This window comes from Carboxylicivirga taeanensis (assembly GCF_051851475.1).
GTDB classification, from domain to species: Bacteria; Bacteroidota; Bacteroidia; order Bacteroidales; family Marinilabiliaceae; genus Carboxylicivirga; species Carboxylicivirga taeanensis.
Genome location: NZ_JBPUSJ010000018.1, coordinates 1 through 41,715, shown reverse-complemented (window position 1 = coordinate 41,715; position 41,715 = coordinate 1). Strand labels below are relative to the sequence as shown.

Here is a 41,715-nt window from a genome sequence, read left to right as displayed (position 1 = left end):
GATATTTTATTTTCCAATACTCTCGCATAAATCTGAGTGATTTTTAAAGATTTATGACCAAGAACTTTTGAGACTGTTTCAATGGGGACGCCATTGGAAAGAGTCACAGTTGTTGCAAAAGTGTGGCGTGCCATATGCATGGTTAGGTTTTTGTTGATGTTGCAGATCGTTGCCAACTCTTTTAAGTAGCTATTGAGTTTTTGGTTGGAAGCAACCGGTAGTACCCTTCCTTTTAAAAGTACCTCTGGATAATCAGCGTATCGTTCAAGTATATCAAGAGCATTAGGATAGATGGGGATTCTGCATTGTGACTTGGTTTTTGTTCGATTAATGATTATCCATTGGTTACCATCGTCTCGTTTTTGAATATGGTTCGGACTTAACTTCGAAATATCCGAATAGGCTAGTCCTGTATAACAGGCAAAAATGAATATATCCCTAACGATGGATAGGCGGTCAATTTCTAGGCTTTTTGTTTCGAGTCTGTGAAGCTCATCTTTGGTTAGGAAATCACGATTGGCCTGTTCTAATTTTGTTTTAAATTGATTGTACTGACTCTTCTGGATGTATTCCATCGAAATAGCCAAATTCATCACTCTTTTTAAGTGTTTGTGGTAATTCCAGGCTGTATTCTGATGAACGCCATATTCGGCCTTTAAATGCATGTCAAATTGGTTAAGGAAATTGTACTCGACTGCTGTTATTGGAATATCTTTTTTTCGAAGTCTAGTTTGGATGAACTCAGCTAATTTTTTGCGCGAAACTCGATAGTGCTTTAAGGTACGGTAGGCATAGCCATGGCCAATGTTATTCTCAATTGTTTTGAGATAATAATCGAAAACCTCCAGAATTCCTTTTGAATCGTTTTTTCCAAGGAATTCATTTTTAATATCAGTGACATCAAAGTCCTTTCCTGAAGAAACAAATCTATTGTAGATGTCAATCAGAATGGTTTTAATTTTTCTTAAGCGTTCATTTGAAGAATGAACTTCATCATATTCACCAAGTAATACCTGATGTACTTCATCCCATTTTTGAGCACTTTTTTTGAAGTTTTCTGAAAATAAAAAAAAGCGCTTAAAACGTTAGTTTTAAGCGCTTTTGGTTCTAGATGAATCTAGATTGGTACCCGAGGCGGGACTTGAACCCGCACGGCCTAATGGCCACAGGATTTTAAGTCCTGCGTGTCTACCAATTCCACCACTCGGGCATCCTTGGAGCGAAAAACGGGACTCGAACCCGCGACCCCGACCTTGGCAAGGTCGTGCTCTACCAACTGAGCTATTTTCGCAATTTGTATTTCACCAAACCTATATGGTGTCCTACTTTCAGTGTCATTTGCCCTCTCTGCGTATCAGAGTTTGTTTCTCAAATGCGGATGCAAATATAGAGGCTTTTTTTTTATCTCCAAACAAAAAAATAGCATTTTTTGTAGAAAAAACACGGGTTGGAAGCTATTTGCCTCCAACCCACCTTTTTATGTCATTCAATTTATTTAGGGCTTCTACGGGGGTAAGGTTATTCACATCCAGCGTTTGGATTTCATCACGTATTTGTTTCAAAACAGGATCGTCCAATTGGAAAAAGCTTAACTGCATACCTTCTCGGTTGCCTGAGATATCGTCCATTGGTTTTGTTAACTCCCCTTTACGGTTCGAATTCTCTAATTCACCAAGAATGTCATTGGCCCGGTTGATAACGCTCTTTGGCATACCGGCCATTTTTGCCACATGGATACCAAAACTATGGTTGCTGCCTCCGGGCACCAGCTTGCGCAGGAATATGACCTTATTATCTACTTCTTTTACAGAAACGTTATAGTTCTTGCAGCGTCTATGCGTTTTTTCCATTTCATTTAACTCATGGTAGTGGGTGGCAAAAAGTGTTTTGGCACCTGCATGCGGATGTTCATGAATGTACTCAACAATTGACCACGCAATTGAAATGCCGTCGTAAGTGCTGGTTCCACGTCCCAATTCATCAAATAAAACCAAACTGCGGGGCGTGAGGTTATTCAGGATGCTGGCCGCCTCGTTCATCTCAACCATAAACGTTGATTCGCCCAGGCTAATGTTATCCGAAGCTCCAACACGTGTAAATATTTTATCAACCACGCCAATTGTTGCGGCTTCGGCTGGCACGTAACAGCCTATTTGAGCTAAGAGTGTAATAAGAGCTGTTTGTCTTAGAAGTGCTGATTTACCGGCCATGTTTGGCCCTGTTATAATGATGATTTGCTGCTTTTTATTATCCAGGTACACATCGTTGGGAACATATTCTTCGCCGGCCGGCAGTTGTTTTTCAATAACCGGATGACGCCCGGCTTTTATGCTCAACTCGAGCTCTTCATTGATTACCGGACGCACATATTTTGATACAGTAGCCAGATTATTAAAGGATATCAAAACATCAATTTTTGCAAGCAAAACGGCATTGAGCTGAATAGCCGGTATAAACTCGGCCAGAGCCAAGACTAAATCGCTGTAAAGTTTAGCTTCTATGGCCTGAATTTTTTCTTCTGCCCCTAATATTTTTGATTCATAATCTTTGAGTTCTTCTGTGATATATCTTTCAGCGTTCACGAGTGTTTGCTTACGTATCCACTCGGCAGGCACTTTGTCTTTATGAGTGTTGCGGACTTCAATGTAGTAACCAAATACATTGTTAAAAGCTATTTTGATGCTGGGAATATTTGTTTCTTCGCTCAGGCGTTGTTGAAGGTTGGTGAGGTAATCTTTACCTGAATAGGCAATATTTCGCAGCTCATCAAGTTCTGTATTAACGCCTGTTTGAATAACCCCGCCTTTGGCCACCTGTGTAGGTGGTTCGTTTTCTATTTCACGATGAATACGTTCGCGAATGGTTGCGCAGGCATTGAGTTGGTCGCCAATGTGCCGCAGGTGTTCATTCTGACTTTTTAGGCAGCTGTTTTTAATTGGTTCAATGGCAAATAAAGCTGTTTTTAATTGAATAAGTTCCCGTGGCGTAATGCGCACGGCCGCTACTTTTGCCACCAAACGTTCCAAGTCACCAATCGCATGCAGTTCTTCTGTGATGGTACTCTTTAGGGCTGGCTCCTTAAAGAAGTGTTCAACAACACCTAATCTATCTTCGATTGGTTTAACATCTTTAAGCGGAAGAGCAATCCACCGTTTCAACATTCTCGAGCCCATTGGGCTTATGGTGCAGTCAATCACATCGGTCAATGATTTTCCGCCATCATTTAGCGATGAGAATAGTTCAAGGTTACGAATGGTAAACTTATCTAACCACACGTACTTATCTTCGTCAATGCGACTCAGAGTTGTGATGTGTTGAACCTTATGGTGTTGCGTGAGATCCAGATAGTGCATGATGGCACCCGCTGCTGTAATGCCATACGTCAGATTATGCACTCCAAATCCTTTAAGAGAGTTAGTTTCGAAGTGCTTTAACAGACGGTCGTGAGCCGAGTCTGCTCCAAACGCCCAATCGTCATAGGCATAGGTGTAGTATTTATCTCCATAATGTTCTTCAAAATCCTTTCGCTTTCCTTTTTCAAACAGTACTTCTTTAGGCTGAAAGTTGGTGAGGAGTTTCTCAACGTATTCATGTGAGCCTTCGGCAGTGAGGAATTCTCCGGTTGATATGTCCAGGAATGCAACGCCCGCTACCTTTTTATCCATATGAACACTGGCCAGGAAATTGTTTTCTTTGTGATCCAGAATGTTATCGTTAATGGCTACCCCGGGAGTTACCAGTTCTGTAACACCCCGTTTAACAATTTTTTTGGTCATTTTCGGATCTTCCAATTGATCGCAAACAGCCACTCGCTCTCCTGCTCTAACCAGTTTTGGTAAATAGGTGTCTAATGCATGATGCGGAAAACCGGCTAACTCAACATAGGAGGCTGCTCCATTAGCCCGTCTGGTCAACGTGATGCCAAGTATTTGAGATGCTTTGATGGCATCTTCAGAAAAGGTTTCGTAGAAATCACCTACTCTGAATAGCAGGATGGCATCCGGATACTTATCCTTAATGCTGTAATACTGTTTCATCAGTGGGGTTTGAACCGGAGCTTTTTTTATTTTAGCCAAGGTGTTCTTCGATTTAAATTATTTAGTAAATGAGATGTCTACACTCTAAAATTAATAGCCAAAAATATAATTAATCAGTTGAAAAACGAACAGCTACTCTTCTTAGAATCTTTAGTAGCTTTTGTTTAGCATTCAATTAACTAAGATTGATATGCATTTGGCAGTAATTGAGAGAAGTGTTTTATGCTTGATGATATAAAAAATGAGCAATGTTATGTCTGTTTGTTTTTACATGTTAAAAAAATGCAATTCCTCAATATGTAGTAATAGATATTTAACTACTATAGTGTAAGTAAAAATAGCATTTAGACTTATATATTTTCAGGTTGCCTTCTCTAAAATGCTGATGTTGAAAGTAAGCGTGTAAGAGTTGATAATTATCAGTTAATTTAACTGTTAAAATATTTTAAAACAAGAGAACATTTGTTACTTTTGAGCCAATTAAAGTAAAATTGTCCTATTTATTAATTTAAACCTTTAGTCTATGAAGAAAGTACTAATTGCACTTTCGTTTATGGTTATGGTGGGCCTGAGTGCTTTAGCACAAACTACCAATGTAACCGGTACAGTGACTGATGCTGGGGACGGAAGTCCAATTCCCGGTGTATCAGTATTTGTAAAAGGAACAACCATAGGTACAGTAACGATGCCTGATGGAAAATATAACTTAGCTGTTCCTAATGATGCTTCCGCAATCGTGTTCTCATTTGTTGGTATGACGACTCAAGAAATTTCGTTTTCTGGACAAACGAAAATTGACGTTGTTATGCAAAGTGATGCTGTTGATGTCGATGAGGTTGTTGTTACGGCAATGGGAATTAGACGTTCTGAGAAATCTCTTGGTTATTCTGCAACCAAAGTTTCTAGTGAAGATCTAACGCAAGGACGTAATACAAATGTCGCAAATTCATTGACTGGTAAAGTTGCTGGAGTGCAAGTTCAAACGCCATCTTCAGATCCCGGAGCAGCATCGTCTGTTATCATCAGAGGATTTGGTTCGATTAATGGTAGTAACCAACCTTTATACGTTGTTGATGGTGTGCCTCTGCAGAATTCTTCAATAACAACTTCTGGTCATGCAATTACTTCAAGCGGTATTGGAAACGTAGCTTCAAACGATATTGAATCCATGACCGTATTGAAAGGTGCAGCTGCAACAGCTCTTTATGGTTCTCGTGCTTCTAATGGGGTAATAGTGATTACAACCAAAGGAGGTTCAAAGGCTAAGGATAAAAACTACTCAATACAGTATAACGGTGGGCTACAGCTAAGACAAGTTTCCTTATTTCCTGAATTTCAGAACAAGTTTGGTCAAGGCTGGAATGGAGTGCAGACTTTTATTGAAAATGGTTCTTGGGGACCTCGATTGGATGGTTCCACACAGGTTTATGGTCCTATTTGGAATGCGCAACAATTGATTCATCAATATTCAGCGGTTGAGGATAATGTGAAAGACTTTTTTGATATAGGAGTATCTAATAATCACAGCATCGCATTGAGTGGCGTTTCAGAAAGTGAAGAAATGAGTTATTATGTTTCGTTTTCGCATACTGATGATGATGGTATCATGCCATCAGATGCAGATTCATATGAAAGAAATACATTGGCATTTCGTTCGTCATATGATGCAACTGATTGGTTAAAAGTGTCTTCCTCTGTAAATTTTGCAAAATCGGAAACTGATGTTGTTGGTTCTTTTCAAGGTGCCTCTGTAATTGACGGGCTGTATGAAATGCCTCGTGATATATCGATTATTGATATGCAAGATTTATCAAGTCCATTTAATACTCCTGAAGCGTATTTCACACCCTACGGTATTACCAATCCTTATTGGTCATTAGCGAACAATTACAATCATTTAGATTCGAAACAAATTTATGGTAAGTTGCAACTTGATGTAAAGCCGATTGAAGCATTAACATTGACATATCGATTTGGCTTTGATTACACCGATTATGATAGGAAAGTAGGTAGTCCTCGTATTAATCTAGATGATGCTTTGATTGATGAAGATTATGGATATGCCCCTAGTAATATGAATCAAGATGGATCAGTTTATGCTGCATATAGGCGTGCATATGAAATTAACCACGACTTCTTAGCAAACTTTGATAAACGTATTAGGGAAGATTTCACGATAACAGCTAATGTCGGAGTAAATATTAACGAACGTTACTCAACTGCTATGTCTGGTCAAACTGATGTATTGACTTTTGAAACAGGATATTGGGATTTAAGTAACGGTGCAACGCGTAGTGATTTGAGTGAAGGTCAATCCAAAAGGCGTTTAATTGGTTTGTTTGGTGATGTTAGTTTAGGATATAAGGATATGCTTTATTTAGGACTATCAGCTAGGAACGACTGGTCATCTACTTTACCTATCGGAGATAATAGTTATTTCTATCCAGGAACAACTCTTAGTTGGCTATTTACAGAAACGTTACCAAAGAATAATATTTTGACATTTGGTAAAATTAGATTGGCTTATGGTAAAACAGGTAATGACGCAGCTCCATATTTCACTACTACCAGATATGTGCAAGCTACTGCGAATGGATATTATGGAAGGGATATTGCTGCTTTCCCAATGAACAGTGCAAATGCATTTATCTTTAGTGGCACAGCTGGGAGTTCTTCATTAAAACCTGAGATGACTTCTGAAGCTGAAGTTGGTCTGAACTTGCAGTTTTTCAACAATCGAATCGGTATCGACGCGGCATACTATGATAAAGTTACGAGTGATCAAATCTTTACATTACCAGTTGATCCATCAACCGGTTATAGTTTTACAGTAACTAACTTTGGAGAGGTTGAAAATAAGGGTGTTGAATTACTATTAACCACAACGCCAATTAAAACAAGCAAATTTAGGTGGGATTTAGACTTTAATTTTGCCATAAACAAGAATAAAGTATTATCAATGCCTGAAAGTCTTGAAGGTGGTAAGGTTACTATTGACAACTTTTCAGCAGGAAATGACGCAGTTTACATGTACGCTGAAGAAGGAAAGGAGATGGGAACTTATTATACATACCTTCCACAATTTGTTACTGATAAGAATAGTGAGTTCTATGGTCATCAGATTGTTGATTCAGACGGCCAGCCAGTGTTAAGTAAAGAAGTAGAAGATACTGGTTTAACAATGAATCATGATTGGAGTGGTGGTATTAATACTGCATTTACAGCTTATGGTGTTACTTTAAGTGCCGCTTTAGATATACGCTATGGAGGTTCAATGTTCTCTAGAACTAAAAATCTTATGCAGTTTACAGGAAATGGTATAGAAACTGAATATAATGATAGAAAACCCTTTATAATTCCAAATTCTGTTAATGCCATTGAAAATGGAGATGGAACAACGACATATGTTGAGAATAATGTCGCTGTAAAGCAAACTGATGGAAGTATGCAGAAGTATTATAATGACTACGGCTATGGTTCTGGAGGAATGGCTTACATTGTTGATAGGACTTATGCAAAACTAAGAAACATTACATTATCTTATACTTTGCCTAAGAGATGGACAAGTCAAGTAGCATTAAGTAACGTTAATGTTTCTGCTTTTGTCAACAATCCATTTATCTGGACTGCTTCAGATAACTATTTCATTGATCCGGAGTCTAGTACTACAGGAACCGACTTAGGTGGTATGTTTGGGGAGTTATATGTAAATCCGGCAAGCCGCATTTATGGTTTCAATGTTAGTATAACCTATTAAAAAAGAAAGCTTTATGAAAAAGATATTATTTCTATTTACTATTATAGTTGGGTTAGCATCTTGTGACGACTATTTAGATATTAATCAGGATCCTAATTCTCCTAGCTCAGATGTTGTTTCTTCAGGGATGATTTTTCCTGGTGTTGAAATGAACTTGGCTGCAAGTTACGGTAACTTTCTACGAATAGTTGGCGGATATTACTCTCAACATTATGCACATAATTTTGGAACAGGTAACTATTTGGATTATTCTGAATTTAAAATGTCACCAACACGTTCAAGTGGGACCTATACACAGTTATACTCACGGGTATTGAATAATATTGAAACTATTCGTCAACTGGCTGAGCAAGATGAAGAGTGGGGAACGTATCTAGCTGCCACAACTCTTCGTGTATTTACTTATCAAACTTTAGTTGACGCGTATGGTGAAGTGCCTTATTTTGAGAGTTTAAATCCTGAAATTCTATCTCCGGCTTATGATAATGGGAATGTTGTATATGATGAGATTCTCAAGGAGCTTGACTATGCATTAGAAAATGCCACACCAAGTAGCCTTGTTTGTACCAATTTCTTATTTGGTGGTTCTACTGCAAAAGACTGGATACCATTTGCAAAAGCTCTTAAATTAAAGTTGTTAATGCGAATGAGTAATGTTAAGGATGTAAGCGCTGAATTAGCAGCCTTGATTACTGAAGGTGATTTTCCTACTACTAATGTTTCATATGATGATTGTTGGATTGATGAAGCAGGTAAAGCAAGTCCATTTTATCAGGAGGAATATGCCACATATTTTGGTTCAACACAAATCAATGTGGTGGCTAATATTGCTTATATGAATACGATGCTTGATACTAATGATCCACGAGTTGAAGCATTTTTTACTCCTAATGAGTCAGGAAAGTATACCGGTGGTGTTTCGGGTACAAACTTTAGTACTTCAGCTACATATAAGTCACCTTATTTCTGTCGTCCAGTATTTACTTATGATATGCCAGTGTATTTAATCTCAGTTGCAGAAATTGAGTTCTTTTTAGCTGAATATCATGCAAGATATGGAACATCAGCAGATGCTGAGGCTCATTATAAGGCTGCAATTGAAGCTTCCTTTGCTGATGCAGGTGTTTCTGGAGCTGATGCTGTGTATGATACAAACTATCCTTGGGATAATGATAACTATAAAGAAGTTCTTGGTATTCAGAAATGGATTGCACTTGGAGGTACAAATAATTTTGAATCATGGTGCGAAATGAGAAGATTAGGATATCCTGAATTTGGTTTGGTAAGTGGTGATGATATATATGATGTAGCCAACGATGTTTTCAGTCCTGAACTATATCCAGTTGGTAAATTATATACACCAATTAATGTAAATACAGAGCTTGGAAGTAATGTGTTGTTACAAAGAATGAAGTATGCAGAAAGTTCTGCTAACCGTAATTCAAATACGCCTTTAAATAAGAAAGATGACGTACCTGTATTTTGGGCTGAGTAAATTGTAAAATTTTAAAAATTCCAATAATGATTAAATATAAAATATTATTATTTCTCGTTGTATTAGGTCTTGCAGGTAGTTTTATTAGTTGCGATGATGATACAACTGGAGGATTAACAGGCATTACGTATTATCCTGTAATTACTTTAGAAGGAGAACAATCGATGATTGTCGGACTTAACGAACCATTTGTAGATCCTGGTTATAGTGCAGATTTGAACGGAGAGGATATTACAGGTGATGTTGTAGTTGACTCGAATGTTGATGTTACAAAAGCAGGTTTATATACAATCCGCTATTCAGCGGTTAATGAAGATGGTTTTGAAAGAGCTGTTGTTAGAGATATTTATGTTGCGGACTTAACACCATCGCCTATCGAAACAGGTTATCATGCAGTTTTAGAAGGGACTCATAGAATTTATGATGGTTCGAAAAGAACAGATTATAGTGGATATGATATCTTATTCCTGCAAACAGAACCAGGTGTTTTTTATGTTTCTGATTTAATGGCTGGTTATTATGATCAAAGAGTAGGTTATGGTTCAAATTATGCCATGAATGGATACATTCGATTAAATGATGATAATACGATCGAGCTAATTAGTAGTAGTGTGCCAGGTTGGGGAGACGAGGCTGATTATATGGCTGATGGAGTTTTTAATCCAGCTACTGGTCAAATCTCGTGGACGATTAGTTATGTTGGTGGTTTGATTATTTTTAATGTAATTTTAGATTAAGTATAACTCTTATGAATATGAAAAATATAGTTTTATATAGCCTGATTCTTTTTTGTTGTGCCGGTATATTTTCTTCATGTGAAAAAGATGAAATTAAAGGTACAGCTACCGAAGCAATGGCAGGAGAGTGGTATGTTAAAGTAGATGCAATTGATGCAGACGGAGGTGTTGTTTATGACGATCCATATGGTAATGGATACTTTCATCTAGATACTTATAATACTGCTTCTAATGGAATTGGACAAATGTGGATTGATGACAATAGTAATTTCGAGTTGCATTTTAAGAATAAGATAAATGTTGATCTTGAAAAATTGAGTTTTAATGCAACCGAGGCAGAAAATGAATTAACAGATACTAATGTCACGATTACAAGCGGACAAATATTGCTTGGTGCTGCAACAACACCAACTGGGATGGCTGCTGATAGTATTGTTTTCGTGATTGATTTTGAGGGTGACACTGCTCCTGGTGATTATGGTTTTGCATCTTATAGAGTTGCTGGAATTCGATATACTGGCTTTCCTGCCGATGAATAGTATTATCTTGATATTATAGAGAAAGCTGCCTTTGGGCAGCTTTTTTTGTTAATGTTCATTTATGCGATCATCTTTTTCCTACCTTTACAATTCTCTAACTCAATACTAATGAGAATCATCTACTTTATTAGCCTTCTTTTTTTTCTTCTAGGCTGTAATAGCTTAAAGCACGTATCCACTTCCGGCATCGAATCCATTGCAAAGGAACGGTATGGCGAAGCAGCTACTATTGTTTATAATGTCGATAGTACGTATGCGTTGGTGTATGAGGGGCATGTCCCCGATATGAAAATCCCCGTTAATGCATTAAACTATGGAATATACGATGTAAAGCAAAGCCTGCTCATTTACAGTGAGAAGAAGTATAATGCCACCGTAAAATGGGTTGATGAGCGGTACGTAGAGGTTCATTCATCACCTGGTGTGCAGGCAAAGGATGAACTGATAAATCAACAGATGGGGCACTATTTTATTGATGTTTATACGCAACGTAAATACCTGCAACTACCTAACTAACACCTTTAATATGCGAAAAAGCTACATTTATTTACTTTTTGTATTGGTCCTCAGTGGAGGTCTTTTTTTTAATCTCATTTCCGATGAAGAGGGTCGGGGATACCAAAAGGTCAAATCTAACAGTTCCGAAAGTTTAATTCAACAGCAGATTCGGGCAAAGAGTGAGCGGCGCCAGAAGGGGTATGCCAAGCCTGATAAGCCCGATAAATACCTGGAGTATATCCACCTGTTGAAAACTGGCTGGAATCCCAATAATAATTATCCAATCAACAACGCTTTAAATGAGCTAAAGAGTGCACGTTTAAAGTCAGCGTCATTAAAATCGGCTAACATTTTAAACTGGAAAGAGCGTGGTCCGGGAAATGTGGGTGGCCGTACACGTGGATTAGTGATCGATCCGGATGATGCGAGTGGAGCAACATGGTTTACAGGTCCCGTAGGAGGAGGTGTTTGGAAGACGACCGATGCTGGCTTATCATGGACCAGCCTTACCTTGGACTGGCCCAACTTATCGGTTAGTACCCTGGTGATGGCCAATTCTAATCACGATGTAATCTATGCTGGAACTGGAGAAGGCTTTGGTAACCAGGATGCCATTAAAGGAAATGGAATTTTTAAAACGACCAACCGTGGAGTAACCTGGGTTCAGCTAAGCAGTACTGCTTCTAATGCCAATTTTGCCTATGTGAACCGACTTATTGTTGATCCGAGCAATGAAAATATTGTTGTGGCTGCAACAAACACAGGTATCTTTCGAACCACTGATGGAGGGGATACCTGGACGCTTCAATATGCAAGCAACTCAAAGGTGCAGGATTTGAGAACCAAAACTGATGACTTTAGCACTCAGTTTGCTACTGTGAATAATGGAGTACGCAATGCATCTGTCGAAGGGATTATTTCCTCTGTGGATGGTGGTTTAAACTGGAACCTTATTAAGCCTCTATCTGTTGGGCGAATAGAATTAGGCGTATCAGAAAGCAACCCCGATTACCTGTATGCAATGACGGCTCAATCAGATATCTACCTGTCTGTCGATGGTGGTGATAACTGGGAGAAAACAACAGCTGTTTCTAAAGAAGACTTTACTAGCGGGCAAGGCTGGTATAATAATACCTTGGTCGCCGATCCGTTCAATGAGAATAAGCTATTTGTAGGGGGAGTGGATTTATATGAAGTGATAATAGGTAAAGAGGTGGAGAGTGCCGGAAATGAAGTATATGATATCTCAACGACTGGAGCAGCTTTTTTTTCATGGAAAGATATTGGCGGCCAATATTGTGGAAGAGGCATTAAGGTATATACTGATAATTCGGATTTGCTGCGAGATGTTGATATAAATTTTGGAGGTGGAAACAGCCAAAAGGCACACCGCTTTTCCTCCAACTCCTCAGCTGCAACTCCTGAATCTGGGGAGATGCAATTCCAGGATTATGTAAGCGTGCCATTTACGGCTACAGATAAAGCCACAGGCGAAAACTTAATGATCTCTTTCAGGGACGATAACCATAGTGGACAGTTTGAAATTGGGGATGGTTATGAGCAGATTTTTATTCACTCTTTAGCCTATGACGAATCCGCGGCCTCACCGCTTATAACGGCTGTCAATGGTATCTCACATAATCAGATTGTGCTACTTAATCCTGTTATAGCGCCAGGCCATGTGTGGAATTCCCTGGATGTTCCGGAGGCCTCCATTGAGCTCAATAATTACTTGCTGAAGAGCCGCTCAATCACGTCTGAGCAAAGGAGCGATTGGCGCTACCCATCCCAAACATTTTATTCACATGCCGATCATCATCATCTAAAAATTATAGAAGGGATAGGTAATCCATATCGTATTATCAATTGTAACGATGGAGGAGTTTTTATTTCTGATGACGGAGGAACCTCGTGGGAGGAGAGAACAAGTGGCTACGTAACCACTCAGTTCTATGGGATTTCAAAGCATCCGCAAAAAGACATCTACCTTGGAGGAACACAGGATAATGGGACCTGGTTATCAAAAGAGAATCCCAGCAAACTTAGTGAATGGACTTATGCGCTTGGAGGAGATGGGTTCGAAACGGTTTGGAATGCAGCTGATGCCAATAAAATGGCCATGTCATTATATTATAATCAGATACGGCTCAGTTATGATGGCGGACAAAGTTGGGTAGAGGCGAATATCGATGATATAAAAAGTGGGAAGGCACCTTTTGTTACCCGTATCGCCAATGAGGCTTCCAACCCCGATCTATTGCTGGTTGGCGGAGAATCGGGTATCTGGCGTTCGCAGGATTTTGGGAAGGATTGGAGTTTAACAACCATGCCAGCCGGAACCTGGAACTACCCAACCAGCAATCCGCATATCGCCGTGAGTCCTGTAAATAGCAAATATGTGTGGGCAGGTACCGCATTATCTGGCAACGACGCCCTTGCATTCTCGTCAGACGGGGGGAAAACTTTTTCGGCCTTGCCTAATGTGCCAGGTACTTATGCATATATTTCAGATTTGGTGCCTCATCCCACAAACGACCAGGGCATATATGTATTATTTGCCCAAAGTGAGCATCCTAAAATTTTGTATTCACACAACGGGGGGCTCAATTGGAGCGACTTATCTGCTTTTGTTGACGGGGAAAGCACCAATGGATTCCCGGATGTGGCAGTCTATTCCTTAGTGGTGATGCCTTATGATACAAATGTTTTGTGGGCCGGAACTGAAATTGGCATTTTTGAATCCCTCGACGGAGGGACATCCTGGCATTATGCTAGTAATGGCTTACCGGCCGTTTGTATTTGGGATATGAAAATTGTGGGACAGCAGTTGGTTGTTGGAACGCATGGCCTAGGAGTTTGGACCCTGGATTTGCCTCAGGTCACTGTTGATAGGGCACCTTTAATTAAAAAGGTGGGTAAGGCCCCCAATGGAAGTTTTAATTTCGAAGTGGATTATTATAAGGATTATGCATCGGTTGAATTTTACATTAATGATGAGTTACAAAAAACATTCAATGATGTAACTGTTGGTAGCACGGTGTTTAATATTGAATATTTGTCAGAGGCTGATGAGTTATCTTGTTACCTGATAGCTCAGGGCACAAGTGATGACAAGCAGTACTCAAACTATATGTGGGTCGCCAATCCGCAGTATGAAGCGCCTGTATCGAAGTACGCAAATAGGTTCACAACACGACAAGATGATTTTTTTGGTTCAGGTTTTAAGGTGTCAAACGAGTTATTTGGTGACTGGGCAATTCACTCGCCTCATCCTTACAGCGAAAATCGAGAACTGACTTATACACTCGCTTACCCAATAATTGTTTTGGATGATAGGGAGGAAGCGCTGGTATCCTACCGCGACCTAGCGTTGGTGGAACCCGGTAATACAGGCGCTCGTTTCGGTGATGAAACATTTTGGGATTATGTCATTGTTGAAGGAACCCTGGATGGCATTAATTGGCTCCCCCTCAGTGATATTGATGGGGATGGTAATAGTGAGGGGTACGATGTTAATGCCTCCGATAAATGGCAAGCCTTTTCGGATAGAGATAAAAACAAAACCGGCATTGATTATGAGAATATCAGTGCTATACCAACGTCTTCTGAGCTGATGGAAGAACATGTCTTCAATTTGCAGAACACCTTTGCGGCAGGAGATACCGTAATGCTGCGTTTTCGTTTGTTTTCTGATGCGATGGAAACCGGCTATGGCTGGGTCATTGATGATTTGGTCATACAAGAGTCGGGGACGAGTGCTAAAGCAGATAATGCCGTTCAAGGAAACTTAACAATTGGACCCAACCCGGTCACGTCACATGCAACTATTTCGCTGGTATCTCAAGAGCGGGGAGAGTTGACTATTCAGGTATTTAGTATCGACGGAAAGGTAGAGATGATTAAATCCTTTCACAAAGATACGGATAGCTGGTCTGATCAATTGCAGGTAGCTGGATTGAGAAAAGGAATTAAGCTTGTTGTGGTTGATGTTGGTAATCAGCGATATAAGCAAAAAATACTTATTCAATAGCAAAATACTATCAAAAAGAGGTGCCAATTGCACCTCTTTTTGTTTAAGCTCTACGGCTGCAATGCTTATTTAGACTGAACATTATCTGATGTCCTATTGTGCTGTGACATAGTGGGTTGGTGTGTTATTTATTTAGAATGGAATTACTAATAAAAGATAAAAACATCCGAAAATATTGTATAGAATATTCTTTTGAATTATCTTTGTTCAACAAATTCTTAACGAGATAAAACACAATAATATGACCGCAGTACAATTTGACCAACGTTTGTTAAGCATGCAGGATAAGCTTTTGTACTTTGCTCTAAGTTTAACTGCCAATGATGAAGATGCCCGTGACCTTTTACAGGAGACAACATTGAAGGCACTCACCTATCGCGAACAATTTGTAAATAACACCAATTTTAAAGCTTGGGTATTTACAATTATGAAGAACACGTTTATTAACAATTATCGTCGGGTTCAGAAAACAAGAAGTACCTTCGATAGTACCGATGACGCCATTCGTGCGGCCTATAAAAGGAATTACGCATCCGAAACACCTGAAAATGTTTATGCCGTAATGGAGATGAATTCGAAAGTAGAGAAGTTGCACGATGATTTTCGTATTCCGTTCAAAATGCATACGCAGGGTTTTAAATACAAGGAAATTGCCGAAAAACTTGATTTGCCAATTGGCACTGTTAAAAGTCGTATTTTCTTTACCAGGAAAAAGCTGCAGGAGATGCTGAAAGATAAATAGTATTGATTTTTGATAAGATAAATAACCGGTGTAAATTTGTATTTTGCACCGGTTTTTTATTGAGCAGTAATGCTATAAAAAAAATAGCATTTACCATTCTGACTGCATTTTAGTTGAGCGGTGAGACCGATGAAAGTTATTATATTTTGGTAAAGCATAAATTATGAATGATCAAACAAAAGCGAAAAGATACGAGCGCGTTTATGAACAGATAAAGCAGTTAGTAGAAGCCACTACAAACCCGGCCTCCCGGATGGCCACTATCAATGCCATACTGCACCACAAGTTCAATTACTACTATTGGACTGGTTTTTATGAGTTGATTGATAATGAGTTGCTAGTGGGCCCTTATCAGGGACCCGTGGCCTGTTTAAAGCTTAGAAAGGATACGGGCGTATGTTGGGCAGGTATCAACACCAAAGAAACGGTTGTTGTGCCTAATGTTCACGATTTTCCCGGGCATATTGCCTGTTCCTCAGCCAGTAATTCAGAAATTGTAGTGCCTGTTTTTAACCAGGCAAACGAGGTTGTAGCTGTGCTCGATGTCGACAGTAAAGAGTATGCGTCCTTCGATGATGTGGATAAGGAAGGCCTTGAAAAGATTGTGTCATTAATTTATAACTGATGGATAAATTCGCATTAATAACAGGAGGAGCCAGGCGAGTTGGTAAGTACTTGTCACAGTATTTGGCCAGTGAAGGATACGATTTAGTGATTCATGTGAACAAAAGCCTGGAGGCTGGTAAGGAACTGGTTGAGGAGCTCATGCATAAATACCCGGGGCAGCGGTTCTCTGTTGTGCAATTCGATCTTAACGATTGGAGCGAGCTGGAGCCTCGTATTAATGATATCTTCGAGCAATATGGCTTGCCATCCCTTGTTATTCATAATGCGAGTCAATACACGCCTGGAACACTTTCCGAAACTACGCCCGAAATGATGGAAGCCATGATGGCAATTCACCTGTTTTCACCAATGGTGATTGGGCGACAATACAAAAATGCCGGTGGTAAAGGGAGTATCATTTCCATTTTGGATACTGCCATTACCACTAATCATTCATCTCATGCCATGTATTTGTTAGCTAAAAAAAGTTTAGCTGAATATACCAAAATGGCAGCTCAGGAGTGGGCGCCTCAAATACGGGTCAATGGAGTGGCTTTAGGACCAGTGCTCCCTCCCGAAGGAAAAGATGATAGCTATTTCAAACAAGTTGTTGCTGATACTCCTTTGCAACGAGAAGTTGATTTAGCCAGCATTTCAGGGTCAATTGATTATCTGGTAGCCAACCCTAATGTAAGTGGCCAAATTATCTATTGTGATTCCGCTCAACATTTGTTATAGTTTTTCGTTTTATCCTTAGACCAAACACTATATTATGGGAAAATTAAGGATAAAAAACTTGTTGCTGCGCACGTATGTGGGGTTTAACCCGCACGAAATTGGCAAGCGGCAAGATGTGATGATAAATATTAACCTCACCTACCAGTGCGGTAACGAAGAGTTTACTGACGATCCGAAAGATGCGTTGGACTACCGAACCATTACTAAGGCAATTATTGAAAAGGTGGAGAATAGCCGCTTTAATTTGCTCGAAGCTTTAGTGCGAATGATACTGGATACTATTATGAGCTATGACCGTGTTCAATCGGCAGAAGTAGAGGTGGATAAACTACATGCTTTGCGTTTTTCCGAAAGCGTCTCTATTACATTATCAGCTTTCAAATAAAATTTTAGGAGGCAACACCCACTCATAAAGGTCAATGGAAATCTCAAATAGTTATGATTAATGGAAAAATCGGTCTACGCAGTTATTGGTGTTGGTTCAAACATTAATGCACAAGAAAACATATCGCTGGCACTCAAAGAGCTTCGGCAGCATGTTGAAATACTTAAGGTATCCGAATGGTTACAAACCAAGCCCATTGGTATAACTGATCAAGCCGATTTTTTTAATGGCGCTGTGCTGGTAAAGGTGCAGGCACCTTTTGATATTCTGAACAGGCAATTAAAGCAAATTGAAGATAAACTGGGAAGGGATAGAAGTCGGCCAAAATATGGGCCGAGAGAGATTGACCTCGATATTATTGTGTTCGATAACGAGGTGAGGGATGATGATTTTTATACCCGCGACTTCCTTCAAGCATTGGTTAAGCAAGTGTGGACAAAAAAATAGAGTTGGCTCGCCAGAACCAACTCTACACCTTTATCACCATTATTAACCTAACCTTTGCTAGGTATGAAAAGAAATTACATTTTAAAATTCTTACCAACATTGAGCGAGAACCATATGAGGTCTTTATCCATGCCTGTTGGCTGAAGCGCTTCTAAAGTGCGCTGATAATTAATACCTGTACGCAAAGTTATTGTCTTAACCTTATAAGAACATGATAAATGTTGGGAAAAGAAGGCCCATCCAGGTGTAATTCGGCTATCAACAGCTCCTTGGTTATTGCTAATCAAGGATTTAGCTTCTAGATTAACTTTCTTGAAAGTTTTGTTAAATTTTATTAAAAATTCATGGATACCGGCTGCACGAATGGCCATGTCGCGACCCAGTTGGTGGTAGTAGTAAAAATCGTAGCCACTCGTTAGCTTAAACCCTGATGCTTCGGATAATACCACCGGGAAATGGATGCCTGCATTGTACTTCATGCCCTGGTAATAGTTTTGCTTGTCAGATTCGTTATTGACCGGCAAGTACCAATAGTTGATATAACCATGAAGGTTAATATTCCAGTTTTGTTCCTTTTTATAGATATCTAAGCTGTGGTCCAGAATGAGGTCCCACTCATCAAAGGCATGAAAGGTCCGATCGTAGGGCAGACTGAACCAGGCCATGAGAGTAGGGCCATTTTTATAGGTATAATAAAGCCCTGGTTGAAAACATGCCTGATTGGCACTTAAGGTTCGTCCATGCGCAATGTAATTGCTGGTATTTCCCCAGTCAACGCTCAGCTGATGTTGTGCTTCTGCTCGCATTGCAATGATAATCAGGATGATTATCAAAAACTGTTTCTTCATACTGTTTGTAAAAATAGTGTATCAATTGGCCACAAATGTAACTGGCTGAATCGTTGATAAACAATGACTTTACAGCGTGTGAAAACATGATAAAAATCGCTGTTTCTAGTGGGGAGAATTGCTTTTTCATTAAGGGATATAAGTACCGTAACTGGAGTAAATAGAAAGATTTGATTGATAGGGCGTTTTAGTTTATAAAATCTTTCCTATTTTTAAACAAACAACTTCTATACGTTATCATGCAACAAATACCGGCACCAAGGTTTCGATGGTTTCTTTATTCTTTGTTTCTCAGTTTGTTGCTGCAAGGGCCGGCGATGGCACAGGATAACCGGAACGAGATACTTCTGAAGAAATTACAAAATGCCTCTACCAAAGAACAGGTGCAGTTGTATAATGAACTCTCAAAATCCCATATTTACAGTGATCCGCAACGGGCTATAAAGTATGCTGAGCAAGCCTTGCAAATTGCCATTCGTATTGATGATAAGCGGGGCAAGGCAGAAGCCTATAACAACTTAGGGATGGGGTATTATTTCACCAATGATTATGAGCGGCTGCGTGAGAATTATCGGAAATCAATAAAGGAGTACCGTCTCATTGGTGATAACCAGAGTATGTCAACATTATCGTCTACATATTTTCGTCTCAGCCAGTCCGAAAAAGCACTTAAAAATTACAAGCGGTCGCTCAACCTGTACATCAATGAGAAAAATTGGGTGAAAATTGCAGAAACCTACAAAAATATGGCGGATGTTTATAAAAATATTGCTGATTATCCGCAGGCACTCATCTTTTATGAAAAAGCATTGAAGATTGTAGAAGAGGAAGAGGGCGATGAAGCAAAGAGTGAGCTGATTCGTTTGTTGGATCAAATTGGTCAGATCTGGTTTTATCAAAAGGAATATGATACTGCTCTGATTTACTTTACACGCATGCAACAAATGCTCGAAGAGCGGGGCGATCGCCAAAATGTATCCATTCTGCTCAGCAATATTGCTAACGCCTATTTTTTCAAAGGCGATTTGGAGCAGGCGCAAAACTACTACCAGGAGGCGCTGCAGATGCAGATTGAACAAAACGGCCATTGGGAGGCCGCCATGAGCCTGATGCGCATGGGGATGATTGAAGCCAGAAAAACTAATTACCGAACGGCAATACGCAGCTATAACCGCAGTGTTGAGCTGGCAAAAATAGCTGAGGCCAATGAGTTGTTACGCGATAACTATCTTGTTTTATCGGAGGCCTACGAAGCTTTGGGTAATTATCGGAAGGCTTATGAATACCGCATTTTATACTCCAATCTGTCGGAGGCCATGGTGATGGAAGAGAACATCACCAATTTTGTGGATGTAATGGCCTTACAGGCGCTTGAAGAGAAACAGCGTGAAAACGAAATATTACAAACCAAAAACAAAAATTACCTGTTGGAGCTCGATAAAGAAAACCTCATTAGGTGGCGTTTGTCTTTTGGTTTTGCCATCGTCATAATCTCTATTCTGGTTTTTATCATTTACTACCGCTACTACCTCAAAGGGCAGGAAAATAAAAATCTGGAGCAGCGCATTGCCGAAGCTCTGAAAAAACAGGAAGAGCAACAACAAATTATTATGCACCAAAGCAGCCTCACCTCCTTGGGGGAACTGGCCGCCGGTATTGCACACGAAATCAATCAACCTGTTCAAAATATTTCTTTATCGGCCGAAAGCATTAAGTACGAATTGATGGAGGAGAACCCCGACAAAGCATTTCTGAACAAGTCGGTGAACGAAATTTTTGAAGACATCATTCGTGTTCGACAGATTGTCGACCATATCCGTATTTTTAGCAGCGGGCAAAAAGATGAGGTGGAAGAGGAGTTTGATGTGAGTGAATGTGTGCGGGCTGCTACCTCAATGATTGGCAGTCAGTATGCTAATCACCATATTAACCTTAGCATGCAGCTCAACGATCATCTGCCAGCCGTTTTGGGTAATCCGCATCGCCTGGAGCAGGTTATTCACAATTTATTATCCAATGCAAAAGATGCGGTAGAGGAGCGGCGGCAGAAGGAGCCAGATATAAATATGCAAGTGAGCATCGAAACTTATGCCGATGATAAATATGTGTACTTAACAATTCGTGATAACGGGGTGGGAATTTCTCAAAATAGGAAAACCGATATTTTTCTGCCTTTTGTCACCAGTAAGCAGTTGGGAAAAGGGACTGGCTTGGGGCTATCCATATCCTACAGCTTGATAAAGGAGATGCGCGGGCGCATTGAAGTGGAAAGTGCGCCAGGTAAAGGAACAACGATGGTGGTGGTTTTACCTAAAGTTGATAATTTATAGAAACAAAATTGAATGGATAACCTGAAAGTACTGATATTAGATGACGAATCTCGCATTACCGAGAAGCTTAAGTATCACCTCGAAAAAAGACAATTTAATGTATTTACCGCCAATACACCCAACGAAGGATTAGCCGTACTCGAGAAGGAACGCCCAGGTGTGTTGATTCTGGATGTGATGCTGCCCGGTATGAATGGTCTGGACATCCTTGCGAAAGTTAAGCAGGAGTATCCAGCCCTCGAAATCATCATGATAAGTGGGTATGGTGATATGGACATGGTTATTCAGGCGATGCGACAAGGGGCTTCAGATTTTATTCGAAAGCCCTTTCAGATAATGGACATTCAATTAGCCATTGAGCGGACAGAAAAGTTTTTGCTGATGCAGTCAAAACTCGAAGCGGCCGAGGATAGGCGTGCGTTGGTTTCCAAAGAATTGGAAGGAATGATTGAAAAGGACTTTGTGGGTGAGAGTCAGCAGATTAAAAATGTGCTGAAGATGGCCTTGAAAGCCGCTGAAGATGGAGATGTTAATGTACTGGTAACGGGCGAAAACGGCACCGGAAAAGAAATTATTTCTAGGATAATTCATTATGGCAGTCCACGAAAAAAGCAGGTATTTGCCCCGGTAAATAGTTCGGCAATTCCTGAAACTCTGCTTGAGAGCGAGTTCTTTGGGCATGTTAAGGGGGCTTTTACCGATGCCCGTGATGAGAAGAAGGGGTATTTTGAGCTGGCTAATAAAGGAACCTTGTTTTTAGATGAGATTGCAGATATGCCCTATGCTTTGCAGGCCAAATTATTACGGGCCATCGAAGAAAATCGGATAAAGCGGGTGGGAAGCAATAAAGAAATACCTGTAGATGTGCGCATCATCTCTGCCACCAACAAAAATATTGACGAACTAATCAACGAAAAGCAATTCCGCATTGATCTGTTTCACCGCATCAACACCATTGAAATTAATATACCCCCTTTACGCCAGCGTCCCGAAGACGTGCTGCCGCTGCTGAAGCACTTTGTGAAGGACATAGCACAAAAAAAGGGAAAGCGTGTGCCTGGTATTGCACCTGCACTGGTCAACAAGCTGCAACACTACCACTTTCCAGGCAATGTGCGCGAGTTGCGTAACATGGTGGAGCGCGCCATGATTTTAGCTGATAGTGATACTCTGCAACCCGAAGACTTCCCGCTGCGAGGTGAGGATACAGCAGTTAAGCCCGCCATTGCCAATGGGACACTTAATATTGATGAACACGAAAAGCAGCTGATCGAGGCAGCCCTGACACAGACGGAGTTTAATCAAACGAAAGCAGCAAGCCTGTTGGGGATTAGCCGTGACGCTCTCAAGCGAAAAATCAAAAAGTTCAACATCGAAATTGTTAAGGGAATAGGGCTGGAAGATTAAAGCTTTTACTGAATCATTAAGCCTTGTGTCTTACAGCTCTGGTCGAAGAATCAGGTTACTGATAATTGAGATCACGGTAACCGAAATGGCTGCTTTGTTAATGGTTTTCCATTAACAAAGCAGCCATTTATTGTGTGCGGGTTAATAATTTCTGCATTCTGTTGGTGCTTGGCAGCTTCGTGTGGATGCTGGCTATCAGCTTAATTAGCAATGGCCCTTGGTTTTTTCTGTTTTTAATCGAGACAATTCTCTTATCTTTGCCAACTTCAAAAAAAATCAAAGGGGAGGAGCATGAAGGTTTTTAGACAATTGGCCATTATTTTAGCCATTAATTTTACTGGCGAACTTCTTAGTAAAAGTTTATCGTTGCCTTTGCCGGGCAGTATTGTGGGGATGTTTATTTTACTTATTCTGCTATTAACCGGAATTGTAAAAGAAGCCCACATTGCCGAAACGGCTGATTTCTTTCTGGAGAAGATGCCTTTCTTTTTTATACCGGCTGGAGTAAGTGTGATGGTGGCCTATCAATTTATCGAGGGGCACTTGGCTACCGTTTTAGCCACCATTCTTTTGTCCACTTTATTAGTAATGATTGTTTCTGCCTTGGTGGCTCAGCTAATAATTAAAAAGAAGAACGATGATTGATGTTATTTTCGATAACAAACTATTTGGTATTCTGCTCACTGTTAGTTTGTTCTATTGTGGAACCTGGGTGCGTAACTATTTCCGTAAAAGCTGGATTAACCCTTTGCTTATAAGTGTTTTGGCCATTGTGGTGATCCTGCAGGTTGCACACATTCCTTACGAACAATACATGCAGGGAGCCAGTGTTATTCACGATTTTTTGGGCCCCGTTACTGTAGTACTGGCACTGCCCTTATACCGGCAGCGCAAGCTGCTCGTTAAGTATCGCTTGTCTATCATAAGCGGCATTGCTTGTGGTGTAATGGCTTCTCTTATTTCAGTTCTCCTGCTGGGGCGGGTGTTCGGATTGAGCGAAATGTTGGAGCGTTCACTACTGCCTCACTCTATTACCACGCCAATTGGTATTGCGGTTAGTAATGATATTGGCGGGATGGAAGGGATTACAGTGGTTTCCATCATTCTCACCGGGTTAATTGGTGCTTCTGTAGCAGGCGGACTTTTTAAATTGCTGCGCATTATACATCCGGTAGCCAGAGGTTTAGCTTTGGGCACTTCAGCACATGCCATTGGTACTTCTAAAGCCATTGAAATGGGTGAAACAGAGGCCGCCGTTAGCAGTTTGTCCATCGGTGTGGCTGCCATTACCACGGTTATTGCTGTGGCTATTATGCAGCTGGTGGGCTGGTAGTGGTAAACGCCTTGCATCTAAACTACTTTATTTTATTGGCAACATTACTAGGTTAAGGATTAAACCCACCCGGCATGTGGAGACCAGGTGGGTTCAATCAACCAAAAGGAATGTATAAAAATAACCGAATGGTAGTGTGTTTGCTCGTTAGCAATAGCCATTCGTCTATGTTCAATTACTCAGTAAGTGCTTCTGCGGGTTCTATTTCACGGATAGCATTCTTCAGCTTGGTTTGGCTCACTTTGAGCGGCGAAACATTTACCGGCCCATTAATGCAACCGCCATCGCACGCCATAACCTCATAGAATGAGGTGGTATGTGCTTTCTTACCCGGAAGCGCCTTTAATAATCGGATACTTCGTTTGTCAATTCCGTCAATAAGTTCAGTTGTTATCGAATGCTGGTTTGATAACACTGATTTTATGGCATTTGTCACGCCTCCTGAGGCTGCGTAACCTCTACTTTCGGGGCGAACATTCTCAGAGAAATTAAGTGCTTCGTTAACAGTGCCCAAATCAATTTTCTTAGCTGCAAACAGGGCCCCCAGCTCCTCAGTTGTAATGACGTAATCGATGTTTGGGTTCTGGTAGGCCTCTGAGCGTTTCGCCAGGCAAGGTCCGATAAACACTACTTTATGATTGGGGTAGCGTTCTTTTGCCAGTAGGGCTGTGTAGGCCATTGGCGAAGGGGTGTGGCTGATATATGGTTTTAATTCAGGTGCATGTTTTTCGGTAAACTGAACATAGGAGGGGCAGCAGGAGGTGGTCATAAATGGTGCCCCTTCCTCCAGGCGTTCAAGCAACTCCTGTGTTTCATGGTCAGTGGTCATGTTGGCTCCTTCGGCCACTTCAATAACCGCATCGAAACCAATGGATTGGATGCTGTTAAGTATTTGAGAGGCACTAGCTTTAAACTGACTAAGAATGGCAGGAGCCACCATGGCTACCGTTTGTTCCTTTGAATGCTTGATGTTGTAAAATAAGTTAAATACCTGTGACTTTTCTGAAATTGCTCCAAAGGGACATGCTGTCATGCATTTGCCGCAGTGGATGCATTTTTCGAAGTCGATCTTTTCAATGCCCTCTTCGTTTTTGCGAATTGCTTTCACCGGGCACGACTCTTCGCAGGGAACCGGCAGGTAGGCAATAGCATGAAATGGGCAGGCTTTTTGGCAAATACCGCAGTTAACACATTTTTGGTGATCGATATTGGCCTTGCCGTTAATTACCATTATGGCATCTTTAGGGCAGTTCACCTGGCACGGACGGCCTTCGCAACCCTGACATAGGTTGCTCACCGTGTAGTTTACTTGCACGCAGGAACTGCAGGCTTCGTCAACAACGGTTAAGAAATTGCCATTTTGGGTGTAGCCTTTTAACGATTGCTCAGCATAAACCCGTAGGGGAGTTAATTCATCTTCTTCGTCGGCAATGTTGAACCCCAGCAGTGCCATTATTTTGTATTTAATTACTGCCCTGTCCTTGTGCACGCAGCAACGGATTGGTGAATTGGTTCGCGGTCGCATTTGCAGTGGAAGGCGATCAATCTCATCCAATAGTGCGTTATTATCTAATAACTTTATTAGACGCACCAGGAGTTCTCGCTTGGTGATAACTGCATTGTTATAGTAGGTCATTGTTTTCGAGTGTTAGTAGTTGTTTGATAATTTTTTGAGTGCTGGCATTATTTAATTCCTGTCCGTTAATCAGAACACAAGGATGTTTTTTTTCATCGGTGTTGCATTTGCCAAAACAAGCTGATCCTTCAATGCTTACTTTATCTTTGAGGCCTTCTGGCAGACACTCATTGAGCAGGTGCAGTTCTGCTCCGCCCATAATGTAGCACATGGTGCCACAGCATATTTGAACCTTATATTTTGCAGATGTCAACATGATAAATGGGTTTTTTATAAGTATTCGATTTCTATTGTTTTCAAAAATTTATCTTCAAGGATTGCTGCTATTTTTTTTATGATGTTTCGTCTTATTTCTAATTCTACTGGCAGGTTAGGGTCCTGATGGGCATTGTTGATTTGCGTTCCCGCCAAAATAAGTATTGAGTCACTGTCGAGCAGGAGTTGTACCATTCTCTCTGCCGGCCCGTCACCTTTTACCGTGTTGCCGCTGAGTTGCTCCAATAGGGATGATACTCTGCCCAAGGTAAGTATGCCTTCGGTGATGAGATCTATGCCCTTCATTTCGGCCACAGGTGGTAGTTCCGGGTTATAGTTGTTCAGATCAATTCGAATCTCGCGATTTAACTCTCGCGAGATAATTTTGGAGGTGGTGCCACCACAAATTATTTTCTTTCCCGTAAAACTGTCCATTCGTTCAGCCAACAGGGCATCACAGTTTTTATGATAGGGAGGGCCCGATGCTAAAATTAGTTTGCGAGGTTCACGGCAATAAATGACCTGGCAGGTGGCATCATCAACAAAACTGTCCGCATCATGCGCTTTGGCCCGTTGCATAATCTTGCGTGCCAGGGCTCGCGCCGAGAGGTTGGGGCTTCTTTCTATGCTTTCCTGTATAAAGTACTTAAGGCCATCATCGCCCCAGCCAAAAGGAGTTCTTGGGTTTCCCATGCCTGCTTGAGTAATGCCATCCGATACCATGATGATGCGATCCTCTTTTTGAAGCTTTATGTTTGAATAATGCACTTCAGCAGCGATGCCATCCGGACGCTGAACAGGTTTTTTAACCGGTTTCAGGTCGATGAATGCGCCTTCGCGATAAATCAAAACGGCCGGGTTGTCATACTCCACAATACTGGCATCCCCAAAGCAATTAATGTCCAGGATGCTAAATGTGGAGTAGCTAATTTGGCGCTTCGAGTCGACGGGCAAGGTATTCATGATAAAATCGGCCGTGTGCTCGAGCGGATCATTCTTCGCAGTAAATTGCAGGGCCATACTGGTAGTCATGGTTGCCAGTATGTTTGCTTTCACTCCTGAACCCAGGCCATCTGACAAAACAGTGATCAGTCGATCCTCCTCTTTGAGTTTGCGCGATTCACATGAATCACCACAAACATTTTCGCTCGCCTTGCGTTCCTGGCAAATTTCCGCCTCTATGTAAAAGCATTTGTTATGCATCCTCTTTATTTTGGGCTTCTAAAATGGAGTTCAACAAGGAGTCGGTGTAGGAGGCATTCTCTCCCAGCAGGAAAGCAATTTTTTGAACGGTTTCCATGTTCTTTTTAATCACTTCCCGTGTTCTTTTCTCAACAATGTCTTTTCTGAATTGCGGTTGCTGTGCGCTTTGTATGATGCCAGTAACGAGTTTGTGTTTTTGAATGTTAAAAATGGATAGCTGCAGGTTTTTATTGTTCTCGGTAACGGGTAGTTCGTAATACTCTTTACCTGTATGCAGAGCGGTTTTGAATAGTTTGGCAAAGTTGCCCAGCTTATCAAGGTCGGCACCGCGCATGCCCGGGTTGGCTTCGTAGCACAGCTCAGTTTCTGCTCCCATTAGCCGGGCAAAGCTGGCATTCATTTCAACAACTTTGTAGTCATCATCAATAATGACAACGCCCGATGGAATTTTTTGTACGAGAATTGTGGCTTTGTGGTGAGCAACCATTCGCATGTAGGAAACACACATGGCTGATTCAGCATTGCCACTCAAAAGAGCATTGGCAAAGTCGCGGCAGGTATCATAGCCGCAGCCACTGCAGTTTAGCTCATCTGCTACACTGGTTTTTCCAATGCTGTGCAAGGCGTCTTTTATTTGCTCAGCTTTATGTTGTTCTTTTTCAACGGTTTCGATATTAAAGAAGTCTCGCTCAATATTAATAACCTGCTCATCTTTGCTTGAACGAGTTACGTTTTTCTGGCGATGGGCAAAACTTTTTCTGACACTCAGCGAACGGGCTGCTATGTTCGAATTACAGCTCATGCCTGGTCCGTTGACGCAGCCGGCTTCGCAGGCCAGAAGCTCCAAAAATAATGGTTTATCCTGGCCCAGTTCATGGAGGTTGTCCAGTACATTGCGTATCATGTTTCGTCCGGTAAAGCTCATAAAGGTGCTCTCTCCATTGCAGTTTTCTCGCTTGATGGTTTCTACCATGCCACCATCTAATGGATAAATGACACCTTCATGAGCTTCTTGAGGAGTAAAGTTTAGGTTATTAGTTGTCAGTGTATGTGCTTTTTCTGTTTTAATCCATTCATTCAATTCCTGAAAGGTGATGGCCACGTTTACCAGCTCAGAATCATCAGCCTCCGACTTTTTGCCAATACATGGGCCAATGAATACCACTCCGATGTCGTTTCCATACCATTGTCGTAGCAGACGTGCGTGGGTCAGCATGGGCGACATATATGGGGTTATTGCCATGGTGTGCTGCGGATAGTATTTCCGTATCAACTCAACCACTACCGGGCAGGCAGAGGAGATGTAAGCCCCTGATTGTCTGATGTTGAGGTATTTAGCAATCTGTCGGGAAACTTCCTGCGCACCTATAGCTGTTTCAGACACACCGGTGAAGCCCAGGTTGGTTAATGCGTTTAAAATATACTGGGCATCCGTTCCGTACTCTGCTACATATGAAGGGGCCAGCGAAACATACACTTCCTTCTTTTCTTTCAGCAGCAGCTTCACTCTCGAAATACCATCGCGTACTTTTTTGGCGCCAGTTGGGCAGATTTCAACACAGTGGCCACAATAAATACACAATGTGTCCACCACTGATGCCCGGTTATCGCTCACCTTTATTGCCTTGGTAGGGCATTCGCGAATGCATTTGTAGCAGTCTTTGCAATCGTTGGTTTCGGTGTAGATGGGTTTTAAAGGCATGCTGCTTTATCAAAGTGGTTGGTTAAAATACTTTCGAGGTTGCTTTTGGTGACTTCTTCGAAAACAGAGTCGTCGATTTCAATCACTGGCCCTCGGTTGCATAGTTCGTTGCATAAGTGGCCTCTAAAATCGATTCGTGATTCAATGTCACGTTCTTTCAGAAAATCCTGGATGATCTTTAGGTTCTCGGCATTTCCTCTGGAATGACAAGAGCTGCCCAGGCATATCAGAATCTTATGAGAGATGTTTGCTTCCATGTGGTATTTATTTGATTATCTGGTTGCGAAGGGCATGCCAAAAGGGACAAGTGCTAGATTATCAATAAATAGTGAAAAAAAACTGTAATTAGTAGGGGAGTGCTCTAATAAGACTGTCCTAAATATGAACATACCTCCAAATAAACTGTATTAATACAAGACAGTGTCCTAAAATAGGACGTATGATTTAATTAATCAAAATATTGTATTTCCGCAGTTTGAGGTACAGTGTGTTTCGACTCAGTCCCAGTGAGCGCGCCGACTGAGTCATGTTGTTGTTGAAGTGGGCAAGAGTTCTTAGGATGAGCTCCTTCTCCATTTCTTTAACGCTTGTTAGCTGAAGGGGTGTTCCCGCATCTGCCGCCTGTTTAAAAGTGTCCAGGTCGGGCTGTCGGTCGGGCTGACTTTCTTTCTTTAGGCTTTCGAACGAAATGTCTCCATCCAGAATAACATACTGTTCAATGGCATTTTCAAGTTCTCGGATATTCCCTGGCCAGTCGTAGTCCAAAAATTGTTGCAGGGTGGAGTAGCGGATGGACGGTACCTGCTTTTGCAGGCGGACTGATTTTTTGTTTAGAAAAAAGCGTATTAGCGAAGGTAAATCTTCCATGCGCTCTCTTAAAGCCGGAATTTTTAGAGGAATGACACTGAGGCGATAAAATAAATCCAGCCGGAAGTTGCCTTTGTCAACCTCTTCCTTGAGGTTTTTATTGGTAGCAGCAATGATGCGCACGTCAACCGGAATGGTTTTTTCACCACCAACTCTGGTAATGGCACTTTCTTGTATAGCCCTTAATAGTTTGACCTGCACTTCGGGTTTCATATCGCCTACTTCATCCAGAAATAAGGTACCACCGTTAGCCAGCTCAAACTTGCCTGGATGCCCCCCTTTTTTTGCGCCGGTAAAAGCTCCATCATCATAGCCAAATAGTTCGCTTTCGATGAGGTTGTCGCTAATAGCCGCGCAGTTGATGGCAACAAAGCCTTTGTCTCGCCGGCCGCTGGCATTGTGAATGCTTTGAGCAAACACTTCTTTACCTGTACCACTTTCAGCTTCAATAAGTATGGTGGAGGGGCTGTCGGAAATGTTTTTGGCAAAGTCAACCAGCTTCCGCATTTTCTGGCTTTTGGCAATAATATCTTTAAAGGTAAACCGAGCCTGCATTCCGGTATACTTATTAACCAGGTGGTATACATTTTCCAGTTCGCGAATGGCTATTACCAGCCCGATAAGTTTTACTTGTTCCTGGTCGAGAATGGGCGTTACTGTCACATTATATTTTGCCTTGCGTTCTGCAGTAGTGATAGCGATTTCCTCATTAATGAATTTTTCCCCAGAACTGACCAGTTGGTAAATGTTGTTCCAGTTAGCTATTAGGTTTCGAATGGGAATTTTCAGGAGATCGCGCCTGCGGATATTCACCCACTGACAGGCCTGGTTATTGGCATATTTTATTTCACCTGTAGTACTGACTGATATGACTCCGATTTTTAGGGCATTCATCATGGCAAATGTAAACTGATGCGTGTCATCCATCTGTTTTTGCATGTCAGCCCCTTTTAACAGCGCATTAATATTGGTGTTGATGACAGATAAGGCCAGTTTGAGCCAGGGGAAATCGATGTCAATTGATGAAATTAAATACACTCTGTAAGGAAGCTGGCGGGTCCCTTGTCCCTGATATTTGACCAGGTTGTAAACCGAGTTGCCCATGTGTACAATGCCCTGAAGCAGTTTTTTCTCCCACTGGATTCGTTCCTCAATCACCTGCCAGTTCTGCCCTTTGCTTAAAGTGAATTTTTTCGGGAATGATAGGTTGCCATGTAGCTGAACGATAAGTCCTTGTTCGTCCACAACAATAAGTTTGAAAAAAGCAGTATCCATGCTCTTTACAAACAGACTTAAGGCCTCGTTCAGAAGGGATTTATTGGGTGTTGAAGCACGGTGTAGGTTCATTGTCAGCCAGTGGATTATTGCTAAAAGCTATTTGCTCCTACAAAATTAGTCTTTTTAATTACTTAGCTGCAAAACCTGGCAGGCTGTTTTCGCCCAGATGGGCGGCATTGTGGGACTGGCTGGGTCAAGGCATTTCTCTGTCTTAGATGAGTTGATGTTATGTAAGTAATTGTACTACTGTATTTAGTGTTTTGTTTGGAGTGATTTTTATGGAAGAGCCCAGTTTTTGGTATACCTATTGGAAATAGAGTTGATGCAGCTGCAAGGCCATCAGGTCCTACAGTAGTCAAGCAAATAAACCCAATAAATAAAAGGCTTATGGAAGTTAAGAAAAGTAAGAAAGCAGACCTTGAACGTAAGCGTTCACTTTTTTTTCAAATAGGACTGATCGTGACATTAGCGGCTATACTAGTAGCTTTTGAATGGAGTACAGTAGATCCTAACACAAATATTTTGGCTTGGCATGATGAAGAGGTAATTGAAGAGGAAGCGCCTCCAATTACGCGCCACGAGGAGATAAAGCCACCGCCGCCGCCACCACCGCCCAAAGCCACGGATATTATTCAGATTGTGGATAACGATGTTGAACTGGAGGAGGAGCTACAGATAGACGATGTGGATATGGACGAGGATTTTGAAGTGGATTTATCTCAGCTCAACATGGATGAAGAGGACAGTGAAGAGCAAATTTTTATCGTTGTTGAGGAGATGCCTAAGTTTCCAGGTGGGACAGCCGCTCTGTTAAAGTACATCTCTTCCAATGTTAAATACCCCGTAATATGTCAGGAGAACGGCGTTCAGGGCAGCGTCAGTGTTTCTTTTGTCATTAACGAAAAAGGCGAAGTAACAAATGTAAAAGCATATCGAGGCAGTGACCCTAATCTGGAACGGGAAGCTTTGCGCGTGGTTCAGTCGATGCCCAGGTGGACACCAGGAAAGCAGAGAGGAAGAGCCGTAAAAGTGTCTTATACTGTTCCGGTGCGTTTTAGGCTGCAATAGCAGCAATGTTTAATCATTGTAAAAAAGTATTGTGTATGAATAAATAGGAAAATGACACCCCTTTAACATTGAGAAAACGTTCTCAATGAATTTTTCAGAATAAAAAGCCAATGTTTCGCATGACCCTGCAAGGTTTCGAATTGAAAGATGAAAAAATGAAACATTGGCTTTTTTGTGCCTTTGTGGCTGAAAGCTGTGAGCGGAATCGCCCGGTCGGGCGGTGTGAAGCCGCCTTAAAAGAGTTCCCTTTTTTTAAGTCAAATAAAATGGCAGGCTCTAGTGTCTAATCAATCAGTTAGTTAGCTGGTTAGTAGAGGACAAATAAGTAAACCGGATAATAAATGGAACACTGCTTTAAACGACTAAAGCAACTAACATTAGTAACCTCATAAATATATCGTCATGAAAGCAAAAAAATATAGACACGCCGACCTGGAAAATAAGCGAAGTATCTTTTTTCAAATAGGACTAATTATTGCTTTAGGGGCTTCTCTGGCCGCTTTTGAGTGGGGAACAACTTCTGCCCCTGGCGGGCAGTTGGTAGAGGTGGACCACTATGCCGAAGTGCCTGAAATGATGCCGATAACCAAGCAGGAGGCGCCCAAAAAGGAGTTGCCAAAATTAAAACAGCCCGATGTATTAACGATAGTCAAAGAAATTGAAGAGGGAAGGGAGCTAGACACTCACTTTACAAGCGAAGACTTAGGAGAACCTGTTGAAATTCCTGAGATGACTCCCGAAACCGAATCGGAGCCTGCCACCTTTTATGTGGTTGAGCACATGCCCAAATTCCCTGGCGGACAGGAAGCTCTGCTGCGTTACATTGCTACAAGTATCAAATACCCTGCAATATGTGTTGAGACGGGCATCTTTGGGAAAGTATACATTTCGTTTGTGGTGAATGAAAAAGGCCATGTAGCAGATGCTAAGGTTGTTCGTAGTCCGGATGCTAATTTGTCTGCCGAGGCCTTGAGAGTGGTGACTAGCATGCCACAATGGACTCCCGGACGCCAGCGGGATAAAGCGGTTAGAGTTGCCTTTACAATACCGGTAAATTTCGTGCTGCAATAAATCTTCAAACCAATCTATATATAGGAACGGCACTGGTTGGATTTTAAACTATTGTTTCATCCGTGCCTAAAGATTGAGCGATTATAAAGGTTCAATTGGTGTCGTTTCCAATTATTCATGCACAGCTCCTCTACCAAGTTCTTTCCTTGAAGTTTATCTTTTTAACCTTAAAAACAGGTCGTATGAAAAATTATATCAATACAATTAGTAATCGTATCTGGTTACTGGCCCTAACAGTTGTAGTATCAGTTATTGTTGCGGCAGCTTGTGCCGACAGATCTATAAAAGTTAAACCGCGTGCCATTGGCTCCCCAGGAGAATTACTGGTGGTAATTGATGATGAATATTGGAATGCTCAAACCGGACAATTTCTAAAAGGTTTGCTGACCGATGAGTTTCCGGCTTTGCCGCAAGGCGAGGCTTTGTTTAAAAAGACCCGTATTTCCTACAGTCAGTTTGTCAAGCATTTTCGCACCTACCGCAATATCCTGTTAATAGCAATTCGTTCAACCGAAAGTTCCAACCGTGTTGAGTATCGGCGTCATACATGGGCCATGAATCAGAGCGTTGCCGAAGTAATTGCCCAAACTCCTCAAGAGATGGAGTATTTGTTGGAACAGAAATGGGGCAGCCTCAAGGGCTTTTTTTATAAGGGTGATATCGCATCTATGGCCGAGGCCTATACGTACAATTATCAGCCCGAAGCGGTTGAGCATATTCAAAATCAGCACGACTTAACAATGTACTTACCCAAAGGGTTTAAAGTGAAGAAGTCGGATAGCCTCTTTACCTGGCTCGACACGCAACGCCTGGGCAGTCAACTAGGGGTGCTTATATACCGCTGTCCGCTCGATTCCATAGGGCATATTGATTCACAAAAGCTGATTAGGGTTCGTAATAACTTGCTTCGGAAAAAAGTGCCCGGAGAAAATAAGGGCTCATTCATGACCACAGAGGCCCAGTTTCCTGTATCAGTAAGGAAAACTGAATTTGCCAACCACCAATGGACCGAGTTGCGTGGTTTATGGAAAGTACAAGGCGATTTTATGGGCGGACCTTTTATCGATTATTTTTGTCAGGATCAGGAGAATAATCAGTTATTAATGATTAGTGGATATGTTTATGCACCAGCTAAGCCGAATAAAGGCATCTATATGCGGGAGTTGGAGGCCGTGCTCAAAACCATAAAATTGAATTAGGCAACCGGCCATTGCAGGTTAATAAGTAGTGGGCAGACCGTTAATAAGCGTTAATTTGCTTCCACTTATTGAAAAAAGTTGATGAAGAAAGAATAAAAGTCTATCATTACAGCATGAGATATGCATTTTTATTGGTAATGATGGGCTTTTTTACGTTGCAGGCCCAGCAGACCGAAACGGAAAAATTTATTAAGCAGGGACAGGCTTTGTTCGGCCATCAACTTTATGAAGATGCCATTAACAAATTCAAACAGGCAATTGCTTTTGATAAAAAGTGTCTTGAGGCGCATTACGAGCTGGCATATACGTATTTAACCATTAAGGATTATGACGAGGCACTATATTACAGCCGTAATGTATTGGGCGAAAGAAATGAGTATTGGGTAGATGCTTTGCTGATTTATGGAGCGGTTCTCACGCAAAAAGGTAAGATGAAAGCCGCTGTCCGGGAGTATCGAAAAGCACTGAAGGACTATCCGCAGGAGTACCTGTTGTATTATAACATCGCAGATAATTATCGTTTGCTAAAGGAAGAAAACAAGGCAGAGCAAGCCATTATAAAATGTTTGCAGCTGAATAGGAATCACATTCCCAGCCATGTGCTTTTGTCTTCTGTGATGAAAACAAAAGGAGAAGTGCTGAAAAGTATGCTGCCTCTTTATTACGCCATACTGATTGAGGTGGATGAACAGCGCAAACTTGAGTTACTGAATGATTTACAGGTCCGGTGGCGGGTGGCAATGGTGCAAAAACCCCAAGCCAGCAAACCGGTAAGTAAGCATTCACGTGTTTCGGGACTGGCCGTAGCCGAATCGAAGCTGAATAGCATTGCGCGCGAAACATCGGTAAATCATCCGGAAGAGCCCTACACGTTCATTAATCAAACCGTGATGCTGCTATCCATGCTAAGCGAAGTGCAGACGGGGGAATTGGATTATTTTGATATTCGCTATGTTGACTTCTTCAATCGCCTCTATCGCGCCGGGCATGCACAGTCGTTTGCTAATTTCATTTGCAGTGCCAAGTATAATGCCGAAATACTGCTTTGGCTGGCAGATAATCAGTCTCAGTTTAGTGCTTTTATAAACTGGATGGAGCTGCAGCAATAATTATTCTTGTATTTTATCAAAAATTGCTAAGCTTTTTGAATCTAAAACCGGCCTCCGACGTAGGAGAATGAAAAATTGATGTTGAACCATTAAATGAGGTGATATGAGTAAAGTTTTAACAAAGCATTTTCAATATACAGGAACCGATGATTTCGATAAGTCATTGGATGAGCAGATTAATGATTTCATCCAAAAGGAAGCTATCACGACTGATGATCTGATCGATATCAAGTTCAGTGGTCATGCCGATCAGGGAGTTGCCACCTATTCTGCACTTCTGTTGTATAAGAAGTACTAAGTTATTCAGGGGAACACACGTTGTTATTTATAGCAATGCAGCCCCTGAATTATTTTAATTTTCTGCGCATTATAATGGAAGAGCCTCGAGTTGGCTTAATTACTAACAGCTAAAAGCTGATGTGCAAAAGGCTGTTTCGCCAGGTACCTTATTTTGTACCATGAGTATAAAGATTTCATTATTCCTTGCTGCCGTTCTGGCATGTTCGACTCTAACGGGCCAACAACAAGCCGATATAGAGAACGATTACCAACTACAATTAAAAAACTATCGTAAAAATGTGGCGCGCATCACCATTGTTGGCAGTTCATGCTTAGCACTGGCTTTTTGTGCAGATACACCTGTCAGATCCTGGATGCAAAGCCATCAGAGTGCATTTGGGGATGGATACGCTGATGTGGCTAACCTCTTTGGGGAGAAGTTGTTTATAGTACCAGCGGTAGGATTGTCATACGGCGCCGGGTATTTATTTGAAGACAGTAAACTGAAAGCAAGTTCCTGGAATGCCATCAAAGCGATTGCAACCACAGCTGTTGCAACCGAACTACTTAAAGTGTCTTTGGGTCGTGCCCGGCCATTTACCGGAGAAGGTGCCAAGTCCTTTCATCCCTTTAATGGTGCCGATGAGTATAAATCATTGCCCTCAGGACATGTTGCATTGGCTTTCGCGGCATTTACTCCTTATGCCGAAACCTATGGCAGGTGGCTTTATGCTGTGCCTGCTTCTGTTGCTTTTGCCCGGGCATATAAAAATAAACATTGGTTATCCGATACTGTTTTAGGAGCCGGTCTTGGATTTTTAAGTGGTTGGCTTTTTACTCATCACCCCAAAAGCAATATTGAAGTATCAGCAAATGGGGTGATTGTCTTTTTTTAGCGTCTAAAAGTGTCCCGCCTAAAGTTAAAAATCATTAACAGAGCCATATTGAATATATTTGGCATGCATGTTGATATGATTATATCTGTAGATTTTTTTCATAGATTTGGGTTTAGGTTATTGAGAAGCCAGCTTTACGCTTAGTGTTAAAGCTGGTTTTTTTATTTTGAATTGTCAGCTCAATAGCTGTTAGTACTTCTTGGTAGATTTTGTTTCCAAATTGAGTGTGATGAGCATGTACTCTCATTGTTTTAATTTTCTATTAACAAGCATTAATCTATCTGTCCCCAGGCAGCAAAGCGAGTGTCTGCTGTAAAAGGGGTCAGCGGAAACCAGCCTTCAATAATCTTCTGTTCTTGTGTTTTTACAGGATGTGCTAATGTTTTTTCCATTAAAAACCGGGGAGCTTCGCCAGGCTGAAATTGTGAAATCTTCCAAGTGCCTTTAGTTGTTGGGTGGAGCAGTTTTTTAATGGCCATATTCACCAGTCCCATATTGCACCTCAGGTTTGCTTCCACCAAGGGATAAAATTTTAGTTGTTGCTGATGGTCGGTGATAAACATCGCGTCAATTCCAACAGGCCCCTGGTATTTTTGAGGAATTCCGAGTGTTTGCATGCTCGTACTGATTAAATCAGCCAAGTCTTTCAGCCAGTTGTTGTTTAAAGGGAGTTTATCAGCAACAGATTCTGGCGTATGAAAATATTCCTTGCTAAAATGGCCTTGTTGGTCGGCATCAAAGAAGTTGAGACCTAAAAAATCGATGGTGCCATCGGGTTGAATCATAAACTGTAGAGAAGCATCTTGTACTTTGTGGTAGATTGGTTCTGCAACTACGGCGCCTTGTTTTCTGAGTTGCGCCTCCAGCCAATTCTGACTTTTAGATAGCTCATGCGTGTTGCGAATAAATTGCAATCCTCGGCCCGAAGAGCTCCAGAGGGTTTTTATGACCATGCCATTGGGATACTTATTTAGGCACTCTTCGGCCGAGCTGGTACTCCTGATTGTTAACGGCAGGCTCGGTATGGTTACAAATGCTGGTAAGCGGTGTTTGTTTAGCTCCTTTATTAGTTCAACGCTTGTTTCCCGGCTAAAAAAACGCCTGAGTTGCGAAGGTGATTTCAAAATATTTAAGGAGCTCAAGCCAAGAGATGAGGCATAATGTTGGTGAATGACCGGACTCCAACCCCAGGGAAAGAGGTCTGTAATGGCCGCTTGCTGTAGAGTCGATTTGTTAATAAAACAAGGGAGATGGATGCCTAAGCGCTTCCAAAATATTGCAAACGCTTCATCATCACCCTCGTAGAGCAGGTAATCATTGTTGCGCCCCAAAAATGCCATTAAAGGACTTATGTCTGCTTCAAACTGTGCCAATTGCCTGGATGGCATATAGCTATAGGTGCCGTTTTCAACAGCCATGTCGCAGGTTGGATTGTAAATAAACAGTTTTGCCATTTGGCAAAAATAGTTGGTTTAAGCGGAAAATTTGCTCAGGAGCTTCAATACCTGTTGAAGTCTTATTTTAATCGCATGGCTTCGGCATAGTGTTTGCTAAGCGCTGTTAGAGTAGTAAGAATCTTATTTCGTATTCAGGTGATGTAAATCACTTGTTAAAATGTTGTGTAGATTCCTTGTTTTTGTTTTTTTTGTAGGCGATGAAATCAAACAAGTTCCTTTATAGAGCATTTAGCATCTTAGTGCTAATGGCCATGTTGCCATCAGTGTTGGGTGTGCACGTATTTCATCATCATTGCAACGGGTGTGAGGAGAATGAAACCATTGCCCGGATGTTAACAACCATCCATTCACATGATCATGACTGCCCAGCTTGTACTTGTCAGGTGGCAAGTCAGTCTAGCCAGGAAGGGGTTTCCCATGACATACAACATCACGACAGTGATTGTAAACACGATTTTAAAAAAGCGGCTTTTGAAGGGCAAAGAGCTGATTTAAAGTATAAATGGCAGGCTGAGGTTATTGCTCTAAACCATTTTAGCTGGCTACCGACAGATTTGTTAAGAGGCCAATTTACACCACAAAAAAACTTCTGTTACGTAATTCTGAAGATTCCGGACGAAACTTCGCCCGAGATGAATTGCGTCTTTCTTTTATGATTTCCTTAACGCTTTAAGCGAACTTTTTTAGTTTAAATTAAATAGACTCCATGCTTAGTGTGGGGCTGTGAATTAGTATAAGTAATTAAGGATAGCCTTTGCGGTTAACGTGAATTGCAAAGGAGGGAAAGAATCAAATATGAATCGAATATATATAGTTGCATTGCTATTGATTAGCAGGCTCTCGGTTTTTGCACAAGCCAGCGAAGAAGTGACAGGGGTAGTAAAAGCTAACGAAAAGGGCAAAAATATTGAACTTGTTGGGGCGAACGTCTATTGGGCGGACACCCAGATAGGGACAGTCACTGATTTTAAAGGCGAATTTGTGATTGACCGATACGGGAGTAATACGCAGCTGGTTGTTAGCTATATAGGTTATGAAACTGACACCATAGATATTAGTAATAACCGTTTTGTAGAAGTGGTGTTGCAGAGTGATGAACTCGATGAGGTACTTGTTGCCGGCAAAAAAGCAGGATCGCACATGTCACGCATGGATCCGATGACAAAGGTAAATATAACAGGGGCTGAATTGTGTAAGGCGGCCTGTTGTAATTTAAGCGAAAGCTTTGAAACCAATGCCTCGGTCGATGTTTCCTATTCAGATGCCGCAACCGGAGCTAAGCAAATTCAATTGCTGGGTCTGTCGGGCAATTATGTGCAAATGATGACTGAAAACATACCCAACTTTCGCGGTTTGGCAACGCTTTACGGGCTCAACTATATTCCTGGTGCCTGGATGGAGTCCATTCAGATATCAAAAGGCACATCAACTGTTGTCAATGGTTATGAGTCTTTAACAGGTCAAATCAATGTGGAGTACAAAAAGCCTGTTGATTCAGAAAGGTTTTTTCTGAATATGTATGCCAACCATACCGGGCGTTGGGAAAGCAACGTTAATGGCTCCATTCATATCAACGATAAATGGACAACCGCAGTTTTAGCTCACTATTCCGAAGACCAAAAGTCAACGGATGAAAACGACGATGGATTTAGAGATGAGCCCTTACTTAAGCAGGTTAACTTTATTAATCGCTGGGATTACAACAATAAAAAGGGATTCACTTCTCAAATTGGTATAAAAGTGTTGGATGAAAACCGTCTCGGCGGTCAAATGGGCTTTACAGGCAGTCGCCCGGACGATCAAAATATTGGTAGTGCAGGCCAGTTATATGGGATTAATATTGATACCCGAAGGTATGAAGGGTTTTATAAGGCCGGGTATATGTTTGATGACGACATCACTAGTGTAGCTTTAGTAGCCAACTATTCTTTTCATGAGCAAAACTCATTTTATGGCAGGAAGCAGTATGATGCCAGTCAAAAGTCATTCTATGCTAACCTGATTTTTCAATCTATAATTGGGAATGAAAGCAATAAGTTCAGTACCGGACTAAGTGTTCAGGCAGATGAATTTGATGAGCAGCTCTGGATGAACTTTATGGCACCTGATACGAGGCAGTGGCTCAACAGAAATGAATTCGTTCCCGGCGCGTATTTTCAGTATACTTACACACTGCCCGAACATTTGACAATTATAGCCGGAGGTCGTGTTGATTACCACAATGAATTTGGAACGATGCTGACACCGCGTTTGCATATCAAGTATAACCTGACACCGAACACCATAATCAGGGCTTCCGCTGGTAAAGGCTATCGAACACCAAATGTATTGGCTGAAAACAGTTACTTGTTGGCGAGTTCTCGTCAAATAAATATCACCGATAATATTGATCAGGAAGAAGCTTGGAATTATGGAGCCAATATTACGCAGTATATTGATATAGCTGGGAGAGAATTGACTCTTAATGCCGAGTATTACCGCACAGATTTTGAAAATCAGCTGGTCGTGGATGCCGACCAGAGTGTGAATGCCGTCTATTTTTATAATCTGGATGGCAGGTCTTATGCCAACAATTTTCAGGTGGAAGGAAAGTATGAATTATTGAGAGGCTTGGATGTGGTGGCCGCCTGGCGCCTTAATGATGTAAAAACAACTTACAATGGAGAGCTGATGGATCGCCCCTTAATCAGTAGGGCAAAAGGATTGGTAAACCTGTCGTATTCAACCCCACTTAAGAAATGGCAGTTTGATTTTACAACCCAGTTTAATGGCGAAGGACGCATTCCCTCTACTCTGAGTAACCCTGAAGAGTATCGGCGAGCAGAATCTTTTGGTGCTTATCAGGTGGTTAATGCCCAGGTCACCAAGTATTTCCGCAAATGGAATGTTTATATAGGAGCTGAGAACCTGGGAGACTTCAAGCAGGATAATCCAATTATTGCCGGAAGCGATCCATTTGGTGAGCACTTCGATAGCTCTTTGATTTGGGGACCAGTCATGGGACGGCGATTTTATTTTGGACTCCGTTTTTCAATAGACAGAGAGTAAGTTAAATTAAGATAGAATAAGGTATAGGAAGTTTCAGAGCCTGTTTTCATCTTTTAATATTGAATGATAAACTATAAACGTATGAAAAAACTATTAGTAATTGCTTTAATGGCCTTTGTTATAAATGCATATGCCGACGATAAGAAAAAGAAGGTGGCAGAGGTAACCTATAAGGTAGAAATGGATTGTCAGAGTTGTGTTAATAAAATCACAAAGAATATCGCGTTTGAAAAAGGCGTGAAAGATTTGAAGGTTGACATGGAGGGACAAACGGTTACGGTCAAGTATCGTGACGATAAAACCAACAAGGAAGAGCTAGTTAAAGCTTTTGAAAAACTGGACTTCAAAGCTGAAGAGTTGAAAGAAGATGAGGTTGTTAAACCAAAAGAAAAGTGTTGTGAAGGACATCATCATCACTAGTTCTTATTCAATACCGTATTAAGGCTCCCTTGGGGGCCTTTCTTTTTTTTAAGAAAATAATCTGATTCCAATTATCGCATTATCAGTTGTTAAGTATTGATTTGGGTGTAGGGTGGGGCATTTGGGCGAAAAATAAATTTGCATATTCGCAAAATACTTCCTTATTTTGCACCCGCTTTTGAGGATAATGGTACTCGTGGGAAGGCAGGATTGATAAGGGTTTCAGGCATTTATCGATACGTAATGAAAGGTAATAAGAGTTGGTCTTGACAGGGGCTTCGATAAGTAATATATTAGC

36 protein-coding genes and 2 tRNA genes are annotated in these 41,715 nt (G+C 41.4%); 25 read left to right on the top strand and 13 right to left on the bottom strand.

The window, feature by feature from the left end:
- The 4 genes from ACSX1H_RS17830 to mutS form a co-directional block, all read right to left on the bottom strand.
- On the bottom strand, window positions 1-806 hold an 806-nt coding region (locus ACSX1H_RS17830; RefSeq protein WP_439185604.1), incomplete at its 3' end, for a site-specific integrase.
- A 317-nt stretch (window positions 807-1,123) separates the two neighbouring features.
- A tRNA-Leu gene (locus tag ACSX1H_RS17825) sits at window positions 1,124-1,210 on the bottom strand.
- 5 nt (window positions 1,211-1,215) lie between these two features.
- Window positions 1,216-1,291: transfer RNA gene (locus ACSX1H_RS17820), tRNA-Gly, on the bottom strand.
- A gap of 163 nt (window positions 1,292-1,454) precedes the next feature.
- Window positions 1,455-4,037 carry a DNA mismatch repair protein MutS gene (gene mutS, locus ACSX1H_RS17815; RefSeq protein WP_439185603.1) on the bottom strand — a complete coding sequence of 861 codons (2,583 nt, stop codon included), beginning with the start codon at window positions 4,035-4,037 and terminating at the stop codon, window positions 1,455-1,457.
- 523 nt (window positions 4,038-4,560) lie between these two features.
- On the opposite strand from mutS, the gene ACSX1H_RS17810 reads away from it, so the two are divergent.
- The 11 genes from ACSX1H_RS17810 to folK all read left to right on the top strand — a co-directional run bounded on the left by ACSX1H_RS17810 (window position 4,561) and on the right by folK (window position 18,011).
- On the top strand, window positions 4,561-7,794 hold the full coding sequence (locus ACSX1H_RS17810) for a SusC/RagA family TonB-linked outer membrane protein (protein WP_439185602.1): 3,234 nt from the start codon (window positions 4,561-4,563) through the stop codon (window positions 7,792-7,794).
- Window positions 7,795-7,807: 13 nt separating this feature from the next.
- On the top strand, window positions 7,808-9,289 hold the full coding sequence (locus ACSX1H_RS17805; RefSeq protein ID WP_439185601.1) for a SusD/RagB family nutrient-binding outer membrane lipoprotein: 1,482 nt from the start codon (window positions 7,808-7,810) through the stop codon (window positions 9,287-9,289).
- Window positions 9,290-9,315: 26 nt separating this feature from the next.
- A complete protein-coding gene (locus ACSX1H_RS17800) occupies window positions 9,316-10,026 on the top strand; it encodes a BT_2262 family domain-containing protein (RefSeq protein ID WP_439185600.1) in 711 nt (236 codons plus the stop codon).
- Window positions 10,027-10,043: 17 nt separating this feature from the next.
- Entirely contained in the window at window positions 10,044-10,565 is a 522-nt protein-coding gene (locus ACSX1H_RS17795; RefSeq protein WP_439185599.1) for a lipid-binding protein, read from the top strand.
- A 108-nt stretch (window positions 10,566-10,673) separates the two neighbouring features.
- The gene (locus ACSX1H_RS17790; RefSeq protein ID WP_439185598.1) at window positions 10,674-11,081 is read left to right on the top strand and encodes a hypothetical protein; all 408 of its coding nucleotides are present in this window, start codon (window positions 10,674-10,676) and stop codon (window positions 11,079-11,081) included.
- A 10-nt stretch (window positions 11,082-11,091) separates the two neighbouring features.
- Window positions 11,092-15,093 carry a T9SS type A sorting domain-containing protein gene (locus ACSX1H_RS17785; RefSeq protein WP_439185597.1) on the top strand — a complete coding sequence of 1,334 codons (4,002 nt, stop codon included), beginning with the start codon at window positions 11,092-11,094 and terminating at the stop codon, window positions 15,091-15,093.
- A gap of 241 nt (window positions 15,094-15,334) precedes the next feature.
- The gene (locus tag ACSX1H_RS17780) at window positions 15,335-15,835 is read left to right on the top strand and encodes an RNA polymerase sigma factor (protein ID WP_439185596.1); all 501 of its coding nucleotides are present in this window, start codon (window positions 15,335-15,337) and stop codon (window positions 15,833-15,835) included.
- A 163-nt stretch (window positions 15,836-15,998) separates the two neighbouring features.
- Entirely contained in the window at window positions 15,999-16,460 is a 462-nt protein-coding gene (locus tag ACSX1H_RS17775) for a free L-methionine (R)-S-oxide reductase MsrC (RefSeq protein ID WP_439185595.1), read from the top strand.
- Window positions 16,460-17,179, top strand: a complete 720-nt coding sequence (locus ACSX1H_RS17770; protein WP_439185594.1) for an SDR family NAD(P)-dependent oxidoreductase — start codon at window positions 16,460-16,462, stop codon at window positions 17,177-17,179. Before ACSX1H_RS17775 ends, ACSX1H_RS17770 begins: the two co-directional genes overlap by 1 nt.
- A gap of 34 nt (window positions 17,180-17,213) precedes the next feature.
- Entirely contained in the window at window positions 17,214-17,564 is a 351-nt protein-coding gene (locus ACSX1H_RS17765; RefSeq protein WP_439185593.1) for a FolB domain-containing protein, read from the top strand.
- Between the two features lie 60 nt (window positions 17,565-17,624).
- Window positions 17,625-18,011 carry a 2-amino-4-hydroxy-6-hydroxymethyldihydropteridine diphosphokinase gene (gene folK, locus ACSX1H_RS17760; protein WP_439185592.1) on the top strand — a complete coding sequence of 129 codons (387 nt, stop codon included), beginning with the start codon at window positions 17,625-17,627 and terminating at the stop codon, window positions 18,009-18,011.
- Between the two features lie 74 nt (window positions 18,012-18,085).
- Here folK and ACSX1H_RS17755 read toward each other — a convergent pair whose 3' ends face one another.
- Window positions 18,086-18,859, bottom strand: coding sequence for a hypothetical protein (locus ACSX1H_RS17755; protein ID WP_439185591.1), 774 nt, complete (start codon window positions 18,857-18,859; stop codon window positions 18,086-18,088).
- A 239-nt stretch (window positions 18,860-19,098) separates the two neighbouring features.
- On the opposite strand from ACSX1H_RS17755, the gene ACSX1H_RS17750 reads away from it, so the two are divergent.
- The 4 genes from ACSX1H_RS17750 to ACSX1H_RS17735 all read left to right on the top strand — a co-directional run bounded on the left by ACSX1H_RS17750 (window position 19,099) and on the right by ACSX1H_RS17735 (window position 23,929).
- Window positions 19,099-21,189 (top strand): tetratricopeptide repeat-containing sensor histidine kinase, encoded by a 2,091-nt coding sequence (locus ACSX1H_RS17750; protein ID WP_439185590.1) that lies wholly within the window; start codon window positions 19,099-19,101, stop codon window positions 21,187-21,189.
- Window positions 21,190-21,201: 12 nt separating this feature from the next.
- Window positions 21,202-22,596, top strand: a complete 1,395-nt coding sequence (locus ACSX1H_RS17745) for a sigma-54-dependent transcriptional regulator (RefSeq protein ID WP_439185589.1) — start codon at window positions 21,202-21,204, stop codon at window positions 22,594-22,596.
- Window positions 22,597-22,887: 291 nt separating this feature from the next.
- Entirely contained in the window at window positions 22,888-23,241 is a 354-nt protein-coding gene (locus tag ACSX1H_RS17740; RefSeq protein ID WP_439185588.1) for a CidA/LrgA family protein, read from the top strand.
- Complete coding sequence (locus ACSX1H_RS17735) at window positions 23,234-23,929, top strand: LrgB family protein (protein ID WP_439185587.1); 696 nt, start codon at window positions 23,234-23,236, stop codon at window positions 23,927-23,929. The genes ACSX1H_RS17740 and ACSX1H_RS17735 overlap by 8 nt, the downstream gene beginning before the upstream one ends.
- A gap of 175 nt (window positions 23,930-24,104) precedes the next feature.
- Here the strand turns inward: ACSX1H_RS17735 and ACSX1H_RS17730 are convergent, their stop codons facing one another.
- From ACSX1H_RS17730 to ACSX1H_RS17705, 6 genes are all read right to left on the bottom strand, one after another.
- The gene (locus ACSX1H_RS17730) at window positions 24,105-25,565 is read right to left on the bottom strand and encodes a monomeric [FeFe] hydrogenase (protein ID WP_439185586.1); all 1,461 of its coding nucleotides are present in this window, start codon (window positions 25,563-25,565) and stop codon (window positions 24,105-24,107) included.
- Complete coding sequence (locus tag ACSX1H_RS17725) at window positions 25,552-25,821, bottom strand: (2Fe-2S) ferredoxin domain-containing protein (protein WP_439185584.1); 270 nt, start codon at window positions 25,819-25,821, stop codon at window positions 25,552-25,554. Before ACSX1H_RS17725 ends, ACSX1H_RS17730 begins: the two co-directional genes overlap by 14 nt.
- 14 nt (window positions 25,822-25,835) lie before the next feature.
- Window positions 25,836-27,023, bottom strand: coding sequence for a SpoIIE family protein phosphatase (locus ACSX1H_RS17720; RefSeq protein WP_439185583.1), 1,188 nt, complete (start codon window positions 27,021-27,023; stop codon window positions 25,836-25,838).
- A complete protein-coding gene (locus ACSX1H_RS17715; RefSeq protein ID WP_439185581.1) occupies window positions 27,016-28,725 on the bottom strand; it encodes a [Fe-Fe] hydrogenase large subunit C-terminal domain-containing protein in 1,710 nt (569 codons plus the stop codon). Before ACSX1H_RS17715 ends, ACSX1H_RS17720 begins: the two co-directional genes overlap by 8 nt.
- Entirely contained in the window at window positions 28,716-28,982 is a 267-nt protein-coding gene (locus tag ACSX1H_RS17710; protein WP_439185580.1) for a (2Fe-2S) ferredoxin domain-containing protein, read from the bottom strand. Before ACSX1H_RS17710 ends, ACSX1H_RS17715 begins: the two co-directional genes overlap by 10 nt.
- Window positions 28,983-29,169: 187 nt before the next feature.
- Window positions 29,170-30,939, bottom strand: a complete 1,770-nt coding sequence (locus ACSX1H_RS17705) for a sigma-54 interaction domain-containing protein (protein ID WP_439185579.1) — start codon at window positions 30,937-30,939, stop codon at window positions 29,170-29,172.
- Between the two features lie 318 nt (window positions 30,940-31,257).
- Between ACSX1H_RS17705 and ACSX1H_RS17700 the strand changes: the two genes are divergently transcribed.
- From ACSX1H_RS17700 to ACSX1H_RS17670, 7 genes are all read left to right on the top strand, one after another.
- Window positions 31,258-31,938, top strand: coding sequence for an energy transducer TonB (locus ACSX1H_RS17700; protein WP_439185578.1), 681 nt, complete (start codon window positions 31,258-31,260; stop codon window positions 31,936-31,938).
- 119 nt (window positions 31,939-32,057) lie between these two features.
- Window positions 32,058-32,225 carry a hypothetical protein gene (locus ACSX1H_RS17695; protein WP_439185577.1) on the top strand — a complete coding sequence of 56 codons (168 nt, stop codon included), beginning with the start codon at window positions 32,058-32,060 and terminating at the stop codon, window positions 32,223-32,225.
- A gap of 115 nt (window positions 32,226-32,340) precedes the next feature.
- Window positions 32,341-33,009, top strand: coding sequence for an energy transducer TonB (locus ACSX1H_RS17690; protein WP_439185576.1), 669 nt, complete (start codon window positions 32,341-32,343; stop codon window positions 33,007-33,009).
- Between the two features lie 182 nt (window positions 33,010-33,191).
- Window positions 33,192-34,208 carry a DUF4837 family protein gene (locus ACSX1H_RS17685; protein WP_439185575.1) on the top strand — a complete coding sequence of 339 codons (1,017 nt, stop codon included), beginning with the start codon at window positions 33,192-33,194 and terminating at the stop codon, window positions 34,206-34,208.
- Window positions 34,209-34,321: 113 nt separating this feature from the next.
- Complete coding sequence (locus tag ACSX1H_RS17680; protein WP_439185574.1) at window positions 34,322-35,317, top strand: tetratricopeptide repeat protein; 996 nt, start codon at window positions 34,322-34,324, stop codon at window positions 35,315-35,317.
- 103 nt (window positions 35,318-35,420) lie between these two features.
- Complete coding sequence (locus ACSX1H_RS17675) at window positions 35,421-35,615, top strand: sporulation protein Cse60 (protein WP_439185573.1); 195 nt, start codon at window positions 35,421-35,423, stop codon at window positions 35,613-35,615.
- 160 nt (window positions 35,616-35,775) lie between these two features.
- Window positions 35,776-36,492 carry a phosphatase PAP2 family protein gene (locus ACSX1H_RS17670; RefSeq protein ID WP_439185572.1) on the top strand — a complete coding sequence of 239 codons (717 nt, stop codon included), beginning with the start codon at window positions 35,776-35,778 and terminating at the stop codon, window positions 36,490-36,492.
- A 272-nt stretch (window positions 36,493-36,764) separates the two neighbouring features.
- Here the strand turns inward: ACSX1H_RS17670 and ACSX1H_RS17665 are convergent, their stop codons facing one another.
- The gene (locus ACSX1H_RS17665) at window positions 36,765-37,946 is read right to left on the bottom strand and encodes a hypothetical protein (protein WP_439185571.1); all 1,182 of its coding nucleotides are present in this window, start codon (window positions 37,944-37,946) and stop codon (window positions 36,765-36,767) included.
- A gap of 200 nt (window positions 37,947-38,146) precedes the next feature.
- Between ACSX1H_RS17665 and ACSX1H_RS17660 the strand changes: the two genes are divergently transcribed.
- The 3 genes from ACSX1H_RS17660 (at window position 38,147) to ACSX1H_RS17650 (ending at window position 41,417) form a co-directional block, all read left to right on the top strand.
- Window positions 38,147-38,605, top strand: coding sequence for a hypothetical protein (locus ACSX1H_RS17660; protein ID WP_439185570.1), 459 nt, complete (start codon window positions 38,147-38,149; stop codon window positions 38,603-38,605).
- 139 nt (window positions 38,606-38,744) lie between these two features.
- The gene (locus tag ACSX1H_RS17655; protein WP_439185569.1) at window positions 38,745-40,997 is read left to right on the top strand and encodes a TonB-dependent receptor; all 2,253 of its coding nucleotides are present in this window, start codon (window positions 38,745-38,747) and stop codon (window positions 40,995-40,997) included.
- An 81-nt stretch (window positions 40,998-41,078) separates the two neighbouring features.
- On the top strand, window positions 41,079-41,417 hold the full coding sequence (locus ACSX1H_RS17650; protein ID WP_439185568.1) for a heavy-metal-associated domain-containing protein: 339 nt from the start codon (window positions 41,079-41,081) through the stop codon (window positions 41,415-41,417).
- An 82-nt stretch (window positions 41,418-41,499) separates the two neighbouring features.
- Here the strand turns inward: ACSX1H_RS17650 and ACSX1H_RS17645 are convergent.
- A partial coding sequence (locus ACSX1H_RS17645; RefSeq protein ID WP_439185567.1) for a hypothetical protein occupies window positions 41,500-41,715 on the bottom strand: 216 nt, incomplete at its 5' end.

What these genes read in the sequence shown, in the direction of transcription:
- ACSX1H_RS17700 (WP_439185578.1), top strand. Translation starts at nt 31,258, where the DNA reads ATGGAAGTTAAGAAAAGTAAGAAAGCAGACCTTGAACGTAAGCGTTCA.
- ACSX1H_RS17745 (WP_439185589.1), top strand. Translation starts at nt 21,202, where the DNA reads ATGGATAACCTGAAAGTACTGATATTAGATGACGAATCTCGCATTACC.
- ACSX1H_RS17680 (WP_439185574.1), top strand. Translation starts at nt 34,322, where the DNA reads ATGAGATATGCATTTTTATTGGTAATGATGGGCTTTTTTACGTTGCAG.
- ACSX1H_RS17655 (WP_439185569.1), top strand. Translation starts at nt 38,745, where the DNA reads ATGAATCGAATATATATAGTTGCATTGCTATTGATTAGCAGGCTCTCG.
- ACSX1H_RS17665 (WP_439185571.1), bottom strand. Translation starts at nt 37,946, where the DNA reads ATGGCAAAACTGTTTATTTACAATCCAACCTGCGACATGGCTGTTGAA.
- ACSX1H_RS17770 (WP_439185594.1), top strand. Translation starts at nt 16,460, where the DNA reads ATGGATAAATTCGCATTAATAACAGGAGGAGCCAGGCGAGTTGGTAAG.
- ACSX1H_RS17710 (WP_439185580.1), bottom strand. Translation starts at nt 28,982, where the DNA reads ATGGAAGCAAACATCTCTCATAAGATTCTGATATGCCTGGGCAGCTCT.
- mutS (WP_439185603.1), bottom strand. Translation starts at nt 4,037, where the DNA reads ATGAAACAGTATTACAGCATTAAGGATAAGTATCCGGATGCCATCCTG.
- ACSX1H_RS17795 (WP_439185599.1), top strand. Translation starts at nt 10,044, where the DNA reads ATGAAAAATATAGTTTTATATAGCCTGATTCTTTTTTGTTGTGCCGGT.
- ACSX1H_RS17800 (WP_439185600.1), top strand. Translation starts at nt 9,316, where the DNA reads ATGATTAAATATAAAATATTATTATTTCTCGTTGTATTAGGTCTTGCA.
- ACSX1H_RS17730 (WP_439185586.1), bottom strand. Translation starts at nt 25,565, where the DNA reads ATGACCTACTATAACAATGCAGTTATCACCAAGCGAGAACTCCTGGTG.
- ACSX1H_RS17715 (WP_439185581.1), bottom strand. Translation starts at nt 28,725, where the DNA reads ATGCCTTTAAAACCCATCTACACCGAAACCAACGATTGCAAAGACTGC.
- ACSX1H_RS17780 (WP_439185596.1), top strand. Translation starts at nt 15,335, where the DNA reads ATGACCGCAGTACAATTTGACCAACGTTTGTTAAGCATGCAGGATAAG.
- ACSX1H_RS17705 (WP_439185579.1), bottom strand. Translation starts at nt 30,939, where the DNA reads ATGAACCTACACCGTGCTTCAACACCCAATAAATCCCTTCTGAACGAG.
- ACSX1H_RS17725 (WP_439185584.1), bottom strand. Translation starts at nt 25,821, where the DNA reads ATGTTGACATCTGCAAAATATAAGGTTCAAATATGCTGTGGCACCATG.
- ACSX1H_RS17785 (WP_439185597.1), top strand. Translation starts at nt 11,092, where the DNA reads ATGCGAAAAAGCTACATTTATTTACTTTTTGTATTGGTCCTCAGTGGA.
- ACSX1H_RS17805 (WP_439185601.1), top strand. Translation starts at nt 7,808, where the DNA reads ATGAAAAAGATATTATTTCTATTTACTATTATAGTTGGGTTAGCATCT.
- ACSX1H_RS17720 (WP_439185583.1), bottom strand. Translation starts at nt 27,023, where the DNA reads ATGCATAACAAATGCTTTTACATAGAGGCGGAAATTTGCCAGGAACGC.
- ACSX1H_RS17685 (WP_439185575.1), top strand. Translation starts at nt 33,192, where the DNA reads ATGAAAAATTATATCAATACAATTAGTAATCGTATCTGGTTACTGGCC.
- ACSX1H_RS17660 (WP_439185570.1), top strand. Translation starts at nt 38,147, where the DNA reads ATGAAATCAAACAAGTTCCTTTATAGAGCATTTAGCATCTTAGTGCTA.
- ACSX1H_RS17695 (WP_439185577.1), top strand. Translation starts at nt 32,058, where the DNA reads ATGACCCTGCAAGGTTTCGAATTGAAAGATGAAAAAATGAAACATTGG.
- ACSX1H_RS17735 (WP_439185587.1), top strand. Translation starts at nt 23,234, where the DNA reads ATGATTGATGTTATTTTCGATAACAAACTATTTGGTATTCTGCTCACT.
- ACSX1H_RS17755 (WP_439185591.1), bottom strand. Translation starts at nt 18,859, where the DNA reads ATGAAGAAACAGTTTTTGATAATCATCCTGATTATCATTGCAATGCGA.
- ACSX1H_RS17810 (WP_439185602.1), top strand. Translation starts at nt 4,561, where the DNA reads ATGAAGAAAGTACTAATTGCACTTTCGTTTATGGTTATGGTGGGCCTG.
- ACSX1H_RS17670 (WP_439185572.1), top strand. Translation starts at nt 35,776, where the DNA reads ATGAGTATAAAGATTTCATTATTCCTTGCTGCCGTTCTGGCATGTTCG.
- ACSX1H_RS17650 (WP_439185568.1), top strand. Translation starts at nt 41,079, where the DNA reads ATGAAAAAACTATTAGTAATTGCTTTAATGGCCTTTGTTATAAATGCA.
- ACSX1H_RS17775 (WP_439185595.1), top strand. Translation starts at nt 15,999, where the DNA reads ATGAATGATCAAACAAAAGCGAAAAGATACGAGCGCGTTTATGAACAG.
- ACSX1H_RS17675 (WP_439185573.1), top strand. Translation starts at nt 35,421, where the DNA reads ATGAGTAAAGTTTTAACAAAGCATTTTCAATATACAGGAACCGATGAT.
- ACSX1H_RS17750 (WP_439185590.1), top strand. Translation starts at nt 19,099, where the DNA reads ATGCAACAAATACCGGCACCAAGGTTTCGATGGTTTCTTTATTCTTTG.
- ACSX1H_RS17790 (WP_439185598.1), top strand. Translation starts at nt 10,674, where the DNA reads ATGAGAATCATCTACTTTATTAGCCTTCTTTTTTTTCTTCTAGGCTGT.
- folK (WP_439185592.1), top strand. Translation starts at nt 17,625, where the DNA reads ATGGAAAAATCGGTCTACGCAGTTATTGGTGTTGGTTCAAACATTAAT.
- ACSX1H_RS17740 (WP_439185588.1), top strand. Translation starts at nt 22,888, where the DNA reads ATGAAGGTTTTTAGACAATTGGCCATTATTTTAGCCATTAATTTTACT.
- ACSX1H_RS17690 (WP_439185576.1), top strand. Translation starts at nt 32,341, where the DNA reads ATGAAAGCAAAAAAATATAGACACGCCGACCTGGAAAATAAGCGAAGT.
- ACSX1H_RS17765 (WP_439185593.1), top strand. Translation starts at nt 17,214, where the DNA reads ATGGGAAAATTAAGGATAAAAAACTTGTTGCTGCGCACGTATGTGGGG.